This window comes from Providencia hangzhouensis, from assembly GCF_029193595.2.
Taxonomy (GTDB): domain Bacteria; phylum Pseudomonadota; class Gammaproteobacteria; order Enterobacterales; family Enterobacteriaceae; genus Providencia; species Providencia hangzhouensis.
Genome location: NZ_CP135052.1, coordinates 3,171,932 through 3,229,602 on the forward strand (window position 1 = coordinate 3,171,932; position 57,671 = coordinate 3,229,602).

53 protein-coding genes and 1 other annotated feature (2 of these 54 running past the window's edge) are annotated in these 57,671 nt (G+C 40.7%); of the genes, 31 read left to right on the forward strand and 22 right to left on the reverse strand.

What is annotated here, in order from left to right; genetic code table 11:
* From PZ638_RS14415 to lrp, 4 genes are all read right to left on the reverse strand, one after another.
* A protein-coding gene (locus PZ638_RS14415) for a replication-associated recombination protein A (RefSeq protein ID WP_094960674.1) crosses the window boundary here: on the reverse strand, positions 1 to 369 show its 5' portion. 975 nt of this gene lie to the left of the window's left edge; 369 of the gene's 1,344 nt are visible here — the first part of the coding sequence; the start codon lies at positions 367 to 369; its stop codon lies beyond the left edge, outside the window.
* Positions 370 to 453: 84 nt separating this feature from the next.
* The gene (lolA, locus tag PZ638_RS14420; RefSeq protein WP_004256331.1) at positions 454 to 1,074 is read right to left on the reverse strand and encodes an outer membrane lipoprotein periplasmic chaperone LolA; all 621 of its coding nucleotides are present in this window, start codon (positions 1,072 to 1,074) and stop codon (positions 454 to 456) included.
* Between the two features lie 88 nt (positions 1,075 to 1,162).
* Complete coding sequence (locus tag PZ638_RS14425) at positions 1,163 to 4,810, reverse strand: DNA translocase FtsK 4TM domain-containing protein (RefSeq protein ID WP_239407407.1); 3,648 nt, start codon at positions 4,808 to 4,810, stop codon at positions 1,163 to 1,165.
* 424 nt (positions 4,811 to 5,234) lie between these two features.
* Complete coding sequence (lrp, locus tag PZ638_RS14430; RefSeq protein WP_004256338.1) at positions 5,235 to 5,729, reverse strand: leucine-responsive transcriptional regulator Lrp; 495 nt, start codon at positions 5,727 to 5,729, stop codon at positions 5,235 to 5,237.
* Positions 5,730 to 6,264: 535 nt separating this feature from the next.
* Between lrp and trxB the strand changes: the two genes are divergently transcribed.
* The 6 genes from trxB (at position 6,265) to infA (ending at position 14,080) form a co-directional block, all read left to right on the forward strand.
* Positions 6,265 to 7,224: a thioredoxin-disulfide reductase gene (trxB, locus tag PZ638_RS14435; protein ID WP_004256339.1), complete on the forward strand. Its 960-nt coding sequence runs from the start codon at positions 6,265 to 6,267 to the stop codon at positions 7,222 to 7,224.
* Positions 7,225 to 7,406: 182 nt separating this feature from the next.
* Positions 7,407 to 9,086 (forward strand): DUF7057 domain-containing protein, encoded by a 1,680-nt coding sequence (locus tag PZ638_RS14440; protein ID WP_094960672.1) that lies wholly within the window; start codon positions 7,407 to 7,409, stop codon positions 9,084 to 9,086.
* A gap of 413 nt (positions 9,087 to 9,499) precedes the next feature.
* A complete protein-coding gene (cydD, locus tag PZ638_RS14445) occupies positions 9,500 to 11,266 on the forward strand; it encodes a heme ABC transporter permease/ATP-binding protein CydD (RefSeq protein WP_096864164.1) in 1,767 nt (588 codons plus the stop codon).
* Between the two features lie 2 nt (positions 11,267 to 11,268).
* A complete protein-coding gene (gene cydC, locus PZ638_RS14450; RefSeq protein WP_004256352.1) occupies positions 11,269 to 13,011 on the forward strand; it encodes a heme ABC transporter ATP-binding protein/permease CydC in 1,743 nt (580 codons plus the stop codon).
* A gap of 7 nt (positions 13,012 to 13,018) precedes the next feature.
* Complete coding sequence (gene aat / locus PZ638_RS14455) at positions 13,019 to 13,720, forward strand: leucyl/phenylalanyl-tRNA--protein transferase (protein WP_004256353.1); 702 nt, start codon at positions 13,019 to 13,021, stop codon at positions 13,718 to 13,720.
* Between the two features lie 141 nt (positions 13,721 to 13,861).
* A complete protein-coding gene (infA, locus tag PZ638_RS14460; RefSeq protein ID WP_004244560.1) occupies positions 13,862 to 14,080 on the forward strand; it encodes a translation initiation factor IF-1 in 219 nt (72 codons plus the stop codon).
* A gap of 60 nt (positions 14,081 to 14,140) precedes the next feature.
* On the opposite strand, the gene clpA is transcribed toward infA, so the two are convergent.
* Together clpA and clpS are read right to left on the reverse strand one after the other, a co-directional pair.
* Positions 14,141 to 16,423, reverse strand: coding sequence for an ATP-dependent Clp protease ATP-binding subunit ClpA (gene clpA / locus PZ638_RS14465; protein ID WP_094960670.1), 2,283 nt, complete (start codon positions 16,421 to 16,423; stop codon positions 14,141 to 14,143).
* A 31-nt stretch (positions 16,424 to 16,454) separates the two neighbouring features.
* Positions 16,455 to 16,790, reverse strand: a complete 336-nt coding sequence (gene clpS, locus PZ638_RS14470) for an ATP-dependent Clp protease adapter ClpS (RefSeq protein WP_377145624.1) — start codon at positions 16,788 to 16,790, stop codon at positions 16,455 to 16,457.
* Between the two features lie 378 nt (positions 16,791 to 17,168).
* Here clpS and cspD point away from each other — a divergent pair, with 378 nt between their 5' ends.
* The gene (gene cspD / locus PZ638_RS14475) at positions 17,169 to 17,414 is read left to right on the forward strand and encodes a cold shock domain-containing protein CspD (protein ID WP_272674706.1); all 246 of its coding nucleotides are present in this window, start codon (positions 17,169 to 17,171) and stop codon (positions 17,412 to 17,414) included.
* A gap of 73 nt (positions 17,415 to 17,487) precedes the next feature.
* On the opposite strand, the gene PZ638_RS14480 is transcribed toward cspD, so the two are convergent.
* The 5 genes from PZ638_RS14480 to PZ638_RS14500 all read right to left on the reverse strand — a co-directional run bounded on the left by PZ638_RS14480 (position 17,488) and on the right by PZ638_RS14500 (position 22,761).
* Complete coding sequence (locus tag PZ638_RS14480; protein WP_094960668.1) at positions 17,488 to 18,438, reverse strand: DUF1177 domain-containing protein; 951 nt, start codon at positions 18,436 to 18,438, stop codon at positions 17,488 to 17,490.
* Between the two features lie 251 nt (positions 18,439 to 18,689).
* The gene (locus PZ638_RS14485) at positions 18,690 to 19,442 is read right to left on the reverse strand and encodes an IclR family transcriptional regulator (RefSeq protein ID WP_094960667.1); all 753 of its coding nucleotides are present in this window, start codon (positions 19,440 to 19,442) and stop codon (positions 18,690 to 18,692) included.
* Positions 19,439 to 20,272 carry a nitrilase-related carbon-nitrogen hydrolase gene (locus tag PZ638_RS14490; protein WP_004256366.1) on the reverse strand — a complete coding sequence of 278 codons (834 nt, stop codon included), beginning with the start codon at positions 20,270 to 20,272 and terminating at the stop codon, positions 19,439 to 19,441. The genes PZ638_RS14485 and PZ638_RS14490 overlap by 4 nt, the downstream gene beginning before the upstream one ends.
* Positions 20,273 to 20,282: 10 nt before the next feature.
* A complete protein-coding gene (locus PZ638_RS14495; protein WP_275612213.1) occupies positions 20,283 to 21,629 on the reverse strand; it encodes a purine-cytosine permease family protein in 1,347 nt (448 codons plus the stop codon).
* Positions 21,630 to 22,065: 436 nt separating this feature from the next.
* Positions 22,066 to 22,761 (reverse strand): FadR/GntR family transcriptional regulator, encoded by a 696-nt coding sequence (locus tag PZ638_RS14500; RefSeq protein ID WP_036957917.1) that lies wholly within the window; start codon positions 22,759 to 22,761, stop codon positions 22,066 to 22,068.
* A 201-nt stretch (positions 22,762 to 22,962) separates the two neighbouring features.
* On the opposite strand from PZ638_RS14500, the gene PZ638_RS14505 reads away from it, so the two are divergent.
* The 3 genes from PZ638_RS14505 (at position 22,963) to PZ638_RS14515 (ending at position 26,068) form a co-directional block, all read left to right on the forward strand.
* Positions 22,963 to 23,646, forward strand: a complete 684-nt coding sequence (locus PZ638_RS14505; protein ID WP_144140561.1) for an RraA family protein — start codon at positions 22,963 to 22,965, stop codon at positions 23,644 to 23,646.
* 65 nt (positions 23,647 to 23,711) lie between these two features.
* Positions 23,712 to 24,974 carry an MFS transporter gene (locus PZ638_RS14510; protein WP_094960665.1) on the forward strand — a complete coding sequence of 421 codons (1,263 nt, stop codon included), beginning with the start codon at positions 23,712 to 23,714 and terminating at the stop codon, positions 24,972 to 24,974.
* A 29-nt stretch (positions 24,975 to 25,003) separates the two neighbouring features.
* Positions 25,004 to 26,068, forward strand: a complete 1,065-nt coding sequence (locus PZ638_RS14515) for a mannonate dehydratase (RefSeq protein WP_206277469.1) — start codon at positions 25,004 to 25,006, stop codon at positions 26,066 to 26,068.
* A gap of 63 nt (positions 26,069 to 26,131) precedes the next feature.
* Here PZ638_RS14515 and macB read toward each other — a convergent pair whose 3' ends face one another.
* From macB to PZ638_RS14530, 3 genes are all read right to left on the reverse strand, one after another.
* The gene (gene macB / locus PZ638_RS14520; RefSeq protein WP_140170815.1) at positions 26,132 to 28,075 is read right to left on the reverse strand and encodes a macrolide ABC transporter ATP-binding protein/permease MacB; all 1,944 of its coding nucleotides are present in this window, start codon (positions 28,073 to 28,075) and stop codon (positions 26,132 to 26,134) included.
* A 2-nt stretch (positions 28,076 to 28,077) separates the two neighbouring features.
* Positions 28,078 to 29,184: a macrolide transporter subunit MacA gene (macA, locus tag PZ638_RS14525; protein ID WP_094960663.1), complete on the reverse strand. Its 1,107-nt coding sequence runs from the start codon at positions 29,182 to 29,184 to the stop codon at positions 28,078 to 28,080.
* A gap of 214 nt (positions 29,185 to 29,398) precedes the next feature.
* On the reverse strand, positions 29,399 to 31,063 hold the full coding sequence (locus tag PZ638_RS14530; RefSeq protein ID WP_094960662.1) for a DUF2813 domain-containing protein: 1,665 nt from the start codon (positions 31,061 to 31,063) through the stop codon (positions 29,399 to 29,401).
* Between the two features lie 402 nt (positions 31,064 to 31,465).
* On the opposite strand from PZ638_RS14530, the gene PZ638_RS14535 reads away from it, so the two are divergent.
* The 8 genes from PZ638_RS14535 to PZ638_RS14570 all read left to right on the forward strand — a co-directional run bounded on the left by PZ638_RS14535 (position 31,466) and on the right by PZ638_RS14570 (position 38,206).
* Positions 31,466 to 32,365, forward strand: coding sequence for a LysO family transporter (locus tag PZ638_RS14535; protein ID WP_004256402.1), 900 nt, complete (start codon positions 31,466 to 31,468; stop codon positions 32,363 to 32,365).
* Positions 32,366 to 32,416: 51 nt separating this feature from the next.
* Entirely contained in the window at positions 32,417 to 33,898 is a 1,482-nt protein-coding gene (locus PZ638_RS14540; protein ID WP_004256403.1) for a DUF2867 domain-containing protein, read from the forward strand.
* Between the two features lie 98 nt (positions 33,899 to 33,996).
* Positions 33,997 to 34,725 (forward strand): arginine ABC transporter ATP-binding protein ArtP, encoded by a 729-nt coding sequence (gene artP / locus PZ638_RS14545; RefSeq protein ID WP_004256404.1) that lies wholly within the window; start codon positions 33,997 to 33,999, stop codon positions 34,723 to 34,725.
* Between the two features lie 18 nt (positions 34,726 to 34,743).
* Entirely contained in the window at positions 34,744 to 35,487 is a 744-nt protein-coding gene (gene artJ, locus PZ638_RS14550) for an arginine ABC transporter substrate-binding protein (protein ID WP_004256405.1), read from the forward strand.
* A gap of 12 nt (positions 35,488 to 35,499) precedes the next feature.
* A complete protein-coding gene (gene artQ, locus PZ638_RS14555; protein ID WP_004256406.1) occupies positions 35,500 to 36,240 on the forward strand; it encodes an arginine ABC transporter permease ArtQ in 741 nt (246 codons plus the stop codon).
* Entirely contained in the window at positions 36,237 to 36,905 is a 669-nt protein-coding gene (gene artM, locus PZ638_RS14560) for an arginine ABC transporter permease ArtM (protein ID WP_094960661.1), read from the forward strand. The genes artQ and artM overlap by 4 nt, the downstream gene beginning before the upstream one ends.
* A gap of 142 nt (positions 36,906 to 37,047) precedes the next feature.
* Entirely contained in the window at positions 37,048 to 37,464 is a 417-nt protein-coding gene (locus PZ638_RS14565) for a hypothetical protein (protein WP_206277468.1), read from the forward strand.
* Positions 37,427 to 38,206: a hypothetical protein gene (locus PZ638_RS14570; RefSeq protein ID WP_272674702.1), complete on the forward strand. Its 780-nt coding sequence runs from the start codon at positions 37,427 to 37,429 to the stop codon at positions 38,204 to 38,206. Before PZ638_RS14565 ends, PZ638_RS14570 begins: the two co-directional genes overlap by 38 nt.
* Before the next feature lie 69 nt (positions 38,207 to 38,275).
* Here the strand turns inward: PZ638_RS14570 and rlmC are convergent, their stop codons facing one another.
* The 3 genes from rlmC to PZ638_RS14585 form a co-directional block, all read right to left on the reverse strand.
* Positions 38,276 to 39,409 carry a 23S rRNA (uracil(747)-C(5))-methyltransferase RlmC gene (gene rlmC / locus PZ638_RS14575; RefSeq protein WP_144141037.1) on the reverse strand — a complete coding sequence of 378 codons (1,134 nt, stop codon included), beginning with the start codon at positions 39,407 to 39,409 and terminating at the stop codon, positions 38,276 to 38,278.
* A gap of 9 nt (positions 39,410 to 39,418) precedes the next feature.
* Positions 39,419 to 39,934, reverse strand: a complete 516-nt coding sequence (locus PZ638_RS14580; protein WP_096864157.1) for a YbjN domain-containing protein — start codon at positions 39,932 to 39,934, stop codon at positions 39,419 to 39,421.
* 139 nt (positions 39,935 to 40,073) lie between these two features.
* The gene (locus tag PZ638_RS14585; RefSeq protein ID WP_004256421.1) at positions 40,074 to 40,400 is read right to left on the reverse strand and encodes a YbjC family protein; all 327 of its coding nucleotides are present in this window, start codon (positions 40,398 to 40,400) and stop codon (positions 40,074 to 40,076) included.
* 160 nt (positions 40,401 to 40,560) lie between these two features.
* On the opposite strand from PZ638_RS14585, the gene PZ638_RS14590 reads away from it, so the two are divergent.
* The gene (locus PZ638_RS14590) at positions 40,561 to 40,824 is read left to right on the forward strand and encodes a GrxA family glutaredoxin (RefSeq protein WP_004256424.1); all 264 of its coding nucleotides are present in this window, start codon (positions 40,561 to 40,563) and stop codon (positions 40,822 to 40,824) included.
* A 247-nt stretch (positions 40,825 to 41,071) separates the two neighbouring features.
* Here PZ638_RS14590 and PZ638_RS14595 read toward each other — a convergent pair whose 3' ends face one another.
* Positions 41,072 to 41,500 (reverse strand): secondary thiamine-phosphate synthase enzyme YjbQ, encoded by a 429-nt coding sequence (locus PZ638_RS14595; protein WP_094960656.1) that lies wholly within the window; start codon positions 41,498 to 41,500, stop codon positions 41,072 to 41,074.
* A 197-nt stretch (positions 41,501 to 41,697) separates the two neighbouring features.
* Between PZ638_RS14595 and ybjG the strand changes: the two genes are divergently transcribed.
* The 3 genes from ybjG to PZ638_RS14610 all read left to right on the forward strand — a co-directional run bounded on the left by ybjG (position 41,698) and on the right by PZ638_RS14610 (position 45,917).
* On the forward strand, positions 41,698 to 42,306 hold the full coding sequence (gene ybjG, locus PZ638_RS14600; RefSeq protein WP_094960655.1) for an undecaprenyl-diphosphate phosphatase: 609 nt from the start codon (positions 41,698 to 41,700) through the stop codon (positions 42,304 to 42,306).
* Positions 42,307 to 43,157: 851 nt separating this feature from the next.
* Positions 43,158 to 44,474 (forward strand): serine/threonine transporter, encoded by a 1,317-nt coding sequence (locus PZ638_RS14605; protein WP_004256437.1) that lies wholly within the window; start codon positions 43,158 to 43,160, stop codon positions 44,472 to 44,474.
* Positions 44,475 to 44,549: 75 nt separating this feature from the next.
* On the forward strand, positions 44,550 to 45,917 hold the full coding sequence (locus PZ638_RS14610) for an L-serine ammonia-lyase (protein WP_094960654.1): 1,368 nt from the start codon (positions 44,550 to 44,552) through the stop codon (positions 45,915 to 45,917).
* Positions 45,918 to 45,998: 81 nt separating this feature from the next.
* Here the strand turns inward: PZ638_RS14610 and PZ638_RS14615 are convergent, their stop codons facing one another.
* Positions 45,999 to 47,204, reverse strand: a complete 1,206-nt coding sequence (locus PZ638_RS14615) for a serine hydrolase (RefSeq protein WP_094960653.1) — start codon at positions 47,202 to 47,204, stop codon at positions 45,999 to 46,001.
* Positions 47,205 to 47,421: 217 nt separating this feature from the next.
* Between PZ638_RS14615 and PZ638_RS14620 the strand changes: the two genes are divergently transcribed.
* Entirely contained in the window at positions 47,422 to 48,045 is a 624-nt protein-coding gene (locus PZ638_RS14620; RefSeq protein WP_136134441.1) for a glutathione S-transferase family protein, read from the forward strand.
* On the opposite strand, the gene PZ638_RS14625 is transcribed toward PZ638_RS14620, so the two are convergent.
* Positions 48,046 to 48,873, reverse strand: a complete 828-nt coding sequence (locus tag PZ638_RS14625; RefSeq protein WP_004256449.1) for an SDR family oxidoreductase — start codon at positions 48,871 to 48,873, stop codon at positions 48,046 to 48,048.
* Between the two features lie 268 nt (positions 48,874 to 49,141).
* Positions 49,142 to 49,269 (forward strand) — a sequence feature (His leader region).
* A gap of 54 nt (positions 49,270 to 49,323) precedes the next feature.
* Here PZ638_RS14625 and hisG point away from each other — a divergent pair.
* From hisG to hisIE, 8 genes are read left to right on the forward strand one after another with little or no spacing between them, the layout of a single operon-like run.
* Complete coding sequence (gene hisG, locus PZ638_RS14630) at positions 49,324 to 50,223, forward strand: ATP phosphoribosyltransferase (protein ID WP_004256451.1); 900 nt, start codon at positions 49,324 to 49,326, stop codon at positions 50,221 to 50,223.
* A gap of 6 nt (positions 50,224 to 50,229) precedes the next feature.
* On the forward strand, positions 50,230 to 51,546 hold the full coding sequence (gene hisD / locus PZ638_RS14635; RefSeq protein WP_144141041.1) for a histidinol dehydrogenase: 1,317 nt from the start codon (positions 50,230 to 50,232) through the stop codon (positions 51,544 to 51,546).
* A gap of 3 nt (positions 51,547 to 51,549) precedes the next feature.
* Positions 51,550 to 52,620 (forward strand): histidinol-phosphate transaminase, encoded by a 1,071-nt coding sequence (gene hisC / locus PZ638_RS14640; protein ID WP_094960650.1) that lies wholly within the window; start codon positions 51,550 to 51,552, stop codon positions 52,618 to 52,620.
* Positions 52,621 to 52,633: 13 nt separating this feature from the next.
* Positions 52,634 to 53,701: a bifunctional histidinol-phosphatase/imidazoleglycerol-phosphate dehydratase HisB gene (gene hisB, locus PZ638_RS14645; RefSeq protein WP_094960649.1), complete on the forward strand. Its 1,068-nt coding sequence runs from the start codon at positions 52,634 to 52,636 to the stop codon at positions 53,699 to 53,701.
* The gene (gene hisH / locus PZ638_RS14650) at positions 53,701 to 54,294 is read left to right on the forward strand and encodes an imidazole glycerol phosphate synthase subunit HisH (protein WP_004256463.1); all 594 of its coding nucleotides are present in this window, start codon (positions 53,701 to 53,703) and stop codon (positions 54,292 to 54,294) included. Before hisB ends, hisH begins: the two co-directional genes overlap by 1 nt.
* A gap of 5 nt (positions 54,295 to 54,299) precedes the next feature.
* Complete coding sequence (gene hisA / locus PZ638_RS14655; protein ID WP_094960648.1) at positions 54,300 to 55,037, forward strand: 1-(5-phosphoribosyl)-5-[(5-phosphoribosylamino)methylideneamino]imidazole-4-carboxamide isomerase; 738 nt, start codon at positions 54,300 to 54,302, stop codon at positions 55,035 to 55,037.
* Positions 55,019 to 55,795, forward strand: a complete 777-nt coding sequence (gene hisF, locus PZ638_RS14660) for an imidazole glycerol phosphate synthase subunit HisF (RefSeq protein ID WP_094960647.1) — start codon at positions 55,019 to 55,021, stop codon at positions 55,793 to 55,795. Before hisA ends, hisF begins: the two co-directional genes overlap by 19 nt.
* Positions 55,789 to 56,400: a bifunctional phosphoribosyl-AMP cyclohydrolase/phosphoribosyl-ATP diphosphatase HisIE gene (gene hisIE, locus PZ638_RS14665; protein ID WP_094960646.1), complete on the forward strand. Its 612-nt coding sequence runs from the start codon at positions 55,789 to 55,791 to the stop codon at positions 56,398 to 56,400. The genes hisF and hisIE overlap by 7 nt, the downstream gene beginning before the upstream one ends.
* A gap of 34 nt (positions 56,401 to 56,434) precedes the next feature.
* On the opposite strand, the gene PZ638_RS14670 is transcribed toward hisIE, so the two are convergent.
* Both PZ638_RS14670 and PZ638_RS14675 read right to left on the reverse strand, forming a co-directional pair.
* A complete protein-coding gene (locus tag PZ638_RS14670; protein ID WP_377145627.1) occupies positions 56,435 to 57,409 on the reverse strand; it encodes an ABC transporter substrate-binding protein in 975 nt (324 codons plus the stop codon).
* Between the two features lie 67 nt (positions 57,410 to 57,476).
* A protein-coding gene (locus PZ638_RS14675) for a TonB-dependent receptor (RefSeq protein WP_164455852.1) crosses the window boundary here: on the reverse strand, positions 57,477 to 57,671 show its end. The gene runs 1,983 nt beyond the window's last position; the window shows 195 of its 2,178 coding nt (coding positions 1,984–2,178); its start codon lies beyond the right edge, outside the window — the gene reads right to left on this strand; it ends in the stop codon at positions 57,477 to 57,479.

The following is a 57,671-nucleotide window of genomic DNA, read 5'->3' on the forward strand; positions in this document are numbered from 1 at the left end:
TTGCTGGCTTTTATTAAAACGATGAACCTCATCGACAAATAAAATGGTTCTCCGCCCCGCGCTGCGATTTTGCCGGGCTTTTTCGATGGATTCTCGAATTTCCTTAATACCAGAAGTAACTGCTGAAATACGTTCAATATCGGCTTGTGCATAATTACCAATAATTTCGGCAAGGGTTGTTTTACCTGTTCCAGGGGGCCCCCATAAAATCATGGAGTGCAGATGACCCGCTTTAATCGCACGTGGCAACGGTTTCCCCTCAGCCAATAAATGCTTTTGGCCAATATACTGTTCAAGGGTTTCAGGCCGCATTCTTGCTGCTAAAGGTTGAAATTCATTCTGCGAAAAATCAAGAGACAGGTTACCCACTATATCCTCTTTTTTACTTCTTAAAATATCTTATATTAACCAGCAAGTATGAATACTGCTGGCTCATATTTTCTCTAATCAAGCTTATTTAGCATTTGAACGCTGGTCATCTAAAGTGACGCCTTTTGGTACTGTAAACTTGAATTTACTCGCATCAACGCGACCATTTTTTTGCTCTTTTAATTGATAAGCACTGGTTTGGCCATCTTGTTCAACCGCTGAAAACTGCTCAATCGTCCCTTCGGGAGAAACCGTAATGGAGAAACGTTTTAGAGTCCCATTAGTTTGTTTTGGTTTTAAATCAAACGTATTTCCCTGCTGAATGATTGAGTACTGTTTCCAATCTTTCGGGTCGTTACGTGTAATTAGTAGAAATGGCGTATCCTGCGTAGCATCCGCTAAATTAGTCACCGTCACTTGTTCTACGAACGGGTTATAAAACCACAAATCTTTACCATCTGACACCAATACGCTTTCATCAGGTGAGGTCATGTTCCAATTAAATAAATTTGGGCGCTCAAGCCATAAATCCCCAACACCTTCTTGAACCAAATCCCCTTCAGGACTCGTCACCTTTTGCGAGAAGCTAGCTTGGAAGCTATTGACCTTATTCAAACGTTCTTGAAGGTCTTGGCTTGCGTCCGCCAATACTTGGCCAATATGTAAACTCAGGGCTAACGCACCCAATAACATCATTTTTTTCATCGATGAGAGACCTTAAAATTATTACCATAAGAGGTGTTACGTCTTTATACACCCCTTAAATTAAACCAGCAATTAGCACACTAAATTATTAATGCCCCATTGACGGAGGAGCAAGAACTTCACGGTTACCATTGTGCCCTTGCTCACTGACAATACCTTGGAGCTCCATTTGCTCAACAATCCTTGCAGCACGGTTATAACCTATCCTGAATTGGCGTTGAACCCCAGAAATGGAAACGCGTTGTTTCTCAACAACAAACTCAACTGCCTGGTCAAACAGTGGGTCAAGCTCTTCACCTCCGCTATCATAACCACCACCTTCGCTATCGTCACTACAGGTCGTGATGCTATCAATATATTGTGGTTTACCGCGAGCTTTCCAATCATTCACAACGGCATGAACCTCTTGGTCACGAACAAAAGCACCGTGTACACGCACAGGAATTGAAGAGTTTGGTGGTAAATACAGCATATCCCCCATGCCTAGTAAAGATTCAGCGCCGCCTTGGTCAAGGATCGTGCGCGAGTCAATTTTACTGGATACCGTAAATGCAATCCGCGTTGGAATATTTGCTTTAATTAGTCCAGTAATAATATCAACCGATGGCCGTTGAGTTGCCAATACCAAATGAATACCCGCGGCACGTGCTTTTTGTGCCAACCGTGCAATTAACTCTTCCACTTTTTTACCAGCTGTCATCATTAAGTCGGCAAATTCATCAACCATGACAACAATGTAAGGTTCTTTTTTCAGCATTGGGTGTTCTACATCCATGCTATCACCGGGTTTCCAATGTGGATCAGGAATTGGCCGCCCCATTTCTTCTGCTGCTTTAATGCGGTCGTTATAACCAGCTAGGTTACGTACCCCTAATGCAGACATGAGTTTATAACGGCGTTCCATTTCATTCACGCACCAGCGCAAGGCATTCGCCGCATCTTTCATGTCAGTAACCACTTCAGTCAATAGATGCGGAATACCTTCATAAATGGATAACTCCAGCATTTTCGGGTCAATCATGATAAAGCGAACATCTTCGGGTTTGGCTTTATACAAGATACTGAGGATCATTGCATTCACCCCAACCGACTTACCAGAGCCGGTTGTCCCCGCAACGAGTAAATGAGGCATTTTCGCTAAATCCGCAACAACAGGGTCACCTTCAATATCTTTACCCAATACAATAGTGAGAGGAGATGGGTTTTTGCGGAAATCATCGCAGTCTAAGACTTCACTTAGGTAAACGGTTTGCCGTTTCTCATTAGGGAGTTCGAGGCCTACATAAGGTTTACCCGGTATCACTTCTACAACACGTACGGCTACGGTTGATAACGAACGAGCAAGGTCACGTGACAATGTGGATATCCGTGCAGCTTTTACTCCCGGTGCGAGGTCAAGTTCAAACCGAGTAATGACAGGGCCTGGAGAAAAACCAACCACTTCAGCTTTAACGCGGTAATCATTAAGCCTTGCTTCAATCAACCTTGCTGTTTGTTCTAGTTTGAACATATCCACTGGCTCTTCTTGTGCTGGCGGACTTGCCAGCAAATCAAGAGACGGCATTGGCGTTGTTGGTTTTGGTAATGGTTGGTCATTACGCACTAAGAACGGGTGGAATAAGCTATCTTGCTGTGGCTGCTGTGGCTGCTGTGGCTGCTGTGGCTGCTGTGGCTGCTGTGGCTGCTGTGGCTGCTGTGGCTGCTGTGGCTGCTGTGGCTGCTGTGGCTGCTGTGGCTGCTGTGGCTGCTGTGGCTGCGCAAAAGTTTGTGTTACTGATGGTGAGCTAGCAAGCCCTTCAGCGATATTATTTTGTGGGGTACCTGCTGTAACAGAAGTCGCGCTAAATGACGGCATAAATAATGGGTCAGCTGGCTCGTTGTCAACCAAATCATCAACAGGGGTAAAACTATCCAGCACAGAGAACTCTTTTCTTAAATCAATTTTGGGCTCAAAGTCTTCTTGCTCTTGTGTAAACTGAAGTTGATAGCCATTATCCACGACTGGCACGGCCTCATCAGGCTCTGGAATTGTATGCGTATTATTGGATTGTTGCGAAGCTGACGCCCAACGGTGTTCAATTTCTGGCTGCGTAAATACGCTGACTCTATTTTCAGTCATTGGCTCATTTTGTAATTGCTCATCATGCGAGTGCAGGCTATTAAGCGGTACATCATAATCAGTTTCATCAACTTCACCATAACGTTCACGTTGCTGTTCTAAGAACTGCGCTCGTAATAATTCGTCTTGTTGTGCCTCATCATCAGTTTCAGGTTGGTCAGACTCACTCGTAGACCACTGCTGATATATTTGTTCACGTTTAGAAGCCTCTTCTTCGCGCCGCTGTAGTTCCGCATCACGTAACGATGGAATGCGAATACCATATAACTCACGACGAGTCGGTAAACGAACAGGATTTGGCCGTGGAAGCTCCGGCTCCATATTTTGTTTAACCTGAGCATGGCGCTCCAGTGCAGCGACTGAAATACCCGCAGCCGCTAATGCAGCTGGATTAGAGCCCCTTTCAGTAACTGATGATGGAATAAAACTTTCTGTTGTATTTGAAGAGTTAAGTGGGGGCGTGGATGTCGCTTGAGCTTCAAACGCAGCTTGATTAACAGGTGTTTCTTGTTTATCCGAATATTCTTGATAAGCGGTATTATCTTGTTTTTGTTGTTCTATTTGTTGATTATGCTGAACACTTAACATCGGTTCTTCTGGTGCAACATACGGTGACGCTTGAACTAACGGCTCATTAACGGTATCTGATGTTGAATCAAAACTTGCACCGAGCTTAGGCTGGTAATCTTCTGGTACTTCAAAATGATATGTGCTCGGCTCATCCACTGCAGAGAAAGCAGGTACCGAATCTTGCTCTGATGTGTTTTGATTCACTGAAGGAATTGGGTTTTCTATAGTAGCAACCGCTTCACCCGTATTTTTTTCCGTTGTTGGAGCGACTTCAGTGACTAATTCAGCCACAGTGGGTGCGGAAAACAAAACATCATCCGCATCAATATTTTCTAGGCTGTCATTGGCTCTGTGCTCAGCTTCTTGCGCACGCTGTAAAGCTCCTTCAGTTTCTTCAACGTCGTAATCATAGTTATCTAAATCGTCTCCCCTCGCTCGATTTGTTAGCAAAGTAATAGGGAGAAGTACCGCTGCACCAATTTTTTCTGCGATTGTAAGCCATGACCATCCCGTAAACAGCGTAAAGCTTATCGCCCATAAAAACAGCAATGCTAACGTAGCACCTAATGAATTGAACCACGGCATAATTGCATTACTAAATACACTGCCAATCACACCACCAGAGGCGAAATTAGGTAAGTCGTCAAAATTGAGAGCCGCAAGCCCACAAGAAGATAAAATAAGTGCTAAACCACCTATTAATCTTAACGATAAAGAGAAAAAATCAATATATCGGCGCCGACTTTCATATTGGAAAATCGCCCAGCAGCCTAGGAGTAATAGTGCAGGAATGGCAAATGCAAGAATACCAAAAGCAGAGAAAAGAATATCTGCACTCCATGAACCTACACTACCCCCTAAATTCTTCACTGGGGCATTCCAAGTGGTCTGTGACCAGCTTGGATCTGAAGGGCTGAAGCTCAATAAAGCCACCATTAAGAAGAGTGCGCTCAAGCATATTGCGAGCAAAATAACCTCTAATAGCCGTCTTCCGCTACTTAGTTTTTTAAATTTGATATGTTTATCTTCTGTATATTCTTGGCTCATTATTATTTCTTTGCTAACTGATGTTCTTGACTAACCTAGGTTTATTCTACCATTAAACGCCTGACTCTGCCTGTTTTACAGCGACTAAGAGATATCAAGGCTTCACAAAAGCACTAAGGTGCAGTATTCCATCTAATGTATGATGATTCAATTTCTATTTCTCGTCAAAAATCCTAAATATTTATAGCTTTAGAATCAATAAATTGGAAATAAAACTTATCAGTTGCTAAGTAATTTACGTAAAACAAAGTAGAAAGGCATGGATAGCAGCCAGTTGAAGCTGTGAAACAGCAAAATATTACGTTTTTATAAAGCAACAAATGAGGTGAGAAAAACGGAACAACGCTGAGTAAACTCAGCGTTGAAACTGCAGTGCGGCAACAAAGCTGAAATGCTGTGCTGAAGCGAGGTTAAAAAGCACTAATTAGCGAGTTTTGATCACTAAACGGTTGCTTTGTTTAACTTCTTCCATAACTACATAGGTGCGAGTGTCGTTTACGCCGGGTAAACGTAACAGAGTTTCACCTAACAGTTTACGATATGCGGACATATCTGGCACACGCGTTTTCAACAGGTAGTCAAAGTCACCAGAAACCAAGTGGCATTCCTGAATTTCTTCCAGTTTTTGAACTGCTGTATTGAATTGCTCAAATACATCCGCAGCACCACGGTTAAGTGTGATTTCAACAAACACGAGCAAAGATGCATCTAAGTAGTGTGGATTTAGTAACGCAGTATAGCCAGAGATAAATCCTTGTCTCTCAAGGCGACGTACACGCTCTAAACAAGGTGTTGGAGATAAACCAACTCGTTTAGATAACTCTACGTTAGAAATTCGCCCGTCTTTTTGTAGTTCGTTTAATATATTCCTGTCGATACGGTCAAGGTCTTTGCCAGGACGCTTTTTATTGTCAATCATCTCTTTATCTCTCTTTCTCTAATTGTTATTTTCTACATCTAAAAATAAGCACCTTAGCCACCACCTTTTTTATTTAGGAATTCGTGTTCAGGAGCAAATTTTATTCATAATGCTGAAGTTAGTGTGAATGTAATTATCACCCACAATGTTTACTTGTATTTTAAATTTGTAAGTAGTGTAAAGTTAATTTTCCAGCAAGAACAAAAATGCGCCATTTCCATTGATCAGCTAGATAATTAACTCTTACACTGATGTTTTCGCAAATGCGCAGCCGATTGTCAAAGCAAATGAATAAAAATCAGTACAAGATTTCGCTTTTTTTTCCAGTAAAACGTTTCGCAGCCTTAATTCAAGATAATTCCTAAAAATTGTGATGCGTGACACAAGCAACTTTTTGTCATATTTTTTTACATTTTGTCGGTATTACCTATTGATGAAATAAGCCAAATGAAACTAAGTCGCACTTAAACCACTTTTGTTAACCTCTTATTTCTCCTACAATCTGATAAATGCTTTTTAGATTAAAGAGGAATTCATGAGCACAACAACACATCGCAAGTTAATCATTCTTGGTTCTGGCCCTGCGGGCTATACTGCAGCTGTCTATGCTGCACGTGCAAACTTAAACCCAGCATTGATTACTGGGGTGGAAAAAGGCGGTCAATTGACCACCACAACTGAAGTTGAAAACTGGCCTGGTGACCCAGAAGGTTTAACCGGTCCAGGGCTTATGGAACGCATGCATGAGCACGCGTCAAAATTTGACACCGAAATCATATCTGACCATATCCAAAAAGTGGACTTAAAACAACGTCCTTTCCGTTTAATTGGCGATGAAAATGAATATACCTGCGATGCATTAATTATTGCAACAGGGGCTTCCGCTCGTTATATCGGCCTACCTTCAGAAGAAGCGTTCAAAGGCCGTGGCGTTTCAGCTTGTGCAACCTGTGACGGTTTCTTCTATCGTAACCAAAAAGTCGCTGTCGTTGGTGGCGGAAACACTGCGGTAGAAGAAGCATTGTACCTTTCTAATATTGCTTCAGAAGTTCATTTAATTCATCGTCGTGATAGTTTCCGTGCAGAAAAAATCCTGATTAATCGTTTAATGGATAAAGTTGAGAACGGTAATATTATTCTGCATACCGACCGCACATTAAATGAAGTATTAGGTGATGATATGGGCGTGACGGGTGTGCGCTTAGAATGTACTAAAACACATGCAACAGAAGATATCCCTGTTATGGGGGCATTTATTGCCATCGGCCACAGCCCAAATACAGCTATTTTTGAAGGCCAATTAGATTTAGACAACGGTTATATTAAAGTGCAATCTGGCACCCAAGGCAATGCAACTCAAACTTCTGTTGAAGGTGTGTTCGCGGCTGGTGATGTCATGGACCATATATACCGCCAAGCAATTACCTCTGCGGGCACAGGTTGTATGGCAGCCTTAGATGCAGAACGTTATCTTGATGGCTTAGCATCAAAATAATCAATAAGTGATTGTAATTTAGATAGGCTTCAATTTTTCCTCAATTGAAGCCTTTTTTATTACTTATACTCCCCATCCTAACTATTGGTTTTGCATATATTTTTAAGACCAAGTTTATATTGTACTTTTTTAATACTGCCTATACTGTTTTTACATAACATTAATTAATATAAGGTGTAGGTATGGGGCAACAATTAGAACGTGATGCCATTCGCGGTTATTCTTATTTTATTATTGTCATACTTGCCGTGATTCAAGGCATCGTCATCACAGCCACTACTGATTACTCTATCCGCCTAGAAAGCCAACTAAGCGCCACCACCCTATATCTGCCTATTTTGCTCGCCATTTTTGTTCCTTCAGCAATCAGTTACCTAATTACCAATGCAAAATCCGCTATTTTTTATCTCAACATTGCGGTCATTATTGGGTTAATTTTCTGGCTCAATTACTGGCATGCCCAAGACTTTCTAAATTCTTCAGATACAGACCCATTCTTCGCCTTTATCACCCTCACCGTCCTGCTCTTTTTTATACTTCCTTGGATGCAATCGTGGCAAACCACAAGAACATGGAAAATTGATTACGGTTGCTTAATGGGGCTATATATTAAAAATACCTTTCTGGGTATTCTCGCTTCTATAATCGGTGGGTTGCTAACATTAATCGTAAAAATAGCCAGTTTTTTATTTGGCATTGTTAACCTAACTTTTTTGAGTGAAGCTCTTGATAACGACGTTATCTATTGGGTGAGCTTTGCCCTTGGGTTCAACGTGAGTTTAGCTTTTTTACGCACAGCACTGAATGTACAACTCAGTAATTTTGTTAGCTTTATTGCGCGTTTTTTCTTACCTCTATTGAATATTGTTGCTGTTATTTTCTTAGGCGGTTTCGTTGTTTCATACTTTTCAGGTTTAACCTCTGCAGGCTTAGGCTCCGCAGTAATGCTGTGGTTTTTAATTTTAAACCTTATTTTTATCAATTTCGTGTATGGCGATGGCACAACTCAATATCAATTCCGTGCGGGTCTCAACGGTTTTGTCTTAATTAGCATTATGTTACTTAATGCATTTTCAGTGCTTTCGCTCTATGGAATTTTAGTACGAGTTAACCAGTATAGTTGGAGTGTTGAGCGCCTATACGCCTTTACTATTGCCCTATTCCTATTTGTATTGGTTTTTGCTTATAGTATCGCAATTATCTATAAAAAATCAGCCTGGATGTCCTATTTAGGCCCTATCAATAAAGCGGGAATTTTGTCTCTAATTGCCATTATATTGGTCATTAACAGCCCTATTGCTGATTTTAAACGCATCACACTAAACAGTATTCTTGCCGGCGTTGAAAATGGCAAAATTAAAGTCAATAGCTCGCTTGCTTATGACTTAAAACAATTAGGTGAGAAAGGGCAACAAGCTTTTGAAAAACTCAATAACAACCCTGAATATCAAAAACTATTCCAAACCAGCCCTTATGAAGAAGAACAGCGCAGATCGCTAAAATCAGTATTAATTCAAGCTCAAAATAGCCCTGCAATACCGGAGAGTTGGTTCGACCTCGGGGAAAACCTTAGCAGTGCTTGGTATTGTACCTCACAATACGACCCATACCCGTGTGTAGGCTTTATGGCCGATGTTAACCAAAACAATCAAGATGATGTGGTTATGTGCTATTCCTATCCAAGTAGCTCTAGTATTGATTGTAATATATGGCAACAAACGGAACAAACCTGGGAGTTAATGGATACGCAAACTCGCTCATTTAATACCATGAAAGAAAAAGATCAGGCTTGGGATAATTTATTAAAAGGAAACTATGAATTAAAACCCAAAGAATGGTTAATGATAGACCCCACATTCTAATTGTAGTGAAAAATGCCGATGGCTTAACATTTCTTTGTTAAGCCACCTTTTTATTACGTAGAAATACAGTAATATCCCAATATCATTACATCTAAAAATTTACTGAAATATTAAATTTACCTTTATAAAACAATTTAATAACAAAGCACAACTCACTTTAAATAACCCACTCTTATTAGGTAACATATCGTGATGAAGCTGTTATGATGTACTCTAATACTCGAATTTATGGGTAAGATCAAAAACGCAGATTTTCTTATAATCACCAATTGCGTTACCAGATCAAAAGTTATCGTTCTCATGCTGTTTAAAACAGGTCAACTGCAATATCACGCATGATAAAAACAACGTTAGGGTGATATTTCCTAACTATACTCAATGACATTAAAACTACACCTGCTAACTAAATCATTATGGATAAATCAAGACAGACTGAATTGGTACGTTGGTTAAAACAATACAGTGCCCCTGCCAAGCGCTGGTTGCGGATCTCTATGTTACTAGGCATTTTGAGTGGATTACTGATTATTGCTCAAGCTTGGTTCTTAGCTGTTATCTTACAAGCATTGATTATGGATAACGTTCCTCGAGAACAGTTATTAACCCCTTTTGTTCTTCTGCTTTGCGTTTTTATCTTACGCGCAATTGTCACTTATGTACGAGAACGCGTTGGCTTTCGTTGTGGCCAAGTGGTGCGCCAAGAAATACGTACCATGGTACTCGATAAACTTCAAGAACTCGGCCCTGTGTGGGTTAAAGGTAAGCCAGCGGGTAGCTGGGCTACAATTATTCTTGAACAAATTGAAGATATGCAAGACTACTATTCGCGCTATCTTCCTCAAATGTATTTAGCTGGGATCATCCCCATTATGATCCTGATTGCTATTTTCCCCTTTAACTGGGCTGCAGCACTCATTTTATTCGTCACTGCCCCGCTGATTCCTATCTTTATGGCATTAGTCGGATTAGGCGCTGCGGATGCTAACCGTCGTAACTTTATTGCCTTAGGTCGTTTAAGCGGGAGTTTTCTCGATAGATTACGAGGCCTTGATACCTTACGGTTATTTTTTCGTGAAAAAGCAGAGATTAAGCAAATTCGTGAATCAACAGAAGATTTTCGTTCCAGAACGATGGAAGTATTGAGGATGGCATTTCTGTCTTCTGGCGTACTTGAATTTTTTGCATCGATTTCTATTGCTGTTGTTGCTGTCTATTTTGGTTTTTCCTACCTGGGCGAAATGAACTTCGGTAGCTATGGTTTACCTGTCACGCTATTTGCAGGTTTTCTTGCCCTGATACTTTCGCCAGAGTTTTTCCAACCATTACGTGACCTTGGCACATACTACCACGCCAAAGCGCAAGCTGTTGGTGCCGCTGAAACACTCGAAACACTATTAAACAGTGAGGGCGAACAAAAAGCTCAACAAGGAACCCAAACACTGAGTGATGAGGCTATCTATATTCAGGCTAAACAATTAGAAATTTTATCCCATGATGGTGTGCGCCTTGCTGGGCCATTAGATTTCAATATTGAGCCACAACAACGTATTGCAATTGTTGGTCAAAGTGGTGCGGGAAAAAGCTCATTACTGAATTTATTGTTAGGCTTTTTGCCTTATCGCGGTTCCATCACCATAAATGGTGTTGAACTTCGTGAATTATGCCCTGATAAATGGCGTGAATTACTCGGTTGGGTTGGGCAAAACCCTCACCTTCCAGAGCAAACACTGGTTGAAAACATCTGTTTAGGCAAGCCAAATGCTACAGAAGCGGAAATTCAACAGGCGATTGATAATGCATATGTTTCCGAATTCTTAGCCCATTTGCCTGATGGCCTAAATACCAAGCTGGGTGACTATGCCGCTCGCCTTTCGGTCGGGCAAGCTCAGCGAGTTGCCGTTGCACGAACCCTGTTGAAACCCTCTCGTATGCTCCTTCTAGATGAGCCTGCTGCGAGCTTAGACTCCCACAGCGAACAACGTGTTATGCAAACACTTAACCAGCTATCAAGTCAGCAAACGACCCTTTTAGTCACCCATTTACTGGAAGAAACCCTTGATTATGACCAAATTTGGGTAATGGCTAACGGGCAAATCATTCAACAAGGTAATTACACACAGTTAAGCCAGTCAGAAGGCGCTTTTGCCCAATTACTTGCCCATCGCAGTGAGGAGCTTTGATAATGAAAATTTTATTACCTTTCTTAGCCCTTTACCGCCGCCATTGGTTTTTAATTACATTAGGCATTATCTTGGCGATTGTGACCTTACTGGCAAGTATTGGCTTACTTACCCTTTCTGGTTGGTTTTTAGCCGGAACCGCCATTGCTGGTTTTCCGGGTCTTTACTATTTTAATTACATGTTACCCGCTGCGGGTGTCCGTGGTGCCGCTATTTTTCGTACCGCTGGCCGCTATGGAGAACGCCTAGTTAGCCACGATGCTACTTTTAAAGTACTTGCTCATTTACGGGTTTTTGCTTTTAGTAAAGTATTGCCCCTTTCGCCGGGTGGTATCAGTCGTTTTCGTCAAGGGGAGTTACTCAATCGTCTGGTCGCTGACGTAGAGACCCTAGATCACCTCTATTTGCGTGTTTTATCGCCGATCATTACTGCATTTTTTGTTACCTTTGTCCTTATTTTTGGTTTAAGTTATCTCGACCCTCGTCTTGCTTGGACACTGGGTGGCATCATGCTGTTCTTGCTATTTACAATGCCATTTATATTCTATCGTGCAGGAAAACCCATTGGCCGTGAGCTAACCGAATTACGTGGAAGTTATCGCACTATTTTAACCTCCGCACTGCAAGGACAAGCTGAGTTAACATTATTTGGCGCCACTGAACGTTTTCGCCAAAACTTGCTTAATATCGAAAATAAGTGGCAAGTGCGTCAACAACAGCAAGCGGCACTCACTGGGTTATCTCAAGCCATTATTTTATTTGCCTCTGGTGTTACAGCAACACTGCTTCTTTGGATGGCTGCCGACCATGTAGGGGGCGATACAAAACCGGGAGCACTGATTGCTTTATTTGTATTCTGTGCGCTAGCAGCTTTCGAAGCATTAGGCCCTGTTGCTGTTGCCTTCCAACATATGGGTCAAGTGATTGCATCTGCTACTCGCGTTTCCCAATTAATGACCGCAAAACCAGAGGTAACTTTCCCAAGTGAAAGCCCTTCAATCGCAACATTGGAAAACCTGACTGTCGATAATATTTCATTTACCTATCCAGAACAGCCATTTGCCGTTCTTCAAAATGTGTCTTTAACATTAAATAAAGGCCAACACCTTGCTTTATTAGGTAAAACAGGTTGTGGTAAATCCACTCTTCTGCAGTTATTAACCCGTGCTTGGGATGTTGATAGCGGAACCATCTACTTAAATGGCACGCCTATTAACGAATTTAGCGAAAAATCGTTACGTAATATGATGTCTGTAGTACCACAACGGGTTCATGTTTTTAGTGATACATTGCGCAATAATCTATTGCTCGCCAATGAACAAGCGACGGATACCGAATTAAGCGAAGTATTGCAGCAAGTTGGTCTAGGTAATTTATTAGAAAACGAATTAAAGCTTAATGCGTGGATGGGTGAAGGCGGCCGACAACTTTCTGGAGGGGAACAACGCCGCTTAGGTATTGCCCGTGCTTTATTACATAACACACCATTAATTCTAATGGATGAACCAACGGAAGGGCTTGATGCACAAACTGAACAGCAGATTTTAGCACTGTTAAAAGAAAAATGTGCCGATAAGACGTTAATTGTCATTACTCACCGTATGCAGGGCTTAGAGGAAATGGATAACATTTGTGTGATGGATAATGGTAAAATCATCGAACAAGGTACCCATCAAGCGCTGTTAGGTATGCAAGGCCAGTATTATCAGTTCCGCCAGCGCCACTGGGCACAGCAACCGCTCTGAGGCGTATATGTACCAATTAGATGATGACTCCTATTTATTCCCTCCCGTGTCTGAAGCCATGCGGGAGCCCAATGGCTTATTAGCGATTGGCGGAGATCTTTCATCAAAAAGGCTGCAAGCTGCCTATTATGATGGTATCTTTCCTTGGTTTAATCCTGGAGAGATGCCTTTATGGTGGTCTCCGGACCCTAGAGCAGTACTCATGGTTGGTGAACTCCATATTAGCCGGTCAATGAAAAAAGTTTTAAAAAAGCAGACTTATCGCATTACTGTTAACCATGCATTCAAGCAAGTTATTGAAGCTTGTTCTGTACGCCAAGAAGGCACATGGATTTTACCCGAAGTTCAAGCTGGGTATTTAGCGCTACACCAAGCAGGTATGGCGCATTCCATTGAAGCTTGGTATGGCGATAAACTCGTTGGAGGCCTGTATGGCGTGAACATGGGGCACCTATTTTGTGGGGAATCTATGTTCAGTAGAATGAATGATGCATCCAAATTTGCTTTTATTACATTCTATTTTCATTTTTTGCGCTATAATGGGCAACTTTTTGATTGTCAGGTACTTAACCACCATACCGCCTCAATGGGCGCAAAAGAGATATCCCGTAGGGATTTTTTACATATTCTTTATCGGTGGCGTGACAAAGCGATTGACCCCGCCTGCTGGATACCGCAATCGATTGAAATACCGCCAATTTTCGATTAATGAATTTTGGTTTTACATTAATTTTATTCCTTCACTTAAAAATAAAGATCGCGTTAAAATGCGACACTTCTTTACTTAGTGCGGGTTTTTGGGCATTATCTTGCCCGTTAAAAATCACGGTTATTAAACTTAGAGGATTAGATGGCCAAAGAAGACAATATTGAAATGCAGGGCACAGTTTTAGATACCCTGCCAAACACAATGTTCCGTGTTGAACTGGAAAACGGTCACGTGGTGACTGCTCATATTTCTGGAAAAATGCGTAAAAACTATATCCGCATCCTGACAGGCGACAAGGTAACTGTAGAGTTAACACCTTATGACCTGAGCAAAGGCCGAATCATTTTCCGTAGCCGTTGATATTCTCTTCAGGCAAGGCCTGACAACCACAGGTGCATTGATACACCTGTGGTCTATTCGTCAGAATACCGCATCCTCCGGAGAGGCCTTGTGCACGCTACTGAAGCTGTATGTCAGTGTGTTACTTTTTTCATCAAGCCCGATACTTACAGAGCCACCATTGGTTAGTGAACCAAATAACAACTCGTTTGCTAATGGTTTTTTCAGGTTATCCTGAATGGTGCGAGCCATAGGTCGGGCACCCATCGCTTTATCATAACCTTTTTCACACAACCAGCGGCGAGCCGCGGCGCTAACTTCAATTGATACACCCTTTTCATCAAGCTGAACTTGTAATTCCACAATAAACTTATCAACGACTTGCGTAATAATTTCTGGAGTTAATGAGTTAAACCAAATGATACCATCAAGGCGGTTGCGAAATTCTGGTGAGAACGCCTTTTTGATTTCAGACATCGCATCAGTGCTATTATCTTGCTCAGCAAAACCAATAGAACGACGCTGAGTTTCTTGCACCCCAGCGTTGGTTGTCATTACCACAACAACATTACGGAAATCCGCCTTACGACCGTTATTGTCTGTTAACGTTCCGTGGTCCATTACCTGTAAAAGAATATTAAACACATCTGGATGCGCTTTTTCGATTTCATCTAACAGCACCACTGAATGCGGATGTTTGATAACCGCATCGGTCAGTAAACCACCTTGGTCAAAGCCAACATAGCCAGGAGGCGCACCAATTAAGCGGCTAACCGTGTGACGCTCCATATATTCAGACATATCAAATCGCAGCAATTTGATATCCAACGCTTTCGCTAACTGGACAGTTACTTCAGTTTTACCCACCCCTGTTGGACCGGCAAATAAGAAAGAACCCACAGGTTTATTTTCTAACCCTAAACCTGCCCGATTCATTTTGATTGCCTCAGACAATGAATCTATCGCTTTGTCTTGTCCAAACACTAACATTTTCAAACGAGAGTCGAGTGTCTTGAGTTTATCTTTATCGCTTGAGGAAACCGTTTTTTCAGGAATACGGGCGATACGCGCCACAACTGTTTCAATTTCAGGCACACCAATGGTTTTTTTACGCTTACTTGGTGCAACCAGTCGCGTTCGCGCCCCGGCCTCATCAATCACGTCAATGGCTTTATCTGGCAAATGCCTGTCGGTGATATATTTAATGGATAAATCCACCGCCGCTTGGATCGCTTTTGCGGTATAACGAACATCATGATGAGCTTCATACTTAGGCTTCAACCCATTGATGATACGAATTGTTTCTTCGGGAGTTGGTTCTACAATATCAATTTTCTGGAAACGACGAGCCAACGCTCTATCTTTCTCAAAAATACTGCCAAATTCTTGGTATGTTGTTGAACCAATAACACGAATTCGACCACTTGATAGCAACGGTTTAATTAAGTTCGCTGCGTCAACTTGCCCACCAGACGCGGCTCCTGCACCGATGATAGTGTGAATTTCATCAATAAATAAAATGCTCTTGGGATCTTTTTCCAGCATTTTTAATAATGCTTTGAAACGTTTCTCAAAATCACCACGGTATTTGGTTCCAGCCAATAATGAACCAATATCTAATGAATAAATTGTGCAGCCTTTCATTACGTCAGGTACATCATCTTGCTCAATACGCCATGCTAGCCCTTCAGCAATCGCAGTTTTACCGACACCTGACTCACCAACTAATAGCGGGTTATTTTTACGACGGCGGCACAATACTTGAATCGTACGCTCTAATTCAGCCTGACGTCCAACCAGAGGGTCGATATTCCCTTTCTTGGCCTGCTGGTTCAAGTTGGTCGTAAAGTTGTCCATATGGTCTTCTGGGACCGGCTGCTCTTCGTTTTGCACACTATTAGAGGAGATATCTTGTTCTGATGACGACTCTTCGCCTTTTATCGTGCCATGAGAAATATAATTAACTACATCTAAACGGCTTACATCATGCTTACGTAATAAATACGCAGCTTGGGACTCTTGCTCACTAAAAATCGCGACCAATACGTTTGCACCGCTGACTTCGTTGCGCCCAGATGATTGCACATGAAAAACAGCGCGCTGTAATACACGCTGAAAACTCAACGTAGGCTGGGTGTCTCTGCTATCATTTTCGGGTAACAAAGGTGTAGTTTGCGCGATGAAGTGTTCAAGTTCTTGACGTAATGCAACAAGATCAACCTTACAAGCATCTAAAGCTTCGCGAGCAGAGATATTACTCAGTAACGCTAGCAATAGGTGCTCTACAGTCATAAACTCATGGCGACTGTCTTTCGCTTTCGTAAAAGCTACGTTTAAACTAAGCTCCAGTTCTTGATTGAGCATAAGCACCTCCCAAAATTGATATTAAGCCAAATTAGACTTTCTCTATAGTGCAAAGCAAAGGGTACTCATGTTCACGAGCAAAAGTATTAACTTGCGCCGCTTTCGTTTCAGCAACCTCTGCAGTAAAAATTCCACAAACTCCCTTTCCTTGAATATGGACATCTAACATTATCTGTGTAGCGCGTTCTTCATCAAAAGAAAAGTATTTTTGTAACACTTCGACAACAAAATCCATCGGGGTGTAATCGTCATTATTTAATAGCACCTTATACATCGATGGTGGCTGTAAGGTTTGTTCTATTTCATCTTTAAAAATGACGTCAGTTTTAAATGTGCCCAGAAAATCACTCATTGCTTTCTTGCTCAGTGTTTAACTTCAATTTAAGCATAGTCTTTATTATCAACGATTTCTATCAATCATATTGATAACATCATAAAACTATACCATTTAGTTACTATGCTGTTTTTTGTCTATATTGCATCAAGCGACAGTGTATCATGGGAATCACCTTTGCTTCCATGGTTAGCAATCTGTGAGCCATATCAAATATTATAGAAAATGAGCGCTATTGATTAGCGAATTCTTAACACTTTCCAGCAATTCCTGAACCCTACCTCTTGACCTTAGAAGGTAATTTATTACAGTATATTTTACGAACAAATAACATCGTATTTATACTTATTTTGTATGTGTTTTTTATACATCGTTCTAAATGCAAATACTGGTAAATTTGAAGGATAAAATATGGAGACGGGTATCGTTAAGTGGTTCAATAACGCAAAAGGCTTTGGTTTTATTTGCCCGGCTGATGGCGGAGAAGATATTTTTGCTCATTATTCCTGTATCCAAATGGACGGTTACAGGACACTAAAAGCAGGCCAGAAAGTTCAATTTAGTGTGACTATTGGCCCAAAAGGTAATCATGCAGACCTCATTGTTCCTATTAAAAATGAGGATGTTCCAGACAACACAACAGAATCGAATTTATAGCTCACCAATAGAGCACAGTTAATTATTTTAATAACACTGACAACGCTAATAATTAACTGTGACTATTTATAAATTAATCATTTTTTGCTGCATTATTACCTGCTGTTTGCAGGTGTGACATATCACCATACAATGACGTCAATAAATCATATTGTTCAACATCATAAAACGCACATTGTTTTCCTGTGAATGCTTTAGCCACTTCTATCATAAATTTTACAGTAGCCGCAATATCAACCTCATGGCTAGCCCCTGTAGAGCAACCTGGTACTACCGTTTCTGAGCAAATAGCGACACCAACCACTGGTGCAGATGTTGATACCGCAGGTTGTAATATACTGTTGATATGATGTAGACCATTACCATATGGCGTAATGTCTTGAATTGATAATGGAAATGTCACCGCTTTTTGGCCACTACTCCACTCCATCAAACGAATTAAATCCTCTGATACAGGTAAAATATAACCATTTTTTACTGTTGGAGACAGTGCATACCCTTTATGATTGAGTAAACGATTTCCCTTCGTGGTATCTACGGACAAAATAGCATCCGCTTCAGGGATCGCCTCATGTTGATTCATCGTGGCATCTTCAAGGGGCGAGTCCATAAAATCAACAGGTGTATGCGGACGTGTTGGCGCATTTGGGCAAATATGGGTCGTGACCACGACATCACCGAGTAACTGGTCACCCTTTTCATGCATTTGTGCCAGTTTAAGCGCTGCTGCAAGTGCGGCAATCGCACCATCTGCATCAGACACAACACCTATTCGAGAAGGCCTAGCACCAATTCCACCTAAACGCCCGATGATTCCCAGTGTTGGCGCATCTTTATGCTGTGATTTACCTTGTGTTCCTGGAATAAGAATGCGAACAAAGTCACTTTGTCCTTTGTGATCCTTAACCGTTTTAGACATGACTTCAATGTGTGGGAAATCTTGGAACAATGCAACAATGTCTTCACCTTTAACACTAGCGCAATCGATTAGATCATATACGCAAAGAGTTTGTTTTAGACTCATTGTACTTCCTTTAATTTTAATTATTTTTTATGAGAGTAAAGAGCTACTTTGAGATTAACTCGCATAGAATAGCGAGTTAATCTCATTTCACTCTAGATGGAATCTCACGTAATAGAGGTTCCATTTTTCCTGATGAAGGCGTATTCACGCACTTAAAATGCTAACAATATTAAATATTTATAATTTACTATTTACTTCAACTACTTACTTCAACTACTTACTACTTTTTGCTTTTATAACATGAAATAATCTCATGACTTATTCATGCTTTTTTGCAACCAATACGGGTCACCCACCATACACCCAAGATAAGCGGCTTTATGACAAAGGCTCTTAGATAACTGCACCATAACCTCATCATTCATTTGTGCAGCAGGCAAACTTAAACACAAGGCATATAACGTATTTTGTGCAGGGTCGAACACCGTGCTGGATATGGAAGCGACTCCAGCAACGGATTCATCCATCGATAATTCCCAGCCACGATCTGCCACTAAGTCCAAACGCTCGACTAATTTACCCCGTTCTTCTTTTGGTTCACGGTCGATAATTTTTGACCGCTCATTTAGCGGTAACCTTGCTAATAGTGCACGCCCCGTTGACGTTCCCAGTATGGGTAAGCGGGTACCCGGTTGAGTGATCACTTGCAGCATGCTATTACCAAAACGAGCATGAACAACACGAACCATATCATCATCAAGTGCTGACACATAACTGGTAAACCCACTATCTTTCGCAAGTTCATCAAGTGCTTCAAGCATCATATCGATTAGCGGGTTCATCCCCCTAGCCCGATGAGCTAATTCCATAATCAGCAAACCAGGTCGATATATCGGTGCATTGTTTTTCTTTTCCAGCAATCCGAGTTCAGCCATTTGCTTTAAAAGACGGGAGGCCGAGCTTTTTGGCATACCTAATTCATTAACCAACGTTGTCACCGTCAGTTCATTACCTGAACGTAAGAACAATTGGTAAACATCAACCACGCTAGATAAAATACTCATGACCCTAAACCTTGGGTTAATACACTGTAGCTTTGTGGCTTTCTGTCTCTCAGATAAGGCACTTTTAAACGTGTATGGGCTTGGTTTAAAAAATCAACCTCACCGATTAATAGCTCTTCGCCCTCACAGCTCGCTTCACAAAGTACTTGGCCGCGAGGACCTAAAACCTTGCTACCACCAAATAAATGCAGATCTTCTTCATGACCCCAACGGTTCACTGCAAGTAAGTGAGTTCCATTTTCTAGTGCTCGACAGGCGCTATTAATATCCCATACATCTCGGTCTTGAACACACCAAGCTGAAGGGGCTAATAACAATTCCGCGCCTTGTAATGTTAAAATTCGTGCGACTTCTGGAAAACCCATGTCATAGCAAATCATGATACCGATTTTACCGATCGGCGTTTCAAACACAGGGAAACTATCACCTCGTCCAAACCATTGTTTTTCTATGCCGAAAGCATGAACTTTACGAAAAACACCACTAATACCCTCACACCCTGGGTTCCAAACACCGACAGAGTTATAGATATCGCCTAAATATTCACCGCGCTCAACAAAACCGCTAACAATAGTGATATTTAAACGAGTAGCAAGTTCGCTAAATAGCGTATAAGTTTCACTTCCGATGGAATCGCTTAAATCCCACAACTTAGTGGTCAGTAAGTCACCACGATAACCCGTTGTCGCCAGCTCAGGGAAACAAATCAGTTTTGCTCCTGAATCTGCGGCTTGTTGGCACAACTGTGCCATGCGTTGTAAATTATTGGTTTTATTGCCAAGTTCTGAATCAAACTGAGCCAGAGCAACTTTAACTTTTGTACCCGACATTGTTTAATCCTTAATCTAAATGAGAGACTTTGCGAAAGTGTACCGTTTCAACACCTCTCGCTTTCGCCTGCCAGCGCATGCCTATCCAATAAGCAACTGCACCAGTAATCAAAGAGTTAAGCGCTGGGATACCGTAGTCTGCATGCAGTGGACCTAACTCTGATGTCCCCCACCCAACCAGTACTGCGATCACCCACACCACGAGTGTTACTGGGTTATATGCTTCACAGCTCGGTGGTAATATGCCTTGCTCTCGAGTGATATCTAATTCTTTGCGATCACGTTTTAACAAGTAATAGTCAACAACCATAATCCCTGCGACAGGAGGAATGGCTATTCCTAAGTAAATTAAGAAACCGATAAAGTTATCTAAGATCCCTAACATTGAAGCGATTGTGCCAAAGATACCAATCACCCACGTTAAATAACGACGGTCAAAACGCTTATTAAATATGGCATTTAACAGTGTTGAATAACCTAACGATGATGAATACAAATTGATATCATTCATTTTTATTGTTGAGAAGATAACAATCGATGCACCTAATAGGCCTGTCAGCGCCATCATTAAATCAAATACTTGGCTTGTACGTAATGACAGCGCCATTAGTACCGCTATCATATTGACCAGTAACTCACCAAAAAATGTGCCGATAAGCGTCATCCAAAACACATCTTTAGGCCCTTTCATGAAACGGCTGATATCGGGTGTTGTCACTGCTGCAATAATAAAACCACCAGCAACCATTGTGATGGCCGCAGGCATAGTCATTAATGGCCCGGCGGGTTCAGTGTCATTAATAAGCGTACCAATATCTTGACCTGATAATAAATTATATGTCGCCCAGCCTAACGCGAATAAAAATAGCGGCGTTGAGATATTGGCAGTAATAGATAAAAATCGATACCCATATACTGTTATAACCGTCACCGCAATACCTGTAATAAGTGACCAAGTCCCTGGTGTTAGCACATTAGTCGCTTTATACATTCCATCCGCAAAGAAACCATTTTGGACGCCAAACCAGCCCATTAAGGAGATAGCAATTGCGCCACCAATGAGTGCTGAGCCTAACTTACCAAAACCCGCCCACCGAGACAGTAGGCTGATTGACATTCCTTCGCGGCACGCAGCCGCTCCAAGCCCCCAGCTGACAACCTGTAAAATTACAGATCCAAGCATCGTTGCCCAAAACGCCTGCCAAAAAGTTAACCCATACCCAAGAGCCGCACCTAACATAACTTGTGAAACACAAGCTAGTGCGCCAATTCGTAGAATTAACACTTCATAGAACGGCCTACGAGCACTTTGGGGTACCCGAGCCAAAGAATAATCTTCACCTGCTTTATTCGCCATATCGCACCTGCTGTGTGGTTGTCTTTGCTTAGTTTTTTACTGGCTTTATTATAAGTTCCATTATATGGAACTAGGTTTCATTTATTCTACAAGGCAAATCATATCCATGATCGATACCAATTCGCAAGTAGAATTTATCTTTTCAGACAGTTTTTTATTATGAAATATTTTAAGAAACGAGGGAATATACAGACTGAAAAAAATATTATCGGGAAATGAAGGAGTTAAAAATAACGCATTTAATTAGCAGAATTTAATTGAGGAACTTGGTTCCGAAAAATGGGACTATCCCTAAATCAAATTATTTACAAGCAGATGATTCACATATTGATAATTGACCTTAAAGCTGAGTTACACAGAAAGTAGAGCGAAGGAATTTAGCTTATCCTTCGCCACTCAAAAATCTCACTAAGAAAAATTATTATGGGTGGCTGATCTAAAAACTATCCATGGTTAACTTAAAGTGAGTATCCATCTTTAACCCAGTTGCCACAAAGTCTTGTTTTTCAATTGACTCTAAAATATCAAAATGAATATCAATGATCTTTTTATGTTCATCATGGTTGTTTTGGTTTAATAAACCAGCTGAAATAGAACCACCTAATGCGCCTCTTAATGCTTTTAGCATCAATGCATATAACGGATTTTGTGACATTTCAGCTAATGTTAAGTGGAAATCAATATCACTCTCAATGAACAAATCCCAATCATTAGAACTCAACAAGGATTTCCTCATTTTATCTGCAATTTTTCTTAACTTGATATAATCATTTTTATTTCCATGCATTGCAGCCAACACTGCAGAATCAACTTCAATCGCACGTCGAAGGCCTAAGATTTGCTGATAATTAACCTGCTGAGTCACAATGGCATGGTTAAAAATAGTTTCTAACGGGTTTGAGTTAATTTTTTGTATTTTAGGTTTTTTGCCACTACTAATATCTAAAATACCTAATATAGAAAGGCTTTGAAAAGCCTCTCTAACCACCCCCCTGCTCACCCCTAAACGTTCAATAATCTCTTTTTCACTTGGTATTTCATCACCTGGATTTAGATTTGATTGAGATATTAAAGATAGAACATAGCTTCTAACTTGTTCTGAAAGTGTTTGTTTTTCAATTAAAGGATGCAATCTAACCCCCAAAATTAGCAATATCCATTTGATTTAAAATCAAAAAAATAATCTTCCTGTGATTAAAACAATAATAAAACTAGAGTCGTATCACAAAACCTATATTAACCCTCTTTTAATATTAAGGCTAGACTGTTAGCCTGTATGACAGGTTGACAGCCAAACAGGAAGATTAAGACCTTAGATACATAGGAATATGAAATGAATAAAGATAATGATTTGTTTGACAAGATTAAAAAGGTATTACCCGTAGCTCTTCTAGGGGATATTTTAGATGAAATAGGATTACACCATCAGTTCTTACCTCCTATACTCAAACCTTTATCTGAGGATATGAAGATTGTAGGTCGAGCAATGCCTGTACTAGAAGCTGATTACATGTTACCGCCTGACGTTACATCTAATGGGCCACTAGGAAATAAAGATTTCGGTATTATGTTTGAAGCACTAGATAGCTTAAAGGAAGGTGAAGTTTATATCGCTTCCGGTTCTTCGCATAATTACGCCCTGTGGGGTGGATTAATGTCGACAAGAGCTAAAAAACTTAACGCTGCGGGCGCTATTATTTATGGCTATTCAAGAGATAAGAGAGAAATACTAGAACTTGATTTCCCTGTATTTTCATTAGGTAGTTATGCTCAAGATCAAAAAATAAGAGGTAAAGTATTAGATTATCGAGTTCCAATCAAAATCAATAATATTTTAATTGAACCAGGTGATTTAATTGTTGCCGATGAAGAAGGCGTATTAATTATTCCTAAAAATGTAGAGTCTTACGTTATTGAACATGCATTTGAAAAACAAAAAATGGAGAATAAAGTACAAAAAGAAATAGCGAATGGAATGGGTGCTGTAGAAGCATATAATAAATTTGGCGTCATGTGATAAACATAAAATAGATATGTCTATTAAATTGAATAATAAACATATCATTATATCAAAGGTGATTTATGTTTAAAAAAATAAGATGGAATTTAGTTTTATTTATTTCTCTTGGAGGAATGATAAACTATATGGATCGCTCTGCATTTGCTATTGCAGCTCCTGTTTTTTCTAAAGATTTAAACTTAACACCAAGTGAAATGGGTATACTTTTCAGTAGTTTTTCTATTGGATATGCTTTATTTAATTTCATTGGCGGATACGCATCAGATAAATATGGTCCCAAAAAGGTTTTTGCCGTAAGTATGGCTCTTTGGTCTATCTTTTGCGGCATGATCGGGGTAACTGTTGGTTTTATCTCTATGCTTATTATCCGAACTTTATTTGGTGCAGCTGAAGGCCCCTTTGCAGCAACACTCAATAAAATGGTTAATAACTGGTTCCCTAAAAAAGAAGTTGCTACTGCTATAGGTATAGCAACTGCTGGTAATCCAATAGGTGGAGCTATTGCTGGCCCTATAATGGGAATATTAATAATTACAACTGGTTGGCGTGTTGCATTTTTTATACTTGCTGCAATAGGCTTTATATGGCTAATTGGGTGGTTAAAAATAGCTAAAGATAAACCGGAACAACATAAAAAAATATCAAAAGAAGAATTAGAATATATTTTATCTGACGATAATAATGTAGAATCAAAAACCACAAATACTATATCTAAACCATTATCTTTTTATATAAAGAGTCCGACTATATTAGCAACAACTCTTGCATTCTTCAGTTTGAATTATATTTTATTTTTCTTTTTATCATGGTTTCCGAGTTACTTATCTAATGTTCAAAATCTCAGTATAAAAGATATGAGTATAGTAAGTATTATACCTTGGCTATTAGGTGCTATTGGAATGGCTCTAGGGGGAATACTTTGTGACTTTGTTTTAAAGAAAACAAATAAACCATTATTCTCCAGAAAAATCGTGTTGGTTAGTTGTCTAGGAATATCGGCAATCCTTGTCTTTCTTGTCGGTAATGTTACTCGTGTTGAAAGTGCCGTAGCACTCATGGCATTCGGAATATTTTTCTTATATTTATCTGCTACAACCTATTGGGCAATTCTACAAGATACCGTTGCAAAAAATAATATTGGTGCAGTTGGTGGATTTGTACACGCAATGGCAAATGTTGCCGGAATTTTAGGCCCTATTATTACAGGCTATATCATTGAATGGTCTGGAATGTATAGCATCGCATTTTTTGTGGCAGGTGGAATCGGTATTGTTGGCGCAATCAGTGTCGCATTATATGTAAAACCACTAAATCTCACTAACTAAGAAATTTTCAAATTAAAAGGTTAATAATTATGAAACTAGGATTTGGTTTATATCGACATATGCTTAATGATGAACATTATGCTTTTGCAAAACAATGTGGAGCAACTCATATCGTTGTTCATATGGTCGACTACTTTAACAGTAATGAACGATTTTCACGTAGCGACCAGCCAATTGGCGATAATGATGGCTGGGGAACGGCTGTTGGTGATGTCTGGACAGTAGATGAACTAATAAAAATCCGTGACCGGATGCAAGAGTTTGGCTTAACATTTTATGCAATTGAAAATTTCGACCCTTGCCACTGGGATGATATTTTGTTTGACGGTCCTAAAAAATTAGAACAGCTTGAAGTCGTCAAAAACATTATTAGAAATGTAGGGAAAGCAGGTATTCCTGTCTTTGGATATAATTTCAGTCTGGCAGGAGTCGCAGGGCGAGTTATCGAAAACAAAGCACGAGGAGGTGCTCAAACTGTTGGTTTATCTGGCATCAACGAAGACATTCTAGAGCCAATGCCGGATAATATGGCATGGAATATGAAAATCAATAACCATAGTGCTGGTTATCGTCCTGAAACAACAACAGAGCAACTCTGGGAAAGGTTAACCTGGTTCTTAAACCATATTATCCCTGTCGCTGAAGAAGCAGGCGTTCGCCTAGCTGCTCATCCAGACGATCCTCCACTAGAGTTTGTCAGAGGTCAACCAAGGCTCGTCAATCAACCTCACTTATATCAAAAATTACTAGATATAAAACCAAGTAAATCAAATGCGCTAGAGTTTTGTCTTGGAACCATTGCCGAAATGTCTGAGGGCAACGTTTACGAAGCAGTACAACAATATGCAAGTCAAGATGCGATGGCATACGTCCATTTTAGGAACGTTAAAGGTAAAGTGCCACACTATCATGAAACCTTCATTGATGAGGGCGATATTGATATGTTGAAGGTATTAGCAATATTAAAAGAAAATAATTATACAGGTGTATTAATCCCTGACCATACGCCACAAATGTCATGTGATGCGCCATGGCACGCAGGTATGGCTTATGCGATGGGATATATGCAAGCATTACTTAAAGTACTGAAATAATATATAAATAATGCTCCATGCACTATTTTGATAAATGTGCATGGAGAGCTTTATACGAACAATTTATTCCCTCGCCAACGCATCAATTGGGTTCAAGCGAGCTGCATTTCGAGCAGGTAAAAAGCCAAAAATAATGCCAATGGCTGTTGAACAAACAAAGGCACTGACTAATGCCACCGGGTCAAAAGAAAAAGTCCAGCCTGGTAGTGCCATTTGAGCCAATAAACTAATCCCATACGATAGGCCAATCCCCATCAACCCGCCCATTAAACAGACTAGTACGGCTTCGATAAGAAATTGCTGCATCACATCGCTAGTCCTAGCCCCTACCGCCATGCGAATACCAATTTCTCGCGTCCTTTCGGTAACAGAAACCAGCATAATATTCATCACACCAATACCACCAACCACCAGCGAAATAACCGCGACTAACGTTAGAAACAGTTGCATAGTCTGGGTGGTTTTTTCCGCTGTTTTTACAAAAGTGTCAAGGTTATAGGTGAAAATATCCTTTTTACCATGGCGCAACGTGAGTAAGCGGGTCAGTTGCTGTTCTACCGTTTTCGCATCGTAACCGTCTTTCACCCTAACAACAAAGCTCTCATAGTATGGACGGTTCAGAATTTTACTATTCACCGTAGTATCCGGTAACCAAACCGATAGCGACTTACTCGAACCAAAAGTCGATTTTTTCTCTTCAAGCACACCGATAACCGTTACAGGCATATTACCAATGAGCAAAGTTTCGCCAATAACATTTTCTTGTTTAGGGAAAAAGCGGCGCTTAGTATTGGCATCAATAACCACCACTTGTGCGCGCTTATCCACCATATCTTGCGTGAAACTCATACCTTCTGAAAATTTAGAGGCATAAACATTAAAATAATCCCGACCAACACCGGTGAGCTGTGCCGAAGCGTCAACATTCCCTTTTCTTAAGCGTGTTGAGTGGTTGAGCTCGCCAGAAATCGCGTACACATAAGGCTGTTTTGCTAATGCATCAATATCTGAGGCTCTTAAGGACTGACGATTTTTTGCATCATCGTACCCAAAGTCTTCCCCTGGATAAATTGAAATGGTATTCGTCCCGATTGATTTTATATCATTAAGGACCATACCTTGAGCAGCATCACCGATCACCATTATTGATACCACCGACGCAATGCCAATGATAATCCCCAGCATAGTCAGCAATGTACGCATCTTATTAACGACCATGGCACGCCAAGCCATTAATAAGGCCTCACTAAACCGCCCATACGCCTGAGCTAAAGAGAATTTTCGTGGGGGAGCTTTTGGTAATGAATTTGTTCGTTTCGTGGCTTTGCTACCCGAGTCATTCAAAATCTCGCCATCTTTAATTTCGATAATACGTTCCGCTTGTTGAGCAATTTCAGGGTCATGCGTGACAATAATTACGGTATGCCCTTGGGCACAGAGGTCTTTTAAAATATTCATGACCTCTTCCCCCGAATGGCTATCCAGTGCTCCTGTTGGCTCATCCGCGAGAATTATCTGCCCACCATTCATAAGAGCGCGAGCAATACTCACGCGCTGTTGTTGCCCACCAGACAACTGACTTGGGCGATAATCAACTCGCTCCCCTAACCCTAGACGCTGTAATAGCTGGGCTGCTCGCTCACGACGTTGGTTTTTACCCGCCCCTGCATACACCGCAGGCACCTCAACATTTTGTTCCGCGCTTAAATGACTCAGTAAATGGTAACGTTGAAAAATAAAGCCAAAATGCTCTCGGCGCAGTTCTGCCAATTGGTCGTTATCTAACGTTGCAACGCTTTGACCATCAATGCAATAATTCCCTTCAGTTGGTTTATCTAAGCACCCAATAATATTCATGAGCGTGGATTTACCTGAACCAGAAGCACCAATAATCGCCACCATCTCACCTGCATTAATTTGCAGTGAGACATTTTTTAAGACTGTAACTTGGTTTTCGCCTTCCCCGTAGCGGCGAGTGATCCCTTGAAGATCAATTAACGCAGACATAGTTAGTATTCCGTCTCGCTATGGCCAATGACCACTTTGTCACCTTCATTTAGGCCTTTGGTAATTTCCACATACACATCATTTCGACCACCAATTTCAACGTGTTTTTTCTCGACTTTATTGCCTTGAAGGATATCCACTTCATAGGTTTGTGGTGAAATTTCATTGCCTAATGCAGATAGCGGTAGTAACAGAACATTTTTACGTGACTCTAATTCAATAGTGACCTGAGCGGTCATTTGTAATTTCAATAAATGTTGCGGATTGGGTACCTCAAAGCGCGCATAATAGAAAATGGCATCATTGATTTTTTCAGGTGTTGGTAAAATATCTTTTAGTTGCCCTGAGAATTTTTTATCTGGAGCGCCTAAGACGGTAAACGAGGCATCTTGCCCAGGCTCCAAATAAATCACATCGGCTTCAGAAACTTCCGCTTTTACTAGCATCGTGTCTAAATCCGCAAGTGTTAAAATCGTTGGTGCTTCCTGAGCAGCAATAACCGTCTGCCCTTGTAATGTTTTAATAAAGGTGACAATGCCATCCATTGGAGCCGTAATTTGAGTGTATTTCAAATTTGTTTTTGCCGAATCTAAAGTGGCTTGGTTACGCTTAATTTGCGCTTGATAAGTGGCAACTTGCGCTTTTTTCACTTCTACATCAGTTTTGGCTTTATCAAGCTCTTGTTGGGAAACGGCTTGCTGTTTCGCTAGGCTTAAATGACGTTGATAAGTCAGTTGAGCAAGGCGAAGTTCCGCTTGAACTAATGATAGATTCGCTTCAAGTTCACGAGTCATCGCTTCAGACTCAGTCACATCATTTTGGGCTTTTTTCGGGTCAATAACGGCTAATAAATCACCTTTTTTAACATAATCACCCTCTTTAACATACAGAGTTTGTAGTTGCCCACTCACTTGAGCCCCCACATCGACTTTACGTACAGCGTCAAGTTTTCCCGTTGCCAGCACTTGTTTATCTAAATCGCCTCGAGTGACATCTACGGTTTGAAAAACCTCTTCTTCCTCACGATTAAAAAGAAACCCAGCAGTGACTAGGGCAACAATAATGATTGCCAAATAAATCGGCCACTTTTTCTTAGGCTTTGCCTTCATGTTTATTCGCTTCCTATGAACAAAAAGAGGGCATTGCCCTCTAAGATCGCTGACAACTTGTAAAAGGAGGTGACTTTCCAATTTGTTGCCAGCTAAAAACTAATGATCAAATTATATATCACTTAAGTTATCAATTGATTCAACATGAGATAAACCTAAGAGTGGGATTTCTCAATAATCCATCAACAACCCGTAAAATTTATCGATATCACCATTAATTTGCTTTACCCCTTGCCAACCATGCCACACGAGAAAACATACTTTTCAACTGTAGCGGGATACTATCTGGACCTAACTCAGCCGCCCGATTAACAGTAGCTAATGCTAAATCCGGCTTCGATGTACGTGAAATCGCCTTAATAATCACTCGCCTTGTTGAAACCTTTGCATTATCTGGAATATCAGCAATTTCATGATAAAGTTTTCGAAACCCTTCACGATATAGGAAATGTTCCATATCTGGTGCGGGTAGCATCGTTAGCCTATCTCTATCTGAGGAATTAATTTTATTAGCATAATGCGTCGCTGTTGCCGCATATTTACGCCCTGCTTCATCACCATCAGTTAAAACATGCCATTCAATTCCCATTTTATTGGCAAACTTTAGCAGTGGTTTCAAACCACTTTGCGCAAATGCAATAACTTTTATTCCTTCTGTTTCAAAGTAATAGTTACACTGGCGCGAGAATTCATTCATCAGCCAAATTTCAGTTTCCCCTTCAACTAATAACCAACAGCGAGCGAACAAGGCTGACGGACGATTAAAGCGAATATGGAAAGAAATTTTACGTAATTCTTCAGCACTCAAATCATTTTCATTTAAACGATAAGCTGAAACCTTATTCGTATTACGAACCAAACGACATAAATCCTCCAAAGGCGCTAATGAAAGTAGCTCCCCTGAATTCGTCGTGGTGATCCTCTGTAGAGAAAATAAGCTAAATAAGCCCCATGCAATGGAGAGCATAATTGGGTGCAAACGCGTTTCAGGGTCTTCAACAATAATCAATGGCCGAGCGTATTTATCTAAATGAATATTGCCCTTTGATTGTAATAAAGAAGAAAACATCCCTAAAATGATTAACCGAATATTACGTTGATTTGGTTTGGCAATTAACCGGTTAATATTATCAAGCGCTTTCCAACCGCGTTTACGCGGTTCTATTTTAACCATTGAATTATCTGAACGAATAATATGGGAGCTTTGCCCAGAGAAGTAATGGCTAAGCAACTGTTGCATGGCATCAACCCCATCACAGAGATCTTCATCACTTAAGCGTTCAGGGTTGTTGACCAATGCGCTAGTGAGTTCCTTAATACGAGCATTAAATAAGTCACGTACCTCTTTTTGCCCTGAAACAATCGTTTCTGGATTAAGTGAGTGTAAAAAACGCGCATCACGAAGGCGAATAACAGGATACAACCGAATAATTTCTTTAATATATTTACCGACGTTGTCCAATGAAAGTTTATTACCACCTGCATTTAAAAAGCTTTTATCGACAACTATCGTGTCATCATCTTTAAGTTCTGCACTAACACGATAAAAAATATGTTTAAGGTCATCACCGTTATCTACCCAAACTGAGGCTAAGTTATGAAAACGATAGGATTGATGACGCCCTTTGCGGCGTTCACAAAATTTTAAGACTATCTGCAATGAACGGTAACGTGACTCATCATTCCCTGCGGGATAGTGAAAATCATGAAGACTGAATTGGTAATCTATATGTTCAGGAGAAAGAAGAAGGTCAAGTGCATCAAGTAAGCTCGACTTTCCCCATGAATTCTCGCCAACTAAAACTGTACTGTTATTCAGTTCTAATGAAAGGCGGTTAATCCCTCTAAATCCGTATATTTCCACACGTTCCAGGTACATATCACTCTCCTTGGAATATTTTTAGTTCACCCTAAATATTATTAGTTTTCATTACATATCGGGTGATTCCGTCAATTGGATATACTAAAGAACAATATTTAGAGCTTACCGATTAACCTTCTTTATTACTATAACTATGTATGTAAAATAAAAATTCTTCATAGCAAAATAGCAAACTATGTTGAGCATCTAATTGCAGTGTTATAAAATAGTAAAACTTTTATTTTTAGTGTTTTTGACCTATTTTTTATTAGTTAGCCAATAAAAACATTTTATAACAAAAAGAACTTTTAGCACGGGGCGTTAAATCGGATTTGTACTTCAATAACCTAAATAAATAAAATTGTATAACCCTTTGTTTATATTTAGCTAGTCGATGAGATAACCTCTAAGGATGCGGCCATGTATTCAGGACTCTTAATTATTCTTCTACCATTAACGCTTGGTTATCTTATTCCTATTAAAAACAAGCAAATTCTCCATCGAGTACACCAATCCTTGAATTCAATGGTGTATGTTATTTTATTTTTAATGGGAATTACTCTCGCACTTCTTGAAAATTTAAGTGTTCACTTATTTTCTATTTTAATTTATGCAGTTACCTTTTTTGGTTGCATATTTTCATTGAATGTAATCTCACTGTTATTGCTGGATAAATTTGATCCTTGGAAAATTCCGCAACATAAACAAGAAAAACCACCTTCACGAATCAAAATGGTGCTCGAATCCTTACAACTATGCGGAGTGTTACTACTCGGATTTGTCGTTGGCCTAACTCATTTTGATTTTCTGCACTATGCCGACAAAGGGAGCCAATTGGCGTTAATGCTACTGCTATTACTCGTCGGTATCCAGCTACGTAACAGTGGCATGAGCATCAAGCAAATTTTAATCAACCGCCGCGGTACAACCATTGCGTTTGTCATGGCAGTCAGTGCATTAGCGGGTGGTGCGTTAGCCGCGTTCTTACTAGACCTTCCCGTGAAAATGGGGTTAGCGCTGGCTTCTGGCTTTGGCTGGTACTCATTAACAGGGATTGTCCTCACCGATGCTTATGGCCCAGTCATGGGGAGCGCAGCTTTTTTCAATGATTTAGCAAGGGAACTTGCTGCAATCATGCTTATCCCAATTATTATTAACCGTTACCGCTCAACCGCTCTTGGCATTTGTGGTTCAACATCAATGGATTTTACACTGCCTGTTTTACAACGCAGTGGTGGGGTTTCAATTGTCCCTGCTGCTATTGTTCACGGCTTCGTACTGAGTCTTATTACGCCAATTCTCATGGCCTTCTTTACATAGGTAAAATTTCAGTCACAATAGCTGTTAATTTGCGTGAATCAGGAAATTAACATGACAGATAAACAACGTGTTTTAGTGTTGGGCGCTAGTGGCTATATTGGTCAGAATCTGATCCCTAAACTCATTGAGCAAGGATATGACGTAACAGCAGGTGCACGTCGTGTTGATTGGATGTTATCTCAAGGCTGGCAAGATACCCAATGCATTTATGTGGATCTTCACGACCCTGAAACACTAAAAGGTGTCATGGAAGGCATCGATATTGTTTATTTCCTCGTTCATAGCATGGCCGACCAAGCCAATTTAGTCGAGCGTGAGCGTGCAGCCGCTCGCAACGTGCAACAAGCCCTTGAAGGCTCAAGCGTTAAACATGTTATCTATCTCAGTGCATTACAACACGGGCATACCTATTCACCACACCTAATTGCTCGACGTTTAACCGGTGATATTTTACGTGAAAGCCAAATCCCTGTTACCGAAATCCGCTCATCAATTATCGTTGGGTCTGGTTCTGCCGCATTCGAAATTATGCGTGATATGGTCTACAACTTAGCGATTTTAACGCCACCACGTTGGGTTCGTTCTAAATCGTCACCTATCGCCCTATCGAATATTTTGTATTATTTAACGCAACTGGCAAAAATACCAACAACTGAGAATCGGATTTTTGATGCAGGTGGCCCTGAGTTTATTAGCTACCAAGAGCTATTTAAGCGCTTTATTAAAGTCAGTGGTAAGCGGCGTTTACTTATTCCTATTCCGATCCCCATTAGTATGATTTCCGTGCATTTCATCAGTTTGATCACCTCCGTACCACCGTCAATCGCTAAGGAGTTAATTCAAGGCTTGCAGCACGACCTTCCCGCGGATGATAAAGCGTTACGAGAACTGATCCCCCAAACCTTAATTTCTTTTGATGATGCCGTTAGAACGACTTTAGCAGAAGAAGCCGATGCCGTTGATAACGCAGATTGGGGTTATGACCCAGAAGTCAGAAAACGCTGGCGTCCCGGCTATGGCTATTACCCAAAACAAGCGGGAGCAACCCTTGGAACAACAGCCAGTTCAGAATCGCTTTGGTATACAGTGCAACAAATCGGCGGAAAAAACGGCTATTTCTATGCCAATGGCCTGTGGAAAACTCGCGCCATTATGGACGATATGATGTTAAATAAAGTGAAGTACGGCCGCCCCGATCGTGAACAGCTCCAACTCGGTGATGAGATTGACGGCTGGCGCGTAATTAATCTTGAACCTAATAAACAACTTAGCTTGTTATTTGGTATGAAAGCCCCAGGACTTGGCCGCTTAACTTTTACTATTCATGATAGCGGGAACCGCCGTTCAATTGATGTTAGAGCATGGTGGCACCCAGCTGGCTTTTGCGGCCTACTCTATTGGTTTGCCATGATGCCCGCACATTTATTTATTTTTAAGGGAATGGCAAAACGCATCAGCGAACTGGCTTATGAGCGAGATAAACAACTCGCTAAAGAACAGCAAGCAGAGCAACTGACCGTTAAATCGGAATAATTTTAGCGTAAAAACCAAATTTTTATGCAGAAATTATTGCATAAATATGCTCATAGGATTAATATCGCGGGTAGTGAAATAAGATATTATTGGTACACATGAGCATTCAATTAAAAAACATCAACTGTTTCTATGGTTCCCATCAGGCACTCTTTGATATCAATCTAGAGTGTTCTGCTGGTGAGACTATGGTATTACTTGGGCCAAGCGGGGCTGGTAAAAGCTCATTGTTACGTGTCCTCAATTTATTAGAAATGCCACGTTCAGGCCACTTGAATATTGTGGGTCAGCAATTTGACTTTTCTTCAGCTCCAGATGCGAAAGCGATTCGTGAGCTGCGTCAAAATGTAGGGATGGTATTTCAACAATATAATCTGTGGCCTCATCTGAGCGTTATGGACAACTTAATTGAAGCACCTTGCCGCGTATTAAAATTATCAAAGCAAGAAGCGCAAGCAAAAGCGTCTAAGTTATTAGAACGCTTACGGTTGTCGCAATTTGCTGATCGCTACCCCTTACATTTATCGGGTGGTCAGCAACAGCGTGTTGCGATTGCAAGAGCGCTAATGATGGAACCAAAAGTTTTATTATTTGATGAACCAACCGCGGCACTTGACCCAGAAATCACCGCTCAAGTTGTTGATATTATTCGTGAACTATCTGCAACTGGGATTACACAAGTTATCGTCACTCACGAAGTAGAAATTGCTCGCAAAACCGCTAGCCGTGTCGTGTATATGGAAAACGGCCATATAGTAGAACAAGGGGATGCAAGCCATTTCACTGCACCTCAAACAGAAGCATTTGCAAATTATCTGTCACATTAATAGATATAGGATTAAGCAATGAAAAAAATTATATTAGCTGCACTGCTGGGCGCTGTAACCCTATCTGCAACTGCTGCGGAAAAAGAAACCATCCGTTTTGCAACAGAAGCGACTTACGCACCTTTTGAAATGTTCGATAAGAATAACCAAATCGTTGGCTTTGACGTTGATTTAGCCAATGCAATGTGTGAAAAAATGAATGCAACTTGTACATTTACTCACCAATCTTTCGACAGCTTAATTCCTAGCTTAAAATTCCGTCGCTTTGAAGCATTAATGGCAGGTATCGATATTACCCCTGAGCGCCAACAGCAAGTAGATTTCACTGAGACTTACTACCCTAACTCAGCAGAATTTATTGCTGTAAAAGAAAAAATCAGCTCAGTAGACCAATTAAAAGATAAAAAAATTGGTGTTCAAAACGGAACCACTCACCAAAAATACATCATGGAACAACATAAAGGGATGACAACCGTTCCTTATGATAACTACCAATCTGCTATTTTAGACCTACAAAATGGTCGTATCGATGCCGTCTTCGGTGATACCGCAGTTGCTGACGAATGGTTAAAAGCTAAAGGTAACGAAAACTTAGCTGCTGTTGGTGAAAAAGTGACTGACCCACAATATTTCGGTATTGGTTTAGGTATTGCGGTTCGTAAAGGGAATAAAGAGCTGTTGGATAAAATGAATAAAGCCTTAGCTGAAGTTAAAGCAGACGGCACTTATGATGCTATCCACAAAAAATGGTTTCAACAGTAATTGATATAATTAATGAGCAACTTTCTATTTTTAACAAGTGCCGCCGGTATCACCGTCGGCCTTGCTGTTTCTGCACTGGTTTTGGGGCTGATCCTCGCCATGTTATTTACTGCGTGGGAGTCCGTTCGTTTTAAACCTATTGCCTTTTTAGGGACCTGCTGGGTTACCTTGATCCGCGGTCTACCTGAATTATTGGTCGTATTATTTGTCTACTTCGGTACATTACAACTGATCAATTTGTTTGGTGATGGGTTCGATATAAACCTCGGTTTTTGGCAAACCACTATTCAAATCGACCCCAGCATTTTCTTTGCTAATAGTGGCGAATTTGACTATACCCCATTTGTTTGTGGTGTTATTGCCCTTGCCTTGTTGTACGCCTCTTATGCATCACAAACATTAAGAGGAGCTTTAAAAGCAGTACCTTATGGCCAGTGGGAAGCAGGTTTTGCATTAGGTTTAAACAAACGCACTATTTTCTTTCGGTTCATTATGCCGCAAATGTGGCGCCATGCGCTTCCAGGCTTAGGCAACCAATGGCTTGTATTATTAAAAGATACCGCGTTAGTTTCACTCATCAGTGTTAATGATTTGATGCTACAAACAAAAACAATCGTCAATAGAACTCACGAACCATTCACATGGTACGCCATTGTGGGTTTGATTTACCTTGCCATTACGTTAGTCAGTCAAGTTATCTTAAAACGTATTGAATTGCGTACTACTCGCTTTGAGCGAGGTGAATCAAAATGATGGATTTAATTTTAGATATTCTTCCAGGGCTACCAACCAGCTTATCACTAACGTTTAGCGCACTCATTGTGGCTTTTATCTTAGCGATATTATTTACTTTAGTTCTCTCGCTGAAAACCCCTGTGGTTTCTCAAGCCGTTAAAGTCTATATCACGCTTTTCACTGGTACGCCGTTATTGGTACAATTTTTCTTAATTTATAACGGCCCAAGCCAATTTAAATCATTGCAAGATTATCCCATGTTGTGGGAGATTATTTCCACACCTTGGGTCTGTGCAATGGTTGCATTGGCCTTAAACAGTGCGGCTTATTCCACTTTGTTATTCCACGGCGCAGTTAAAGCCATCCCATCAGGCCAATGGCAGTCTTGCCAAGCGCTTGGCATGAATAAAATGCAAACCATGCGTATTATTTTGCCTTATGCCTTTAAGCGTTCGTTATCGTCCTATTCCAATGAAGTCGTCCTGATTTTCAAGAGTACGTCACTTGCCAGTACGATTACAATGTTAGATGTCATGGGCTATAGCCAACTGATCTTTGGTCAAAGCTGGAATGTGATGGCGTTTGTTGCTGCGGGGATTATTTATTTAGTGGTCAATGCAATTTTAACAGTGCTAATGCGTTTAATTGAACGCAAAGCGTTGGAATTTGAGCACAGAGGTTAGTCTTTCTTTCTCTCCGACAAGTAAAAAAAGCTTGGTCTTATACCAAGCTTTTTTTATTCGCTCAATCGGATTTTTAAAGAGCACTTTATTTGAATAATGTAATAATTAAACTAATTAAATAGATATGATTGATGAGTTTATTATGAAAAAAATTCAATTTGACATTCCTTTTGATCAAGACAAACTGCTTACATACTTTAATAAAAAAGAAAATAATGCCCTAAGAAAAAAGCTCACTCAAGTCAGAAATACCTCTAATGCTAGCAATGGAATTTGCCATGGTCTATCAAACCTATACCTTCTTAATGAAAACAAGAGTGATGGGGATAAACTAATTGAATCGATGGGGGCCGCTTTAAAATCCATAAAAGCACAAAGTTACCATTTAAAAAACAGAAAGCCGAATGATGTTGAAGTAAGTTTATTAAATAAACAGATAGTCAATGGCCTGAATATTCAGATCAGTTATGAACGCGCATATGATTTCAATAAAATTGCACACAAAATAGATTCATTACTCATTGATAATAAAAAGAAAAAAAACATCATTAATCAATAAAAGCAAAGATATTAAAGTAGATAAAAATTTAATATCATTAGAGAATAAGGAAAATGACCTTAATATAAAAAATCTATACGATATAACCCATCTACTAATGAAAAATATATCTCGTGTAAATAAAAATGTAAGTTATTTAGATAGTAAATACGAAATTATAGAGTTGGTTACCTTTTACTATAATTTAGTTAGAAAAAACAAAGAAGACTCAATAGAAATTTATTATTGTCATAAAATATTGAATGAGAATATAAAAAACAAAATAATATCTGACTTACCATTAGATGATAAAGAAATTAAAATTTTTCTAGCTAATGCTTTCGAGTTTATATCTAAGCTAGAAATGTATAAAAATACAGCTAAGAATATAAATTCTGGGTTAATCAATGATATAAGCCTACCTATTTGTGACTATGCAAACTTACAAATAAATAAAAACCAATCAAATATTGAAAAACTAAAAGCTGATATAGAGAATAAATTAAAATATAACAATGATTACTATTCACTGATTTCTTATGATGGCCATTGTATGGCAATTTCAATTAAACACGATAAAAATAATTATATATATAAGTTTTTTGACCCTAACAGAGGTATAAAAAAATATGATAACGAAAATGATTTTTTAGAAAACCTAAAACATTTGCTCTCCTATCATAGTGATAAACCTATACCGAATCATATCGATGAATTTAAGTTCAGAGTATTATCCATGGATTCATTCCTGCTGAAACATTAAATTAATTACCCAAATGATATAACGAATATTGAATTGTCGTTTTATACAGTAAAAACCATCACATGGATTTTACTGTACAATACGCTTTAACAACGTCAGCACTTCAAAGTGTGCAGTATGAGGGAATAAGTCAAATAGCTGTACTTTACAGACTTGATAGCCAGCCAACAGTTGTAAATCTTGCGCCATGGTTTGTGCATTACAGCTAGAATACAAAATATATTCGGGCTGCACGTGGGAAAGGAAATCGCATAACTCTTTACCAATTCCTCGGCGTGGCGGATTGACTAAAATAAGCTGAGGGATATCCTGATTCGCCGTGGCAAAACGCGTTGAATCAAGGGCTTTAAACTCAACATGCTTTAATCCAAGTTCATCCGCGGATTGCTGTGCGCTGGCAATCGCTGGCGCACTGATTTCTATCCCTGTTAAGTGAGTGTCTTTTTCAGCACAGTGCAGCCCAAAGCCCCCAACACCACAAAATAAATCCCATAAACTATTGATATGTAGCTCTTTAACCCATTCTCTTGCTGTTTGATACAGTTTGGCTGCAACAACAGGGTTAGTTTGGAAAAAGCTTTGTGGGCGAATAAACAACGGGACTTGGTTGAATTCTTCACGTAAAACGTGCTGCTCAGTTAGAAATACTTCCTGTTCCCCTTCCAATATTGCCATATGTATAGGTTGAATATTGGCGGTGATCACCGCAAGCAGTGGCAACTGTTCTTGTAGCCATGGCAGTGCCTTTTTTAACTGCTCAATTTTTTTCTCTGAGCGCAAAACAAACCGCAGCATGAATTTCCCAGAGTAATGACTTTGGGTTAATAATAGGTATTTTAATTCACCGCGTTTGCGCTCAATGTTATAAGGCGTCAGACCCGCCCTCGCAATAAAAGGAATAATGGCATTAAACACATCAGAAAAGGCATCTGGATACAACAGGCAGTCCGTTAAATCTACACCTTGCCCATCTCGCCCAACAATACCTAAAATTGGCTTCTCAACACTACCACTAACCACCATTTTGGCTTTATTGCGAAAAGCCGTTTGCGGCCCTGTCACTGGAGGCTGAAATAAAGAAGTATCAATAGCAGGCAAAAGAGCCTGTAGTTGGCTCTGCTTTTCGGTAATTTGCTGTTCAGGCGTTAATGTTAGCCATTGGCATGAATGGCATTGCCCTGTGGCATATTTTTCACAATGCATAGCAAAAACTTAGTGGAGAATAACTGAAGGTTTGTCATCAAGAGAAAGCTCAGAGCCTTCTTCAGAGCTGTCATCATCTTCACTAAAGTCATCTTGATTTGCATACAACAAATTATTGCTAAAGATTTCAAAGACAATAGCTGAAATTTGCTCTTCCGCTTGTTGTAAAAAATGGCAGAATTGACGATACGTCATTCCTGCTTCTAATGAAAATGATTGGCTAACAATCAATTTAGGCAAGTTTTCATTGTTTATTTCAAGGAAAACTTTTGCCGTTAATGAGCTGGCATTAATTTGGCTGATATTCGCCACTAACGTCACAATCGCTGTCGGTTTGAGTTCAGCTAATGCAGACAACACCAAAACATTATTTAAAATATCGAGCTTTGCATCAAAAATACCGTCTATATTTTGCATATGAGGTAAATGTAATGCAGAGCAGGAATCACACTCGAAATAAGAGGTTTTGAGTTGGTCTAACCATTCACGTAACTTAGTGATGTCAGGGTAACAAATAGAATCCATGGATAGTAACCTTCTTCAACTCAAAATAGTCGTGCAATATCGATTTGTTAGGGTTCTGGCACATTTTCCCCCTAACTAAAAAACGAATAATTCTCACACATTGTAGAGCGAAACACCAGTAAAACCACGCTCAATCTACTTATTCATCTGGTTTATTATCTGTAGAGTCTGGCTTTTTAGATACATTCTTTTCTGGTTGTTTATTATCAATGCCCAAAAAACTCAGGCCATGAATTGCTCGCCAGACAATATTGACCATTGCGGGGACCAAACAGCCAATGCCGACCATAATCATGCTCACGATCGCCCCTGGCTGCATTAAAGGCTCCGGCAATGTGATATAGTCATTTGTTGCTAACAAAACAATAATAAGCAGAATGATACCCACACCTTCTAACACGATAATGGGCTTTGGCATGTCCGCTAGTGAACGCATTGTCCCTTTAGACTGAGGTTTATTGCTCATTCTTTTTCTCCTCTCATTATTGTGTCACTTTCTCAAACTGAGAATTATATGTCATACCTATAGGTATAACAGGAAAATTCGACTTTTATTTCATAACTTATGTAGGCATAGTATTGAGCATTGCAATTAGAATCTGAGCTCAAGATAAAAAGGAGATACTATGTATACTGTTATTTTTGGTCGTCCTGGCTGCCCATACTGTGTTCGTGCAAAAGAACTCGCTGAAAAACTGAAAAATGAACGTGAAGATTTTGACTACCGCTACGTTGATATTCAAGCTGAAGGTATTTCTAAAGAAGATTTATCTAAAACTGTTGGCAAACCTGTTGAAACCGTTCCACAAATTTTTATTGATGAGCAACATATTGGTGGATGCACAGATTTCGAAGCTTACGCAAAAGAAAATTTGAATCTATACAAATAATTAGCCCCTTCTGTTTTTCATCTCAACAAGCAAAGTTGTTCACTTATTTATAGGTGTTAACACTTTGCTTGTTCTTTTTGTGCTATTTAAGCCAAATTTAATAAAAATATTGTACTTTTTTTCATCTAGGTGAGAACTTTCTTTTTTAGACGGGGTCTTAATTAGTGCCACTGCTTTTCTTTGATGTCCCCATATTGAGGAGCCCGATAGCCAACTATTTGTTTTCATGCTATCGGGTTTTTTGTTTCTAACGGCTGGGTTCGCCTTGCAATGTAATGATTAATCTACGTTTTCCACCATAATTTCGGTGCTCACATAAATAAATCCCCTGCCACGTCCCCATGTTTAAACACCCTTTAGTAATTGGAATAGTCAAACTTGCACCCAATAAACTGCTTTTTAAGTGCGCAGGCATGTCATCACTTCCTTCATAATCATGCTTATAATAAGGTTCATTTTCAGGAACGGCCTGATTGAAAAAGCTCTCGAAATCTTCCCTGACAGTGTAATCTGCATTTTCATTGATTGTTAAAGATGCTGATGTATGTTGAATAAAAATATTCGCTAAACCAACCTTGATTAAGCTAAGTTCAGGAAGTTGCTTGAGAATTTCTTCTGTCACTAAATGAAACCCTCTCGCTTTTGCGCTAAGTTGTATCTCTTTTTGCCACCACATCACTTTTTCTCCCTTGACTTATCTAAACTCATTACTGCACTAAATAATTATTGAGTAAATGTTAAACCGCAAGTAAATTTGTCGCATATAGCTTTCAATAATAAGACAAAGGGACTTTACCTGCTCATTAAGAAACTTTAATCTCCCCCTTTTATATCTATTCTGTCTCACTAACCATCTGACCGAGGTACTGAACTGTGCTGGAACAACTTAACCTTGATCTATTCAATTTGATCAATGCGACTCCAGAAACCGCTAGTGGAACCATTGCTGTAGCGAACGTGATTGCGAAACGCTTAATTCTATTATTTCCACTATTTACTGTTGCTTGTTGGTTTTGGGGCGCCCAGCCAAATATGACTCGCCAACGTGCCTTTGCTTGTAAAGCAGCCATTGCTATCGTCATTGGCTTAACCATTTCATGGCTAGTGGGCTATTTCGCGCCGCATGACCGCCCATTTGTCATGGGAATTGGCACTAATTTCTCCGAGCATGAAGCCACGCCTTCATTCCCAAGTAACCATGGCACGATTGTCTTTACATTCGCTTTTGCATTTCTTTTCTGGCTAAGAACTTGGGTTGGGCTCGTGATGATGATCCCCGCTGTCGTTATTGCTTGGTCACGTATTTACCTCGGTGTTCATTGGCCTTTAGATATGGCAGGTGCCTTTATACTGGCGATTGTCGCATGCGGTTTGGCCCAGCTCCTCTGGTCTGTTGGTGCGTATAAAATTCAATTACCTATCACTCGGCTATATAGTTTTATTTTTGCCTCTCTTATTCGTAAAGGTTGGTTTCAACCATAACAACGTATATTCAAATACTGGCATTAATTAATGCCAGTATGTTTAGCATTATAAAAATTGCGCTAAATCAAAGTTTCTGTTTATTTCCATTTTCATGATTAAAACTTTTTTGAAGTTATCAATAAAATTATTAAAACAATTACTTAACAAATATCTTGTTACCTATTTTAATTATTTTTTTCGTTGCAAAAAAAGTGGCAAATATAAGCACAAAAAAAACGTAAAATAATTAATATATAGTTATCTTTCCTCCAATTTTTAAACTAATTAGTTACGCAATAAATCAATCTAAAAAATAAAAATATTTTATTTATTTTCAATAACTTATATCACAACTCTAACAATTAACTTGTACTATTGTTACAGTACAGCTCAATATTTATATTGATATGGATGATATTTTAATCAGCGCAATTTTAATCATTAATATAATAATATTTTTCTAACAGAATTTAATTCTGCTCACATTTAAGTAAAGCTTAACTTATTCACCCACTATTTAATTGCTAATAAAAACAAACTTAACGCAAATTTATTTAACATTTTTATAAAATATAATTATATCTCGCAATCTTGGGGGATATTTCTCTTTTGAGATAATGATCACGGCATTTTATTCTGGTAAACTATAAATTCACACACTCAAAATCCAATGTTAAAATTTAATGATAAAAATACAAAACTGATTGAAAATCAATTTACCGTCAATTTTAGTTTTATTTCCAATCAGATTGTTACGCAAAAGAAAACAATTGTTATTGAGTAATTGTTCGTACCAAAAGATTAAAAGGTCGTAACGCATTTGCAGTTACGCTAAATGATTTTTTTGACTTATATTTTCGGAGACTATTATGGATGCAACAAAAGTTGGTTCCATCGACAAAACGGCCTCGCAAACAGTAAATAGTAGTGCTTGGCGCAAAACTGACACAGTATGGATGCTGGGTTTATATGGTACAGCTATCGGTGCTGGGGTATTGTTTTTGCCAATCAATGCAGGTATGAGTGGTTTATTACCTGTTTTACTGATGCTGGTATTAGCCTTCCCAATGACATTTTTTGCTCACCGTGGGTTAACACGCTTCGTTCTTTCTGGTTCAAAACCTGATGGTGATATCACTGAAGTTGTAGAAGAACATTTTGGTCGCACAGCAGGAAACTGGATCACCCTACTCTACTTCTTTGCTATTTACCCTATTCTTCTTGTTTATGGTGTTTCCATCACCAATAACGTCAATAAATTCTTAACCGAATTATTGGGCGTTGGCGCACCGCCACGCTGGTTACTTGCCTTGATCCTTGTAGGCGGAGTGATGGCGATTGTGGCATTCGGTGAAAAATACATCGTAAAAGTCATGAGTATGTTAGTGTTTCCATTTATCGCCGTGCTGGTTGCATTCTCACTGTATATGATCCCACATTGGTCTGGTGATGTACTGAATACATTAACTTGGGAAGGAATCACTGAAGCAACAAAAAATACAGGTGGGCAAAGTATCTGGGTCACCATTTGGCTAACAATCCCAGTGATGGTATTCGCATTTAACCACTCGCCAATTATTTCTGCTTTCTCTGTGGCAAAACGTGAAGAATACGGTGATGCAGCTGAACAAAAATGCTCACGGATCCTTGCATCCGCGCACATTTTGATGGTGCTGACTGTTATGTTCTTCGTGATCAGCTGTGTCTTTACCTTATCTTCAGCGGATCTCGCACAAGCTAAAGCACAAAATATCAGTATTCTTGACTACCTGTCTGGCTATTTTGACCAGCCATTCATTAAATATGCAGCTGCAATCATTGCCTTTATTGCAATTATTAAATCCTTCCTTGGTCACTATTTAGGTGCTCGTGAAGGTTTCAATGGTCTAGTTGAGCGTGCTTACCGTGCAAAAGGTAAAACAATTGATGTTCGCAAGTTAAACCGCGGTACTGCAATCTTCATGTTAGTCACAACTTGGTTAGTGGCAACATTGAACCCAGGTGTGCTGGATATTATTGAAAGCCTCGGTGGCCCAGTTATCGCTATCTTACTGTTCTTGATGCCAATGTATGCAATTAGCAAGGTACCAGCAATGCGTAAATACTCAGGTAAAATCAGTAATGTATTTATCGTAATTATGGGTCTGGTCGCTATCTCTGCGGCAACATATAAGTTATTCTTCTAATTGAAGCCACTAGGTAGCGACCAACAACGGAAGCTACCTAATTTCAATGACTTTCTACAAAAGGAAGCACTGAATATGATTAGTGTATTTGATATCTTCAAAATTGGCATCGGCCCTTCAAGTTCCCATACCGTCGGCCCAATGAAAGCGGGCAAACAGTTTGTTGACGACCTTATCCAGCAAAAATTACTCTCTCGCACAACACGAATTGCAGTTGATGTATATGGTTCGCTCTCTTTAACGGGTAAAGGCCATGCAACGGATATGGCGATTATTATGGGTCTTGCGGGTAACTTACCGGATACCATTGATATTGACGCTATTCCTGCTTTTATGCGTAATGTTGAGCAAACTGAAAGGCTCTCCCTTGCACAAGGGCAACATGAAGTTGATTTCCCTACTGAAGGGGGGATGAATTTTCATACAACCAATCTCCCCCTCCATGAAAATGGAATGAGTATTACGGCATTCAGTGGTGATGATGTTATTTACAGCAAAAATTACTATTCTATCGGCGGTGGTTTTATTGTCGATGAAGAACATTTTGGCCAGTCAGACGAAAATGCAATTCAAGTCCCTTACCCATTTAAATATGCGGCCGACCTGCAAAAACATTGTAAAGACACAGGGTTATCACTTTCCGCACTCGTGATGCAGAATGAATTAGCGTTACGCAGTAAAGAAGAAATTCAGCAATATCTCTCGTCCGTATGGGATGTCATGAAATCCGGTATTGAACGGGGAGTGACAACCGAAGGTTTACTACCAGGCCCATTACGTGTGCCACGTCGAGCAGCAGCGTTACGTCGTCAACTCGTAACAACCGATAACACCAATATGGACCCAATGGCCGTCATTGATTGGATCAATATGTATGCGCTTGCCGTTAACGAAGAAAATGCAGCGGGTGGTCGTGTTGTAACGGCACCAACGAATGGAGCCTGTGGCATTATTCCTGCGGTATTAGCTTACTATGACAAATTCATTCGCCCTGTGAATGAAAATTCCTATACCCGTTATTTTCTAGTTTCCGGTGTCATTGGTGCATTATATAAAATGAATGCGTCAATTTCCGGCGCCGAAGTGGGCTGCCAAGGAGAAGTGGGTGTTGCTTGTTCGATGGCCGCTGCGGGGCTCGCCGAATTAATGGGCGGTAGCCCTGAGCAAGTGTGTATCGCAGCAGAAATTGCCATGGAGCATAACTTAGGTCTCACCTGCGACCCTGTTGGAGGGCAAGTTCAAGTACCTTGTATTGAACGTAACGCCATTGCTTCCGTTAAAGCCGTAAATGCCGCACGCATGGCATTACGCCGTGTCAGTGACCCACGTGTTTGCCTCGATAAAGTCATTGAAACCATGTATGAAACTGGTAAAGATATTAACGCTAAGTATCGTGAAACATCCCAAGGGGGATTAGCGATTAAATTGGCTCACTGCGAATAGCATTTGTTTATCTATCGTCTCTATAAAAATGCCTGCTAATGCAGGCATTTTTTTGTTCACATCATTTTCATTTAATCATTATTAACCGAAAATGGCACTCCACCAGCCGCTAATCGTTTTCATGATGTAATCCCAAATACGACCGAAGAACCCCGCTTCCTCAACGGCACTTTTTGCAACTAGAGGATGCTGTTCGACGATTTCATCATTCAGAATAAAGTTAATCGTTCCTACCGCTTGGTTTTTAGCAAGAGGCGCTTCAAGTGAATCGTTAGTTAGTTGAATATCCACTTTCAAGTTTTGCAATTGCCCTTTAGGAATCGTAATTGAAACATCATCGGCAACCCCTAAATCAACTTCTGAAGTATCACCAAACCAGACACGCTGCTTTTTCAGTGTGGCATCTGCCTTAATTGGCGTGACAGTTTCAAAGAAACGGAAACCCCAAGTGAGTAATTTTTCGCTTTCAGAAAAACGCACACGGTCACTTGGCGCTCCCAACACAACTGAAATCAAACGCATATCGCCTTCTGTTGCAGAGGCGACTAGGTTATGGCCTGCTCCACTCGTGTGCCCAGTTTTTACGCCATCCACTTTTAAATTTTGGTTCCATAACAGACGGTTACGGTTAGGTTGACGAATTTTATTAAAGGTAAACTCTTTTTCCTTGTGCAGTGCGTATTCATCGGGAACATCACGGATCATTGCTTGGGTTAACAATGCCATATCCCGTGCAGTACTATATTGCCCCTCTGAATCGAGGCCATGAACGGTTTTAAAATGGGTATTCTTTAAACCAATCTTTTGCACGTATTGATTCATTAAACTCACAAATGAGTCTTGGCTACCTGCAACATAATCGGCAAGAGCAATACTGGCATCATTCCCTGACTGGATCACAATCCCTTTATTTAAATCCAATACGGAAACACGATCTTTTGGCTTTAAAAACATCAAAGAAGAGCCTTTAAGAACAGGGTTTCCCGTTGCCCATGCATCTTCACCTACCGTAACCATATCCTGTGGGGTAATTTTCCCCGCATTCACCGCTTGCCCAATCACATAGCTGGTCATAATTTTTGTTAAACTTGCGGGATCTAAGCGTTCATCTGGATTCCCAGACGCTAAAATTTTACCGCTATTATAATCCATCAAAACAAACGCTTTTGCATCGACTTGAGGAGCAACCGGTGTCTGCGCCGCATAAGCACTGGTACTTACGGCAACCAAAAGACTCAACCCAATACCAGCTCGGCGGGTTTTTAAAGACAACATTTTCTTACTCATCGGTTATTCCTTCACTTAATTCTACACATTTAAATTACTGTCATTGACTCAACATCACTAAACGAGAACCCATCGCTGTGACAAAATTTGATAACTAGACCTAATATAAGACTTTAATTTCACTGAGGCCACTGATAACAAATAAACATTTGCCTCTGAGTAAATTTAATCTATCTTAACCATGGTCGATGCCAAAAAATCAATTTAGGAGACTGCCATGTTAACTGTTTGGGGACGCGTCAACTCTTCCAATGTCAAAAAAGTACTTTGGTGCTTAGAAGAATTAAATATCGCTTACAATCAAAAAGATGTGGGTGGCCCATTTGGTGGGCTAGATACACCTGAATATATAAAAATGAATCCAAACAGCACAATTCCAACTCTACAGGATGATGACTTTGCGCTGTGGGAATCGAATGCGATTTTACGTTACCTTACGGAAAAGTTTGATCATTCTCACTTATTGCTCGCACAAGACCTACAAGAACGAGCTGCCGCAGATAAATGGATGGATTGGAGTGGTGCTAATTTATTCGACCACATTAAACAGATGATGAACAAAATTGTTCGTGTCCCAGAAGCGGATAGAGACCCAGAACAAGCTAAAATTATTTATGGCAATATCAATCGATTACTAACCATTGCTGATAATGCATTAGCTAACCAAGCCTATTTCAGTGGTGATAAATTTGGTATCGCTGACATTGCTATCGCACCACTATTTTACCCTTGGCATGAAATTGTCACGCAGCGCCCCGAATTTAACAATTTGGAACGCTGGTACCAGCAACTGACCACACGCCCTGCGTTCCAAAAAATTGTCATGATCCCGATTAAATAATCACAGGGTCATATTCATCAAACTTGGGTTTGGGTACTGGTATTCAAACCCGAGTTCTTGGCAAATTCTATTACCGTTAATGGTTTTCCCCACTAACGTATTCTTCTCTTCAATAAATTGAGGCGGGGTTAACCCGATAGATTGTGCTGCATGAGTATAAAATTCGGCTCGTGTTGGGTGGACTGGCGCACAGAGGTTATAAATATGTCCCCCTTGCGGTTGCTGGAGCAATAATAAAATGGCGGCAATCACATCATCTTGATGCACCATATTCACAGGTTGGTTTGCCCCCTTCACCCCGGTTTTCCCCGCTAAAAAACGCCCTGCATGGCGTTTTTCACCGACTAATCCCGCTAATCGCAGAATATCCACCGATATGTTCGGTAACTGATGCAACCACTGTTCTGTCGCCACCAAGGCTTTAGCTGATTCAGTTACCCCATCCAATGGGCTGTTTTCGGTCATTTCACCATTTTGTTCCCCATAAACCGCAGTAGATGACGTGAAAATAACTTTAGGCACCTGAAAGGCTATTGCGCTATTCACCAGTGTTTCAATCGCCATCACATAGTATTCGGTATTAATTTTAGAGGGCGGAAGCAAGATAACGATAGCATCACTTTGTTCCATCAACTGCGCTAAATCGTCGTCATCACATTCAAGTTCTGGGGTTAATTTCAATGCATAACACTCAATTCCAACCGCTTGAGCGGCTTCAATACCATCTGGTGTCGTTTTAGTTCCAACCACATGAATGCCTTGAGACAATAAGGCTTGGGCGAGCGGTAACCCAACCCACCCTAACCCGATGACAGTGACTTTTTTCATATGAAAACTCCCCAATCGTTCAACTGACTGAAATTAATCACAGAGTAGCTGAAAACCATAAAACTTCCGAATACAATTTCTGAGGGATTTATCACTATAAAAAGTGAACAACTAATTATTATTGGTTATTTTTTAAAAAAAGGTTGCATTCATAGGGGTAAATCGGATAGGTTGAATACCAATGAGTATTTAGTTAGCACAATGAATGTTTAGTCATTCACTTAAATAACAGAACGGAAGACATTATGAATCGTATTTCACGCAACCATCATCACCACCATCATCCTGACTAGTCTTTCGGGCGATGTGTGCTGGAAGACGTTCAACGAATCTTCCGGTGGCTGAAATGCGAATTGAGAGAACCCTCGGAAGATAATCTTCCGAGGGTTTTTTTATTCTTGAACAAAGAGTTACTAAACAAAAAATTTTAAAAGGGATAAGGGTAAAGTCATGTTGGATAAATCACGTTTACGTATTGCAATACAAAAATCAGGCCGTCTGAGTGAAGAATCAAGAGAATTGCTTTCTCGCTGTGGCATCAAAATCAATTTACAACAACAACGTTTGATTGCTTATGCAGAAAATATGCCTATTGATTTACTCCGCGTTCGCGATGACGATATTCCGGGGCTGGTCATGGACGGTGTCGTTGACTTAGGGATCATCGGTGAAAACGTTCTTGAAGAAGAGTTATTAAACCGCCGTGCTCAAGGGGAAAACCCGCAGTATAAAACCCTGCGTCGTCTTGATTTCGGTGGGTGCCGCTTATCTCTCGCTGCCCCATTAGATTTCAACTATACTGGTGCTGAGTGCTTAAATGGCTCACGCGTTGCAACTTCCTACCCTCACTTGTTAAAACGCTATTTCGACCAAAAAGGCATTCAATTTAAATCATGCCTGTTAAATGGTTCAGTTGAAGTTGCCCCGCGTGCTGGCCTTTCCGACGCTATCTGTGACCTCGTCTCTACAGGTGCAACACTTGAAGCAAACGGCCTAAAAGAAGTGGAAGTTATTTATCGCTCTAAAGCCTGTTTAATTCAACGTGATGGCGAAATGTCGCCGGAAAAACAACAGCTTATTGACCGCATGATGACCCGTATCCAAGGTGTTATCCAAGCACGTGAATCCAAATACATCATGTTGCACGCGCCAAGTGAAACACTGGAAGAGATCATTGCCTTGCTGCCAGGTGCTGAACGCCCAACAATTCTACCGTTAGCAGGCGAACAAAGCCGTGTGGCGATGCACATGGTAAGCTCAGAAACGCTGTTCTGGGAAACCATGGAAAAACTCAAAGCTTTAGGGGCAAGCTCTATTCTTGTCCTGCCAATTGAAAAAATGATGGAGTAAGCCGTCATGAAAATGGGATTTAACCAACCTGTTCGCTGGTCGGCTTGTAACCAAGAGCAACAAAGCGCTTTATTGATGCGCCCCGCAATAGCGGCTTCTGGTAGCATTAGTACTGCGGTTAGCCAAATTATTGACCAAGTCCGTAACGAGGGCGATGCTGCCCTCCAAGCACTGAGCCGTCGTTTCGATAAAACTGAAATCGAAACAGTGCGTGCACCTGCAAATGCTGTTGACGCGGCAGAGGCTCGTCTTGGTGATGAAATAAAAACAGCAATGAAAACCGCCATTGGTAACATTCGTCGTTTTCACGAAGCCCAAAAACCCACTCCAATTACAGTAGAAACACAGGCAGGCGTCGTGTGCCAGCAAGTCACACGCCCAATAGATGCGGTCGGTTTATATATTCCGGGGGGGTCTGCTCCCCTGTTATCAACGGTCATGATGTTGGGAACCCCTGCGAATATCGCAGGCTGTCGCAAAATTATTTTGTGTTCGCCCCCACCTATTGCCGATGAAATTTTGTATGCAGCGAAACTGTGTGGCATCAGTGATATTTTCCAAGTAGGCGGTGCGCAAGCGATTGCTGCAATGGCATTTGGTACCCAAAGTATTCCTGCAGTTGATAAAATTTTTGGCCCCGGTAATGCCTATGTCACTGAAGCAAAACGCCAAGTGAGTCAAAGCCATGATGGAGCCGCTATTGACATGCCTGCGGGGCCTTCCGAAGTGTTAGTCATTGCTGATAACGGTGCAAACCCAGCATTTACCGCATCTGATTTGCTATCTCAAGCAGAGCATGGCCCTGATTCACAAGTTATTTTATTAACTGATGATGAAAACTTTGCCCAACGCGTGATCGAAGAAACAGAAAAACAATTAGCGCAACTTTCACGTGCAGAAATTGCTCGAAAAGCATTGAGCGCCAGCCGTGTCATTATTGCTGATTCGATCGAACAATGCGTTGAAATTAGCAATCGCTATGGACCTGAGCACTTGATTTTACAAACACGCAATGCCGATGACCTAGTCGATTCTATCACTAGCGCAGGTTCCGTGTTTGTCGGAGACTGGTCACCCGAATCTGCAGGAGACTACGCTTCAGGCACAAATCACGTATTACCCACTTACGGGTATACCGCAACCTATTCAAGCCTTGGCCTCGCCGATTTTATGAAGCGAATGACAGTTCAAAAACTGTCGAAGCAAGGTTTATTAGGCTTAGCCGACACCATCGAAACCTTAGCCCAAGCAGAGCAACTCACCGCTCACAAAAATGCCGTTACCTTACGCGTTAACGAACTAAAAAAACAAAATCAGGAGTAAGTCATGAGCCAACCATTTAATGCCGCCAGTCTTGCACGTGAAAATGTTAAAACCATGACGCCTTATATGTCTGCACGACGTTTAGGGGGAAATGGCGACGTTTGGCTCAATGCCAATGAATACCCAATTGCACCTGATTACCAATTCAGTGAACGCAACCTTAACCGTTATCCTGAATGCCAACCAGTTGCGGTGATCAATAACTATGCAGCTTATGCCAAAGTTAAACCAGAACAAGTGCTAGTTTGCCGTGGGGCCGATGAGTCCATCGAGTTGTTAATCCGCGCATTTTGTGAGCCGGGGAAAGATGCGGTGATGTTTTGCCCGCCAACCTATGGCATGTACAGCGTCAGTGCAGAAACCTTTGGTGTTGAACAAAAGAAAATCATGGCGTTGCCAGACTGGGCATTAAACGTTAACGCGATCCGTGAAAATCTATCCAATACCAAACTGATTTATATTTGCAGCCCGAATAACCCAACAGGCAATATCATCGACAATAAAGATTTACGCGAAGTGCTAGATATGGCTGCGGGCCGTGCATTAGTCGTTGTCGATGAAGCCTATATTGAGTTCTGCCCACAATACAGTGTGGCAAGCTGGTTAGCACAATACCCAAACTTGGTAATTTTAAGAACCTTATCCAAAGCCTTTGCATTAGCAGGTTTACGTTGTGGTTTTACTTTAGCGTCCCCTGAAGTGATTGAAGTGCTATTAAAGGTTATCGCCCCTTATCCTTTATCAACCCCTGTTGCGATGATTGCAGCTCAAGCCCTTGAGCCTCAAGGTATTGAGACGATGAAAAGCCGTGTAGAAACGGTAACCGAAAACCGTATTGCACTTCGTGAAGCGCTACGCGACTTATCAGTGGTTGAACATGTTTATCCAAGTGAAACTAACTATATTTTGGTGCGTTTCACCGATGGAAATAAAGTCTTTAAAGCCCTGTGGGACCAAGGCATTATTTTACGTGACCAAAGTAAACAACCCGGTCTCATTAATTGCCTGCGTATTACTATTGGGACAGAAATAGAAAATACCCGTGTTATTGAAGCTATTGCAGCACTTTGCTAATTAGGAATGATTCATGAGCCAGAAAATTTTATTTATCGACCGTGATGGAACATTAATTACCGAGCCGCCAACTGACTTTCAAGTTGATAGTTTAAGTAAACTCGCCTTTGAAAAAGCAGTTATTCCTAGCTTACTTGCTCTGCAAAAAGCCAATTACCGTTTAGTGATGATAACCAATCAAGACGGCTTAGGCACCGATAGCTTTCCAACAGCAGATTTCGAACCGCCTCATAATTTAATGATGCAGGTATTGGAGTCCCAAGGCGTTAAATTTGATGAAGTGTTAATTTGCCCACATAAGCCCGAAGATAACTGCACTTGCCGTAAACCTAAATTGCAGTTAGTTGAGCGCTATTTAGACAGCAACGTATTAGACAGCGAAAACAGCTATGTGATTGGTGACCGTGAAACAGATATTCAATTAGCTAAAAATATGGGTATCAAAGGGTTACGTTATAACCCAACAGAACTTGACTGGGAGGCCATCACCCAGCAATTAACCAAACGCAACCGCCATGCACTGGTGAAGCGTGTAACAAAAGAAACCAATATCCAAGTTGAAGTGTGGCTGGACCAAGAAGGCGGCAGCAAAATTAGTACTGGCGTAGGCTTCTTTGACCACATGTTAGACCAAATCGCGACTCACGGCGGTTTCCGGTTAAACATTGAAGTGAATGGCGATTTATTTATCGATGACCACCACACGGTTGAAGACACCGGTCTTGCACTAGGTGAAGCATTGAAAGTGGCACTGGGTGATAAACGCGGTATCGCACGTTTTGGTTTCGTTCTGCCAATGGATGAATGCCAAGCGCGCTGTGCACTGGATATTTCAGGTCGCCCGCACCTTGAATACAAGGCCGAGTTTAAATACCAACGCGTCGGTGACTTAAGCACAGAAATGATTGAGCACTTCTTTAGCTCACTTTCCTATGCCATGGGTTGCACATTACACCTGAAAACCAAAGGGAAAAACGATCACCACAAAGCCGAAAGTTTGTTTAAAGTTTTCGGCCGCACATTGCGCCAAGCAATTCGTGTTGAAGGGGATACGTTACCTAGCTCGAAAGGGGTTCTGTAATGAACGTTGTCATCCTTGATACCGGCTGTGCAAATTTAGCCTCCGTAGCCTATGCGGTGAAACGCCTAGGCTATAACCCTGTGGTGAGCCGTGATACCAATACTATTTTACAAGCTGACAAAGTCTTTTTGCCGGGGGTTGGTACTGCTAGCGCAGCCATGGAAAAGCTCACTGAACGTGAATTAGTTCCGTTAATCAAAGCACTTACCCAACCGGTGTTAGGTATCTGTTTAGGCATGCAGCTACTCGGCTCTTTTAGTGAAGAAGGCCAATCTACAGTGCCACTACTGGGGTTAATTGATAGCCCTGTACAAAAAATGGATGCCAATGGGCTTCCAGTTCCACATAGCGGTTGGAACCAAGTCAAAGCCTTAGCAGGAAACCCCTTGTTTAGGGATATCCCTGATAATGCCTATTTCTATTTTGTACACAGTTATTCGATGCCTATTTCCAGCAATACCATCGCGCAAACTCAATATGGCAATCCGTTTAGCAGTGCCGTGAATTGCGATAACTTCTATGGTGTCCAATTTCATCCAGAACGTTCTGGCGCAGCAGGTTCACGTTTGATTCAAAACTTTTTGGAGATGTAATTACCATGATCATTCCCGCATTAGATTTAATCGATGGCACTGTGGTGCGATTGCACCAAGGGGATTACGCCAAACAAACTGATTATGGCAATGACCCACTCCCACGTTTGCAGCAATATGAAAAAGAAGGGGCAAAACTATTGCACCTCGTGGATTTAACGGGTGCGAAAGACCCGCAAAAACGCCAAATTCCACTGCTCAAAAAATTATTAGCTGGCGTGAGTGTTCCCGTACAAGTTGGTGGTGGTATTCGTACCGAAGAAGATGTTAAAGCCTTACTGGAAGCCGGAGCGACCCGTGTCGTCATCGGCTCAACGGCAGTGACCAAACCGGAGCTAGTCAAAACATGGTTTGAAACCTATGGTGGGGAAGCCATTGTACTTGCGTTAGATGTACGAATTAATGACAAAGGCGTAAAAGAAATTGCCATTAGCGGCTGGCAGGAGAATTCAAATTTAACCTTAGAGCAAGCCATTGAAATATATCGCCCTTATGGCTTAAAACACGTCCTTTGTACTGATATTTCCAAAGATGGAACATTGGCGGGTTCTAATGTGAATTTATACCAAGAAATTAGCCAAAAATTCCCTGATATTGCCTTTCAGGCATCAGGGGGAATTGGCGATTTAGATGATATTGCGGCTATTCCACCATCTGGTGCAGCTGGCGTGATTGTTGGTCGTGCATTATTAGAAGGTAAATTCACCGTTGCGGAGGCAATAAAATGTTGGCAAAACGCATAATTCCTTGCTTAGACGTCCGTGATGGGCAAGTGGTTAAAGGTGTCCAATTTCGTAATCACGAAATCATCGGTGATATTGTTCCATTAGCACAACGCTACGCCCAAGAAGGCGCAGACGAGCTGGTGTTTTATGATATTACCGCCTCTTCTGATGGCCGAGTGGTAGACAAAAGCTGGGTTGCCAAAGTCGCCGAAGTGATTGATATTCCTTTTTGTGTTGCAGGTGGGATTAAAAGCGTTGACGATGCCGCGCAAATTCTGTCTTTTGGCGCAGATAAAATTTCCATCAACTCCCCGGCATTATCCGACCCTACATTAATCAGCCGTTTAGCTGAACGCTTTGGCGTACAATGTATCGTTGTCGGTATTGACACTTGGTTCGATGAAAGCTCAGGTGAATATCTCGTTTACCAATTTACTGGCGATGAAAAACGTACCACACAAACCACGTGGAAAACCCTTGATTGGGTAAAAGAAGTACAACAACGTGGCGCGGGTGAAATTGTGTTAAATATGATGAACCAAGATGGTGTACGCCAAGGGTATGATCTACAACAACTCAAAAAAGTCCGTGAAGTCTGCCAAGTGCCCTTGATTGCCTCTGGCGGCGCAGGTGAAAAAGTGCATTTTCTTGATGCCTTCACTGACGCAGGTGTTGATGGTGCTTTAGCCGCTTCTGTATTTCATAAACAAATTATTAATATCGGTGACTTAAAACAATACCTAGCCGAAAACGGAGTTCAAATTAGAGTATGTTAACCACAGAACAATGCAGCCAACTTGCATGGCAAAAAGTCGATAACCTGATGCCTGTTATCGTACAACACGCCGTTTCAGGTGACGTGCTAATGCTTGGGTATATGACCCCAGAAGCATTACAAGTCACTTTAGATAGCCGTAAAGTCACCTTTTTCTCTCGCACAAAACAACGTTTGTGGACGAAAGGCGAAACCTCCAATCATTTTCTAAATTTGGTGGATATCTACCCTGATTGTGACAGTGATACGCTACTGGCTCTCGCACTGCCGGATGGCCCTACTTGCCATAACGGTACACAAAGCTGCTTCGCGCCCGCACAAAGTGACTGGGGCTTTTTATTTGAGTTAGAAACATTACTCAAAGAGCGAAAAACCGCTTCTCCTGAAAGCTCCTATACCGCGCGTTTATATGCTAGCGGCACTAAACGTATTGCTCAAAAAGTGGGTGAAGAAGGTGTTGAAACCGCTCTGGCGGCAACCGTCAATGACCGCGCTGAATTGACTAACGAAGCCGCGGATTTGATGTACCACTTATTAGTCTTACTACAAGACCAAGAGCTGGATTTAAGCACGATAATCAAACGGTTAAAAGAGCGTCATCAATAAATAACAGGCTGCCAGCCTCGCTGGCAGTTTTATTTTATGGGTGCAAAATATTATCGATTTGCGCATCGCTCAATGAAATACCAAAGAATTTCAGATAGAAATCAGCCGTTTCTTGTTTCATATCGATATCCACAAAGCGCTCTGGGTACAGTGTTTGTGCTAGCCACAGAAACTGCAATGCCTCCTCTGACGTTTCTCGGCACCACCAAAACATTCCCTTTGGGTTCACATATACCTGCTGGTTTTTTACCGCGCTAATTGCTTTCCATTGGGAAGATGTTCGTATGATATTAGCATCTTCTTTATTCATCGCCACAATCACATCAGGGTTTGCGCTAATAATGGTTTCTAACAAGACTTCACCAGAGTTATTTTTTTTGTCAGAAAACCAGGTTTCTGCCACGTTTTTCGCCCCTGCTAAATCCATCCAATCTTGATTTAATGATGGGCGGCCAGACGTAAATAACACGTTCCCCATACTGTGGTATACCGTCCGTTTTTCTGCATCAGTGAGCCCTTTTAGTCGTTCATTAACTAATACGATATTACGGTCAAAATAGCGTTGATATTCAATAGCTTTACTTTGCGCATCAGGGCCCAGCTCTTTTGCTGTGGCTTGAACCCTTTCTTGTAACGATTTTAATGAATTCGCTGGGTATTCAACCACTTTCACCCCTGCATTTTCTAATAAATCACGTTGTGGGACTTCCATTCCTTTAGCAATGAACAGTAACTCCGTACGTAATGAAATGATTTGTTCTGGGTTTAATTGATTGCTAATACTGATCACTGGAACATCATCAATATTTGGCAGCATTTGGCGAAACAACGGAATTTTTTTCGCAATCATCGAGGTACCGACAATTTGCTCACCGTAACCTAGCATCATAATAATGGTATTTTGTGCTGGCCACGGTGTTGCAATACGCAATTCGGGGTTATCTGTCTTCGCCTGTATTGCGCTACTCATTAGTAGTCCAAACAGTAAAATGACCGATTGCAGAAAAATGGTTTTTCTCATATTTTTCACGCCGTTTCACCTTAACGTAAAACGGCATACTCCTAGACTGTTATAATTAGAAATCAAACGTAACCGTTGCGCGAACTTCACGGCCTGAACCTAAAAAAGCACTTCCCCCTTTCCCTTCTCCATTGATACCTGATGGAAAAATGGAAGCCCAATAGCGCTCATCCGTTACGTTATTGACGGATAATCTGACCGTCGTTGGAACTTGATTGATTTTTGTACTATAACGAGTTCCTAAATCCAA

Bases quoted from the DNA above. Each gene is read 5' to 3' on its own strand.
- lrp (WP_004256338.1), bottom strand. From the start codon at position 5,729: ATGATTGACAATAAAAAGCGTCCTGGCAAAGACCTTGACCGTATCGAC.
- aat (WP_004256353.1), top strand. From the start codon at position 13,019: ATGTACCAATTAGATGATGACTCCTATTTATTCCCTCCCGTGTCTGAA.
- PZ638_RS14620 (WP_136134441.1), top strand. From the start codon at position 47,422: ATGTTAACTGTTTGGGGACGCGTCAACTCTTCCAATGTCAAAAAAGTA.
- hisF (WP_094960647.1), top strand. From the start codon at position 55,019: ATGTTGGCAAAACGCATAATTCCTTGCTTAGACGTCCGTGATGGGCAA.
- PZ638_RS14565 (WP_206277468.1), top strand. From the start codon at position 37,048: ATGAAAAAAATTCAATTTGACATTCCTTTTGATCAAGACAAACTGCTT.
- artM (WP_094960661.1), top strand. From the start codon at position 36,237: ATGATGGATTTAATTTTAGATATTCTTCCAGGGCTACCAACCAGCTTA.
- PZ638_RS14610 (WP_094960654.1), top strand. From the start codon at position 44,550: ATGATTAGTGTATTTGATATCTTCAAAATTGGCATCGGCCCTTCAAGT.
- cydD (WP_096864164.1), top strand. From the start codon at position 9,500: ATGGATAAATCAAGACAGACTGAATTGGTACGTTGGTTAAAACAATAC.
- lolA (WP_004256331.1), bottom strand. From the start codon at position 1,074: ATGAAAAAAATGATGTTATTGGGTGCGTTAGCCCTGAGTTTACATATT.
- PZ638_RS14535 (WP_004256402.1), top strand. From the start codon at position 31,466: ATGTATTCAGGACTCTTAATTATTCTTCTACCATTAACGCTTGGTTAT.
- PZ638_RS14425 (WP_239407407.1), bottom strand. From the start codon at position 4,810: ATGAGCCAAGAATATACAGAAGATAAACATATCAAATTTAAAAAACTA.
- trxB (WP_004256339.1), top strand. From the start codon at position 6,265: ATGAGCACAACAACACATCGCAAGTTAATCATTCTTGGTTCTGGCCCT.
- PZ638_RS14485 (WP_094960667.1), bottom strand. From the start codon at position 19,442: ATGAGTATTTTATCTAGCGTGGTTGATGTTTACCAATTGTTCTTACGT.
- cspD (WP_272674706.1), top strand. From the start codon at position 17,169: ATGGAGACGGGTATCGTTAAGTGGTTCAATAACGCAAAAGGCTTTGGT.
- artP (WP_004256404.1), top strand. From the start codon at position 33,997: ATGAGCATTCAATTAAAAAACATCAACTGTTTCTATGGTTCCCATCAG.
- PZ638_RS14440 (WP_094960672.1), top strand. From the start codon at position 7,407: ATGGGGCAACAATTAGAACGTGATGCCATTCGCGGTTATTCTTATTTT.
- hisH (WP_004256463.1), top strand. From the start codon at position 53,701: ATGAACGTTGTCATCCTTGATACCGGCTGTGCAAATTTAGCCTCCGTA.
- PZ638_RS14490 (WP_004256366.1), bottom strand. From the start codon at position 20,272: ATGTCGGGTACAAAAGTTAAAGTTGCTCTGGCTCAGTTTGATTCAGAA.
- clpA (WP_094960670.1), bottom strand. From the start codon at position 16,423: ATGCTCAATCAAGAACTGGAGCTTAGTTTAAACGTAGCTTTTACGAAA.
- hisG (WP_004256451.1), top strand. From the start codon at position 49,324: ATGTTGGATAAATCACGTTTACGTATTGCAATACAAAAATCAGGCCGT.
- PZ638_RS14605 (WP_004256437.1), top strand. From the start codon at position 43,158: ATGGATGCAACAAAAGTTGGTTCCATCGACAAAACGGCCTCGCAAACA.
- PZ638_RS14625 (WP_004256449.1), bottom strand. From the start codon at position 48,873: ATGAAAAAAGTCACTGTCATCGGGTTAGGGTGGGTTGGGTTACCGCTC.
- PZ638_RS14515 (WP_206277469.1), top strand. From the start codon at position 25,004: ATGAAACTAGGATTTGGTTTATATCGACATATGCTTAATGATGAACAT.
- PZ638_RS14480 (WP_094960668.1), bottom strand. From the start codon at position 18,438: ATGAGTCTAAAACAAACTCTTTGCGTATATGATCTAATCGATTGCGCT.
- hisC (WP_094960650.1), top strand. From the start codon at position 51,550: ATGAGCCAACCATTTAATGCCGCCAGTCTTGCACGTGAAAATGTTAAA.
- macB (WP_140170815.1), bottom strand. From the start codon at position 28,075: ATGTCTGCGTTAATTGATCTTCAAGGGATCACTCGCCGCTACGGGGAA.
- PZ638_RS14495 (WP_275612213.1), bottom strand. From the start codon at position 21,629: ATGGCGAATAAAGCAGGTGAAGATTATTCTTTGGCTCGGGTACCCCAA.
- hisD (WP_144141041.1), top strand. From the start codon at position 50,230: ATGAAAATGGGATTTAACCAACCTGTTCGCTGGTCGGCTTGTAACCAA.
- PZ638_RS14590 (WP_004256424.1), top strand. From the start codon at position 40,561: ATGTATACTGTTATTTTTGGTCGTCCTGGCTGCCCATACTGTGTTCGT.
- PZ638_RS14595 (WP_094960656.1), bottom strand. From the start codon at position 41,500: ATGTGGTGGCAAAAAGAGATACAACTTAGCGCAAAAGCGAGAGGGTTT.
- PZ638_RS14530 (WP_094960662.1), bottom strand. From the start codon at position 31,063: ATGTACCTGGAACGTGTGGAAATATACGGATTTAGAGGGATTAACCGC.
- PZ638_RS14540 (WP_004256403.1), top strand. From the start codon at position 32,417: ATGACAGATAAACAACGTGTTTTAGTGTTGGGCGCTAGTGGCTATATT.
- rlmC (WP_144141037.1), bottom strand. From the start codon at position 39,409: ATGCATTGTGAAAAATATGCCACAGGGCAATGCCATTCATGCCAATGG.
- hisB (WP_094960649.1), top strand. From the start codon at position 52,634: ATGAGCCAGAAAATTTTATTTATCGACCGTGATGGAACATTAATTACC.
- macA (WP_094960663.1), bottom strand. From the start codon at position 29,184: ATGAAGGCAAAGCCTAAGAAAAAGTGGCCGATTTATTTGGCAATCATT.
- PZ638_RS14615 (WP_094960653.1), bottom strand. From the start codon at position 47,204: ATGAGTAAGAAAATGTTGTCTTTAAAAACCCGCCGAGCTGGTATTGGG.
- PZ638_RS14505 (WP_144140561.1), top strand. From the start codon at position 22,963: ATGAATAAAGATAATGATTTGTTTGACAAGATTAAAAAGGTATTACCC.
- artQ (WP_004256406.1), top strand. From the start codon at position 35,500: ATGAGCAACTTTCTATTTTTAACAAGTGCCGCCGGTATCACCGTCGGC.
- cydC (WP_004256352.1), top strand. From the start codon at position 11,269: ATGAAAATTTTATTACCTTTCTTAGCCCTTTACCGCCGCCATTGGTTT.
- artJ (WP_004256405.1), top strand. From the start codon at position 34,744: ATGAAAAAAATTATATTAGCTGCACTGCTGGGCGCTGTAACCCTATCT.
- infA (WP_004244560.1), top strand. From the start codon at position 13,862: ATGGCCAAAGAAGACAATATTGAAATGCAGGGCACAGTTTTAGATACC.
- hisA (WP_094960648.1), top strand. From the start codon at position 54,300: ATGATCATTCCCGCATTAGATTTAATCGATGGCACTGTGGTGCGATTG.
- PZ638_RS14580 (WP_096864157.1), bottom strand. From the start codon at position 39,934: ATGGATTCTATTTGTTACCCTGACATCACTAAGTTACGTGAATGGTTA.
- PZ638_RS14585 (WP_004256421.1), bottom strand. From the start codon at position 40,400: ATGAGCAATAAACCTCAGTCTAAAGGGACAATGCGTTCACTAGCGGAC.
- PZ638_RS14510 (WP_094960665.1), top strand. From the start codon at position 23,712: ATGTTTAAAAAAATAAGATGGAATTTAGTTTTATTTATTTCTCTTGGA.
- hisIE (WP_094960646.1), top strand. From the start codon at position 55,789: ATGTTAACCACAGAACAATGCAGCCAACTTGCATGGCAAAAAGTCGAT.